Origin of the sequence: Sulfuricurvum sp. RIFCSPLOWO2_12_FULL_43_24 (genome assembly GCF_001829605.1) — a bacterium.
Classification (GTDB): Bacteria; Campylobacterota; Campylobacteria; order Campylobacterales; family Sulfurimonadaceae; genus Sulfuricurvum.
This window is the reverse complement of sequence record NZ_MIBT01000015.1, coordinates 1-44,763: the sequence shown is the minus strand read 5'-3', so window position 1 is coordinate 44,763 and position 44,763 is coordinate 1. Positions and strand designations below refer to the sequence as shown.

54 protein-coding genes and 4 tRNA genes are annotated in these 44,763 nt (G+C 41.4%); 11 read left to right on the top strand and 47 right to left on the bottom strand.

Going from position 1 to position 44,763, the window contains the following annotated elements:
- From A3G19_RS01665 to A3G19_RS01640, 6 genes are all read left to right on the top strand, one after another.
- Window positions 1–305, top strand: a 305-nt coding sequence (locus A3G19_RS01665) for a CinA family protein (protein WP_294870251.1), incomplete at its 5' end; no start/stop codon positions are given.
- A gap of 81 nt (window positions 306–386) precedes the next feature.
- Window positions 387–462: transfer RNA gene (locus A3G19_RS01660), tRNA-Lys, on the top strand.
- Window positions 463–475: 13 nt separating this feature from the next.
- Window positions 476–551: transfer RNA gene (locus A3G19_RS01655), tRNA-Glu, on the top strand.
- Window positions 552–588: 37 nt separating this feature from the next.
- Window positions 589–664, top strand: a tRNA-Val gene (locus tag A3G19_RS01650).
- A gap of 14 nt (window positions 665–678) precedes the next feature.
- Window positions 679–755: transfer RNA gene (locus tag A3G19_RS01645), tRNA-Asp, on the top strand.
- A 58-nt stretch (window positions 756–813) separates the two neighbouring features.
- Window positions 814–1,398, top strand: coding sequence for a DUF2238 domain-containing protein (locus A3G19_RS01640; RefSeq protein WP_015654068.1), 585 nt, complete (start codon window positions 814–816; stop codon window positions 1,396–1,398).
- Here the strand turns inward: A3G19_RS01640 and A3G19_RS01635 are convergent.
- Together A3G19_RS01635 and A3G19_RS01630 are read right to left on the bottom strand one after the other, a co-directional pair.
- The gene (locus A3G19_RS01635) at window positions 1,395–1,757 is read right to left on the bottom strand and encodes a hypothetical protein (protein WP_015654069.1); all 363 of its coding nucleotides are present in this window, start codon (window positions 1,755–1,757) and stop codon (window positions 1,395–1,397) included. The genes A3G19_RS01640 and A3G19_RS01635 overlap by 4 nt on opposite strands.
- A 14-nt stretch (window positions 1,758–1,771) precedes the next feature.
- Window positions 1,772–2,206: a glycine zipper 2TM domain-containing protein gene (locus A3G19_RS01630; protein WP_015654070.1), complete on the bottom strand. Its 435-nt coding sequence runs from the start codon at window positions 2,204–2,206 to the stop codon at window positions 1,772–1,774.
- A gap of 109 nt (window positions 2,207–2,315) precedes the next feature.
- On the opposite strand from A3G19_RS01630, the gene A3G19_RS01625 reads away from it, so the two are divergent.
- The 3 genes from A3G19_RS01625 to A3G19_RS01615 are packed head-to-tail and all read left to right on the top strand — an operon-like array spanning window position 2,316 to window position 4,587.
- Window positions 2,316–2,873 (top strand): LemA family protein, encoded by a 558-nt coding sequence (locus A3G19_RS01625; RefSeq protein ID WP_015654071.1) that lies wholly within the window; start codon window positions 2,316–2,318, stop codon window positions 2,871–2,873.
- On the top strand, window positions 2,870–3,835 hold the full coding sequence (locus A3G19_RS01620; protein ID WP_015654072.1) for a DUF3137 domain-containing protein: 966 nt from the start codon (window positions 2,870–2,872) through the stop codon (window positions 3,833–3,835). Before A3G19_RS01625 ends, A3G19_RS01620 begins: the two co-directional genes overlap by 4 nt.
- 2 nt (window positions 3,836–3,837) lie before the next feature.
- Window positions 3,838–4,587: a hypothetical protein gene (locus tag A3G19_RS01615; RefSeq protein ID WP_015654073.1), complete on the top strand. Its 750-nt coding sequence runs from the start codon at window positions 3,838–3,840 to the stop codon at window positions 4,585–4,587.
- On the opposite strand, the gene A3G19_RS01610 is transcribed toward A3G19_RS01615, so the two are convergent.
- From A3G19_RS01610 to A3G19_RS01600, 3 genes are all read right to left on the bottom strand, one after another.
- A complete protein-coding gene (locus A3G19_RS01610) occupies window positions 4,584–4,970 on the bottom strand; it encodes a PIN domain-containing protein (RefSeq protein ID WP_015654074.1) in 387 nt (128 codons plus the stop codon). The two genes, A3G19_RS01615 and A3G19_RS01610, sit on opposite strands and share 4 nt — an antisense overlap.
- Window positions 4,952–5,179: a type II toxin-antitoxin system Phd/YefM family antitoxin gene (locus A3G19_RS01605; RefSeq protein ID WP_015654075.1), complete on the bottom strand. Its 228-nt coding sequence runs from the start codon at window positions 5,177–5,179 to the stop codon at window positions 4,952–4,954. Before A3G19_RS01605 ends, A3G19_RS01610 begins: the two co-directional genes overlap by 19 nt.
- A 64-nt stretch (window positions 5,180–5,243) precedes the next feature.
- Window positions 5,244–5,819, bottom strand: coding sequence for a YigZ family protein (locus A3G19_RS01600; protein ID WP_015654076.1), 576 nt, complete (start codon window positions 5,817–5,819; stop codon window positions 5,244–5,246).
- Window positions 5,820–5,870: 51 nt separating this feature from the next.
- Here A3G19_RS01600 and A3G19_RS01595 point away from each other — a divergent pair, with 51 nt between their 5' ends.
- Together A3G19_RS01595 and A3G19_RS01590 are read left to right on the top strand one after the other, a co-directional pair.
- Window positions 5,871–6,038, top strand: a complete 168-nt coding sequence (locus A3G19_RS01595; RefSeq protein ID WP_291750860.1) for a hypothetical protein — start codon at window positions 5,871–5,873, stop codon at window positions 6,036–6,038.
- A gap of 7 nt (window positions 6,039–6,045) precedes the next feature.
- Window positions 6,046–7,002, top strand: a complete 957-nt coding sequence (locus tag A3G19_RS01590) for an A/G-specific adenine glycosylase (RefSeq protein ID WP_015654077.1) — start codon at window positions 6,046–6,048, stop codon at window positions 7,000–7,002.
- Here A3G19_RS01590 and A3G19_RS01585 read toward each other — a convergent pair.
- The 42 genes from A3G19_RS01585 to A3G19_RS01380 all read right to left on the bottom strand — a co-directional run bounded on the left by A3G19_RS01585 (window position 6,983) and on the right by A3G19_RS01380 (window position 44,642).
- Window positions 6,983–7,714, bottom strand: coding sequence for an ATP-binding protein (locus A3G19_RS01585; RefSeq protein WP_015654078.1), 732 nt, complete (start codon window positions 7,712–7,714; stop codon window positions 6,983–6,985). The genes A3G19_RS01590 and A3G19_RS01585 overlap by 20 nt on opposite strands.
- A gap of 16 nt (window positions 7,715–7,730) precedes the next feature.
- Entirely contained in the window at window positions 7,731–8,423 is a 693-nt protein-coding gene (locus A3G19_RS01580) for a 5'-methylthioadenosine/adenosylhomocysteine nucleosidase (RefSeq protein WP_015654079.1), read from the bottom strand.
- Between the two features lie 15 nt (window positions 8,424–8,438).
- Complete coding sequence (locus A3G19_RS01575; RefSeq protein WP_015654080.1) at window positions 8,439–9,197, bottom strand: nitrilase-related carbon-nitrogen hydrolase; 759 nt, start codon at window positions 9,195–9,197, stop codon at window positions 8,439–8,441.
- Window positions 9,194–10,129 carry an ACP S-malonyltransferase gene (gene fabD, locus A3G19_RS01570; RefSeq protein WP_015654081.1) on the bottom strand — a complete coding sequence of 312 codons (936 nt, stop codon included), beginning with the start codon at window positions 10,127–10,129 and terminating at the stop codon, window positions 9,194–9,196. The genes A3G19_RS01575 and fabD overlap by 4 nt, the downstream gene beginning before the upstream one ends.
- Window positions 10,129–10,938, bottom strand: coding sequence for a helix-turn-helix domain-containing protein (locus A3G19_RS01565; protein ID WP_291750861.1), 810 nt, complete (start codon window positions 10,936–10,938; stop codon window positions 10,129–10,131). The genes fabD and A3G19_RS01565 overlap by 1 nt, the downstream gene beginning before the upstream one ends.
- Window positions 10,886–11,407 carry a peptidylprolyl isomerase gene (locus tag A3G19_RS01560; protein WP_015654083.1) on the bottom strand — a complete coding sequence of 174 codons (522 nt, stop codon included), beginning with the start codon at window positions 11,405–11,407 and terminating at the stop codon, window positions 10,886–10,888. Before A3G19_RS01560 ends, A3G19_RS01565 begins: the two co-directional genes overlap by 53 nt.
- 84 nt (window positions 11,408–11,491) lie before the next feature.
- A complete protein-coding gene (locus tag A3G19_RS01555) occupies window positions 11,492–12,373 on the bottom strand; it encodes a tetratricopeptide repeat protein (RefSeq protein ID WP_015654084.1) in 882 nt (293 codons plus the stop codon).
- Window positions 12,374–12,925, bottom strand: a complete 552-nt coding sequence (locus A3G19_RS01550) for an OmpA family protein (protein ID WP_015654085.1) — start codon at window positions 12,923–12,925, stop codon at window positions 12,374–12,376. It lies immediately after the preceding gene.
- Between the two features lie 54 nt (window positions 12,926–12,979).
- Complete coding sequence (gene tolB, locus A3G19_RS01545) at window positions 12,980–14,227, bottom strand: Tol-Pal system protein TolB (RefSeq protein WP_294870248.1); 1,248 nt, start codon at window positions 14,225–14,227, stop codon at window positions 12,980–12,982.
- Between the two features lie 4 nt (window positions 14,228–14,231).
- Window positions 14,232–14,978 (bottom strand): TonB C-terminal domain-containing protein, encoded by a 747-nt coding sequence (locus tag A3G19_RS01540; protein ID WP_015654087.1) that lies wholly within the window; start codon window positions 14,976–14,978, stop codon window positions 14,232–14,234.
- Between the two features lie 40 nt (window positions 14,979–15,018).
- A complete protein-coding gene (locus A3G19_RS01535) occupies window positions 15,019–15,408 on the bottom strand; it encodes a biopolymer transporter ExbD (protein WP_015654088.1) in 390 nt (129 codons plus the stop codon).
- Between the two features lie 2 nt (window positions 15,409–15,410).
- Window positions 15,411–15,977 carry a MotA/TolQ/ExbB proton channel family protein gene (locus A3G19_RS01530; protein WP_015654089.1) on the bottom strand — a complete coding sequence of 189 codons (567 nt, stop codon included), beginning with the start codon at window positions 15,975–15,977 and terminating at the stop codon, window positions 15,411–15,413.
- 3 nt (window positions 15,978–15,980) lie between these two features.
- On the bottom strand, window positions 15,981–16,373 hold the full coding sequence (gene atpC, locus A3G19_RS01525) for an ATP synthase F1 subunit epsilon (protein WP_015654090.1): 393 nt from the start codon (window positions 16,371–16,373) through the stop codon (window positions 15,981–15,983).
- A 27-nt stretch (window positions 16,374–16,400) separates the two neighbouring features.
- Complete coding sequence (gene atpD, locus A3G19_RS01520; protein WP_015654091.1) at window positions 16,401–17,801, bottom strand: F0F1 ATP synthase subunit beta; 1,401 nt, start codon at window positions 17,799–17,801, stop codon at window positions 16,401–16,403.
- A gap of 14 nt (window positions 17,802–17,815) precedes the next feature.
- Window positions 17,816–18,703 carry an ATP synthase F1 subunit gamma gene (gene atpG / locus A3G19_RS01515; RefSeq protein WP_015654092.1) on the bottom strand — a complete coding sequence of 296 codons (888 nt, stop codon included), beginning with the start codon at window positions 18,701–18,703 and terminating at the stop codon, window positions 17,816–17,818.
- An 8-nt stretch (window positions 18,704–18,711) separates the two neighbouring features.
- Window positions 18,712–20,229: a F0F1 ATP synthase subunit alpha gene (atpA, locus tag A3G19_RS01510; RefSeq protein WP_015654093.1), complete on the bottom strand. Its 1,518-nt coding sequence runs from the start codon at window positions 20,227–20,229 to the stop codon at window positions 18,712–18,714.
- 20 nt (window positions 20,230–20,249) lie between these two features.
- Window positions 20,250–20,786, bottom strand: coding sequence for a F0F1 ATP synthase subunit delta (locus A3G19_RS01505; RefSeq protein WP_015654094.1), 537 nt, complete (start codon window positions 20,784–20,786; stop codon window positions 20,250–20,252).
- Complete coding sequence (locus A3G19_RS01500; RefSeq protein WP_294870245.1) at window positions 20,787–21,302, bottom strand: F0F1 ATP synthase subunit B; 516 nt, start codon at window positions 21,300–21,302, stop codon at window positions 20,787–20,789. It abuts the gene before it with no gap.
- A gap of 8 nt (window positions 21,303–21,310) precedes the next feature.
- The gene (locus A3G19_RS01495; protein WP_015654096.1) at window positions 21,311–21,733 is read right to left on the bottom strand and encodes a hypothetical protein; all 423 of its coding nucleotides are present in this window, start codon (window positions 21,731–21,733) and stop codon (window positions 21,311–21,313) included.
- Window positions 21,734–21,801: 68 nt separating this feature from the next.
- Entirely contained in the window at window positions 21,802–22,644 is an 843-nt protein-coding gene (locus tag A3G19_RS01490; RefSeq protein ID WP_015654097.1) for a ParB/RepB/Spo0J family partition protein, read from the bottom strand.
- 9 nt (window positions 22,645–22,653) lie between these two features.
- Window positions 22,654–23,439, bottom strand: a complete 786-nt coding sequence (locus A3G19_RS01485; protein WP_294870244.1) for an AAA family ATPase — start codon at window positions 23,437–23,439, stop codon at window positions 22,654–22,656.
- Complete coding sequence (locus tag A3G19_RS01480) at window positions 23,436–24,071, bottom strand: biotin--[acetyl-CoA-carboxylase] ligase (protein WP_294870242.1); 636 nt, start codon at window positions 24,069–24,071, stop codon at window positions 23,436–23,438. Before A3G19_RS01480 ends, A3G19_RS01485 begins: the two co-directional genes overlap by 4 nt.
- Window positions 24,052–24,963: a methionyl-tRNA formyltransferase gene (gene fmt, locus A3G19_RS01475; RefSeq protein ID WP_294870240.1), complete on the bottom strand. Its 912-nt coding sequence runs from the start codon at window positions 24,961–24,963 to the stop codon at window positions 24,052–24,054. Before fmt ends, A3G19_RS01480 begins: the two co-directional genes overlap by 20 nt.
- A complete protein-coding gene (gene proB, locus A3G19_RS01470) occupies window positions 24,963–25,733 on the bottom strand; it encodes a glutamate 5-kinase (protein WP_294870238.1) in 771 nt (256 codons plus the stop codon). Before proB ends, fmt begins: the two co-directional genes overlap by 1 nt.
- A complete protein-coding gene (gene obgE, locus A3G19_RS01465; protein WP_294870236.1) occupies window positions 25,730–26,827 on the bottom strand; it encodes a GTPase ObgE in 1,098 nt (365 codons plus the stop codon). Before obgE ends, proB begins: the two co-directional genes overlap by 4 nt.
- 148 nt (window positions 26,828–26,975) lie before the next feature.
- A complete protein-coding gene (gene rpmA, locus A3G19_RS01460) occupies window positions 26,976–27,233 on the bottom strand; it encodes a 50S ribosomal protein L27 (RefSeq protein ID WP_015654103.1) in 258 nt (85 codons plus the stop codon).
- A 23-nt stretch (window positions 27,234–27,256) separates the two neighbouring features.
- Entirely contained in the window at window positions 27,257–27,565 is a 309-nt protein-coding gene (rplU, locus tag A3G19_RS01455; protein ID WP_015654104.1) for a 50S ribosomal protein L21, read from the bottom strand.
- Between the two features lie 146 nt (window positions 27,566–27,711).
- The gene (locus A3G19_RS01450; RefSeq protein WP_294870234.1) at window positions 27,712–28,044 is read right to left on the bottom strand and encodes a hypothetical protein; all 333 of its coding nucleotides are present in this window, start codon (window positions 28,042–28,044) and stop codon (window positions 27,712–27,714) included.
- A gap of 64 nt (window positions 28,045–28,108) precedes the next feature.
- Window positions 28,109–30,226, bottom strand: coding sequence for a YjbH domain-containing protein (locus A3G19_RS01445; protein WP_294870233.1), 2,118 nt, complete (start codon window positions 30,224–30,226; stop codon window positions 28,109–28,111).
- Complete coding sequence (locus A3G19_RS01440) at window positions 30,223–31,164, bottom strand: hypothetical protein (protein WP_294870232.1); 942 nt, start codon at window positions 31,162–31,164, stop codon at window positions 30,223–30,225. The genes A3G19_RS01445 and A3G19_RS01440 overlap by 4 nt, the downstream gene beginning before the upstream one ends.
- Complete coding sequence (locus A3G19_RS01435; protein ID WP_294870231.1) at window positions 31,161–33,932, bottom strand: SLBB domain-containing protein; 2,772 nt, start codon at window positions 33,930–33,932, stop codon at window positions 31,161–31,163. Before A3G19_RS01435 ends, A3G19_RS01440 begins: the two co-directional genes overlap by 4 nt.
- 19 nt (window positions 33,933–33,951) lie before the next feature.
- Complete coding sequence (locus A3G19_RS01430) at window positions 33,952–34,518, bottom strand: lytic transglycosylase domain-containing protein (RefSeq protein ID WP_294870229.1); 567 nt, start codon at window positions 34,516–34,518, stop codon at window positions 33,952–33,954.
- Window positions 34,519–34,554: 36 nt separating this feature from the next.
- Entirely contained in the window at window positions 34,555–35,490 is a 936-nt protein-coding gene (locus A3G19_RS01425) for a sugar transferase (RefSeq protein ID WP_294870227.1), read from the bottom strand.
- 68 nt (window positions 35,491–35,558) lie between these two features.
- Window positions 35,559–36,383: a glycosyltransferase gene (locus tag A3G19_RS01420; RefSeq protein WP_294870225.1), complete on the bottom strand. Its 825-nt coding sequence runs from the start codon at window positions 36,381–36,383 to the stop codon at window positions 35,559–35,561.
- Window positions 36,380–37,195 (bottom strand): alpha-1,2-fucosyltransferase, encoded by an 816-nt coding sequence (locus A3G19_RS01415; RefSeq protein WP_294870223.1) that lies wholly within the window; start codon window positions 37,193–37,195, stop codon window positions 36,380–36,382. The genes A3G19_RS01420 and A3G19_RS01415 overlap by 4 nt, the downstream gene beginning before the upstream one ends.
- Window positions 37,138–38,031 carry a glycosyltransferase family 2 protein gene (locus A3G19_RS01410; protein ID WP_294870221.1) on the bottom strand — a complete coding sequence of 298 codons (894 nt, stop codon included), beginning with the start codon at window positions 38,029–38,031 and terminating at the stop codon, window positions 37,138–37,140. The genes A3G19_RS01415 and A3G19_RS01410 overlap by 58 nt, the downstream gene beginning before the upstream one ends.
- Before the next feature lie 124 nt (window positions 38,032–38,155).
- Entirely contained in the window at window positions 38,156–39,292 is a 1,137-nt protein-coding gene (locus tag A3G19_RS01405) for an O-antigen ligase family protein (RefSeq protein WP_294870219.1), read from the bottom strand.
- Between the two features lie 10 nt (window positions 39,293–39,302).
- Entirely contained in the window at window positions 39,303–40,301 is a 999-nt protein-coding gene (locus tag A3G19_RS01400) for a hypothetical protein (protein ID WP_294870217.1), read from the bottom strand.
- Window positions 40,298–41,587, bottom strand: coding sequence for an oligosaccharide flippase family protein (locus A3G19_RS01395; protein ID WP_294870215.1), 1,290 nt, complete (start codon window positions 41,585–41,587; stop codon window positions 40,298–40,300). The genes A3G19_RS01400 and A3G19_RS01395 overlap by 4 nt, the downstream gene beginning before the upstream one ends.
- Before the next feature lie 2 nt (window positions 41,588–41,589).
- Window positions 41,590–42,909 (bottom strand): DUF3431 domain-containing protein, encoded by a 1,320-nt coding sequence (locus A3G19_RS01390; protein WP_294870213.1) that lies wholly within the window; start codon window positions 42,907–42,909, stop codon window positions 41,590–41,592.
- Between the two features lie 3 nt (window positions 42,910–42,912).
- Complete coding sequence (locus tag A3G19_RS01385) at window positions 42,913–43,914, bottom strand: hypothetical protein (protein WP_294870211.1); 1,002 nt, start codon at window positions 43,912–43,914, stop codon at window positions 42,913–42,915.
- Window positions 43,911–44,642, bottom strand: coding sequence for a DUF5672 family protein (locus tag A3G19_RS01380; protein ID WP_294870209.1), 732 nt, complete (start codon window positions 44,640–44,642; stop codon window positions 43,911–43,913). The genes A3G19_RS01385 and A3G19_RS01380 overlap by 4 nt, the downstream gene beginning before the upstream one ends.
- Window positions 44,643–44,763 lie beyond the last annotated feature (121 nt).

Genomic DNA, 44,763 nt, shown 5'->3' with positions numbered 1-44,763 from the left:
CAGTTGATGATTATGCGCTTGAACATCATGGTGCGGTAAGTGCCGAAGTGGTTGTAGAGATGTCAGAGGGGGCGATGAATGTTAGTTTTGCCGATTATTCCTTGGCCATCAGCGGTGTCGCAGGGCCTACCGGAGGGAGCGATACCAAGCCGGTCGGAACCGTTTATATCAGCGCAAGGTCTAAAACATCGGTTCATACGGAACGATTTCATTTCGAGGGAGATCGTAACTACATCCAAGAGCAAAGTGTTCTTATGGCGGTAAAAATGCTCCTGAATATAGACAAAGAATTATTTTTTGCCTAAATCATTCTTTCGCCTTGACAAAACGACATCTTTCCCCTATAATTTCGCCCTCACAATCGTCCAGTTTTGATGATTGAAGAGGTCTCGTTAGCTCAGCCGGTAGAGCATCTCACTTTTAATGAGGGGGCCGATGGTTCGAATCCATCACGAGACACCATGTGCGGTTCAGTGACCCTTTCGTCTAGTGGCCAAGGACACTATCACTTCATGGTAGGAACAGAGGTTCAAATCCTTTAGGGGTCGCCACTTGTTCGAGTTGTTTCGATTTATTTTTTAAACTCTTGGGAGTTTAGCTCAGTTGGTAGAGCGCTACCCTTACAAGGTAGATGTCACAGGTTCGAGTCCTGTAATTCCCACCATTTTTTTTGGCGCTGCAGCGGTAGTTCAGTTGGTTAGAATACCTGCCTGTCACGCAGGGGGTCGCGGGTTCGAGTCCCGTCCGCTGCGCCATATTTACTCTTCTTTTATTTACCATCACAATATCCTTTATCTATGTTATTATATTTGCATGAAACTCAAATCTGCACTTTTTACCCTTTACATTGCTGTATGGCTAATTTTAGCTATTGATCCATGGTATCGTGATGATTGGCTGTTGGAAAATCTTTTGGTATTTATTGCTCTGCCGATTATTCTTTGGTGTGAGAAGCGGTTTGGTTTTTCTGAGCCAAGTGTTTGGATGCTCTTTATCTTTTTTGTTTTGCATGGAATAGGTGCACACTATACCTACAGTGAAATGCCTTTTTTTACCCCATTTACTGAATTTTTCGGATTTGAACGAAATCATTACGACCGTGTAATCCACTTTTTATTCGGGTTCTTACTCTTTTTACCCTTCTTAGAACTGTTTTTCTCATTCGAAAAATCGGTTAAAAATACGTTTACTTTTACTCTTGTTTTTCTGATCGCTGCATCCGGTTTCTATGAAGTGATAGAATGGATCGCTACACAAATGACTCATGCTGATCTTGGAACAGCTTTTTTAGGTATACAAGGAGATGAATGGGATGCACAAAAAGATATGGCATGCGGATATCTTGGGGTTTTGATTTCAGCAGCCATTTATTACCGCAAAATTATCCCAAAACACTAATGAGTCTCAATCGTACCTCGTGGATATTGCTGATTTTTTATCTGATGCATTGATTTCTCTTTGATCATCTCTCTTTCGTGTCTTAAAGCCTCTTTTTGCGGATGATGATGTTTTTTAAATTCAAGTCTGGCCGCTTGTTCACGGCGTTCACATTCTTTATACGATTGAGGTGTCGCTGCATGTTTCACACATTCATCCGCCTCTTGCAAAATTTTGATCCGTTCTTGATGACTTTTCTCTTCAAGTGCTTTATGTTTTTGAAAAAGATCTTGTCTTTGCTGATTCGTCATATCCACAGACGCTTCTGCTTCAACCAGTGAAAGTGAAGCCAATAATGCAATTACGACCCATTTCTTCATCAAATCCCCCGACTTTATTTTGCCAACTCTACATTATAAATTTGGCCGTTTCGCTTAATAATTTTTACCCGTTGACCAACTCCGAATTCCGTCCCTTTTGAGATCACAATAACCTCTTGTTTATCATCCAAAGTGACCGATAGTTCCTGTGCATTCGATTTTCCGATTTCATTTCCGGCATATAAACCGACCAATCCACCCGCTAACATTGTTAAAACAGAACCTCTTCCACCTCCCATGGTAGAACCGATCACCGCTCCGCTAATACCTCCTATGGCTCCACCGCCACCGGAATCTTTCACAACTACTGGTTTGACATCCGTTATGACACCCGATTGTGATGACAACATATATTTTGACGCATCCGCATCAACTTCTGCAACACCTGATTGTGCACAACCGCCTAAAATAATCATGCTCGTAAATGCTACTGCTGCTAACGTTTTCATACTATCCCCTTTTTTCCAATTGTATCACTCTTTTATAAATAAGGCATTTGTATTCAATACCTCAATTATGTTATCATCTAATCTAAACACCACAAAAGGTAGGTAGCGTATGCAAATATTTCTCATTATTCTGGGCGTCGTAGCCCTTATCGCTATTTTGATGTACAACTCTCTCATCGGTAAAAAAAATCAGGTTGAAAACATTTTCGCCGGAGTCGATGCGGTACTCAAAAAACGGTTCGACCTCATCCCGAATCTCGTTGCATCGGTTTCACAATATATGGAACATGAAAAAGGGACGTTGGAAAAAGTGACCGAATACCGTGCACAGGCGATGAAGCCGGGAATCAGTGATGATCAAAAAATTGCTCTCGATGCCAAACTCACCTCTGCCCTCGGCGCGATCAATATCGCGATGGAAGCCTATCCCGATCTCAAAGCCAACGAAAACGTCATGCACTTGCAACGCTCACTCAATGAAATCGAAGAGCAGATCTCCGCTGCACGACGTGCTTATAACCAAGCGGTCACCGATCTCAATAATGCTATCGAAATGTTCCCAACCAATATTGTGGCAGGATGGATGAATCTACAACGACGAGCGGTATTTGAAATCACCGTTACTGAGCGACAAAATGTTGATGTTAATGCCCTTTTTAATCGATGAAATCCGTTTCGGAACTGACCGATTTTTATTACAAAGAGCTATACCCCTCTACTAATGAGCTTGAAGAGACCCGAAAACGGATCATATCTCAGCTCAAATGGTATGGAGGAATGGGAATCGTCGCTTTTGCCGTCGTTGCTTTGTGGATGGGGAAAAGTTTCGGTCTTTTGCATCCTCTCTCGATAGCCGTCGTCTTTGGTTTTATCATACTTGCATCGATCACCTACCGTGCTATGACATCGGGATATGCCCAAGACTTTAAAACTCGCATCATCACCCCCCTAATCCATGCCATCGATCCGCATCTCCTCTACAATCCCGGTTTTATGATTTCCCGACACCTGTTTGAACGGAGTGATCTGTTCCAACACTCCATAGACCGTTACAGCGGAAACGATTACGTCAAAGGCTCGATTGACGGAGTACCGCTTGAATTTTCCGATGTCCATGCCGAATACCAAACTCGAGATTCCAAAGGGCGTACCCAATGGCACACCCTCTTCCGGGGGCTCTTTCTCGTTGCCGAATTCAACAAACACTTCAAAGCTAAAACGATTATCCTCCCCGACCAAGCTGAAAAAAGTTTCGGTTCCCTTATCGGAGGATGGCTTCAATCAATCAATTTTTCCCGTAATGATCTTATCCGTATGGATGATCCTGAATTTGAGAAACATTTTGTTGTGTATGGAAGTGATCCCATCGAAGCCCGTTATATCCTCACCCACTCGATGATGAAACGGCTCTTGGATTTTCAACGTCGTGTTTCACATCCGCTGTTTGTCTCTTTTGTCCATAATCATATCCATGTCGGAATCGGCACAGAAAAAGATCTGTTTGAACCAGCGGTTTTTACCTCGTTGCTCGATTATAAACAGGCGATGGAATACGTTAACACACTTCAAAATACGATTGGATTGGTAAAAGAATTAAAACTCAATGAAAAGTTGTGGAGTAAAGAGTAAAAATGAGCACCGAAGTCTATATCTTCATTGTTTGTATTCACCTTCTTGCCATAATCATGATTTTAGGGCTTGTAAAAATTCTCCCAACTACTTTTGCAGTACCGACACCTCCAAAAAAAATCATAGTGTTAGGGGTCTTCGCCGGTTTTGCACTTGGATGGTTTATATTATTTCCTATACGTTACTTTACAATCCGATACCCACCAATATCTTTCAATCAAAATAATGTTGTAGAAGGAAAAATACAATATATTGCTTCAGGTAGGACACCTATGGATACCGGATCTTTAATTGTAGTTTATCAAAATAACGGTTCTGTGAAAGCTCTTGAATGCTATGGTGCTAAAGAAAAATGGCTAAAATACAATGCGATACCATGTGGAAATGATGACATCGCATATCGAGAATTAAACGGACAAATTGGGAAAATATGGTTCTATAATGATTTATTGCCTACAAATAGCCCCAACTCTTATGTGAGAGATAAAGCTGTTCAAATCGTTTTACAGCATAAAACCTATCCCTATGATATTCAAGTGAAAGTCATTAAAGAATCATTGAAAAGCAAAATAAGTGACCCTTTTCATGAAGATAATATTATTACGGCAATCGGATTTTTACTTTTTACTTTAACAGGTTTTATATTAATTTTGAAAAACAAACATATCGATTTACATAAAGAAGAAATCGATGCTAATGTAGCCAAGATGTGGGAAGCATATAATAGAAAGCATAACAAACCATTAGATTAGTCGAAAAATGCCCCCTCAAAATGGGTCAAAATCTTCTCATCTTTCGTAAGCAGTGGATAATCTCGTGCCATTGCATTTGCAACGATAATACGATCAAACGGGTCACGTGTCCATTCCAATGAGAGACTCTTTTTGATAACGTCAAACATTTCCACCTCATCGACCCGTAAATCGATCATTGCATTTAGATCACCGAGAATATTATACGGGGTATCGGTGAGGCGACCGATCTCCTGCAAATATTTCAGCTCCATCATCACCATCGGAGAGATCAATAATGTATGAGCATTTTCTATCGCATCCAATGCTCTTTTTGAAAATTTCTCCAACTCTTTCTGCCGAAGCCATACGACGATATGGGTGTCTAAATAAAGGGTTTCCATTCACCCTCCCAAGACGTATTCATGAGTTCATCGTCACTGCATGAAGTAATTTTTTTAGGTTGAATCGCCTTAAGCCGGCTTTTTTTATGTTCTGGAACAATCATTAAAATTTGCCCGTTTCGTTTCACTTCCAACGGTTCTTTGGTTTCAATCACAGAATCAAGTATATTATAGAGATTTTCTCTCAATTTTGAGGGTGTAATGGTCATGATTTACCTCCTGAATAAAAGTATTATATCATAAACGTACGTTTTATTATTACATCGTACGTTATTAGAGTTTTTGAATCGTACGCCCTACTGCCGTATAGAACTGTTCCAGTTTCTCTGCTGTTGCTTCGACACTAAACTCAGCCCCTTTTTCTCCAAATATTTTACTAACGCAACGAATACCTTTTTGAGTTATCTCATATTCAACGATCGAAACACTTGAATACTCACACGTAAAACTCTGATCAACAAGTTTTTCATACGTGTGTAGTTGTGCTTGGGCATAGACGGCATTTGCGGCATCGGCATAAGCTCGTACCAACCCTCCGGGTCCCAGTTTAGTTCCACCGAAATAGCGGACGGTGATAATCGCAGCATTAATCAGTTCATGCCCTTGTAAAACCGCTAATGTCGGTTTACCCGATGTCCCTTTAGGCTCGCCGTCATCACTGGATGATTCAATAATCTGATCAAATTCATTAAGACTACGAGATGCGCTCACCCAATGAACCGCTTTAGGATGTTCGGCGCGTAACCGTGCCATTTGCTCATCAAACATCGTATTTGGTATTAAATGAGCGATAAATTTCGATCCTTTTATCTCAATCGAATCACTAAATAGTTTCTCTACAGTTTTCATACATGCGATTATACCATTTGCTATAATGGCACATTTACTTTTGGAGTTCAAATGATCGATTTTTTGATGAGCGGATACGGATTAGGTTCAATGGGTCTAGTCGGTATTATCCTCTTTTTAGTCTATCTCAAACTAATGAAATGGGTTTTTAAAATTGCAATTTTTGGCATCATAGCACTCGGAGCCTTTTGGTATTTTAATCCCCCTACCCTTGGATAAGTTCTAAATGTCTACCCCGCAACAATTGCTTCTAGCATGGTATAAAATCAATGGCCGTCATGATCTCCCATGGCGAACCACGGATAATCCCTATCACATCTACCTCAGTGAAATCATGCTTCAGCAAACGCAGGTCAAAACGGTGTTAGAGCGGTTTTATTTCCCGTTTTTACAAAGGTTCCCGACATTGCAAAATGTAGCAGATTCCGAGCTGGATGATGTTCTAAAAATGTGGGAGGGACTTGGATATTATACTAGGGCTAAAAACCTCCATAATGCCGCTAGGACGTGCAACGGTACACTCCCGACTAATGCTCACGATTTAATGCAGCTTAGCGGTATAGGGCGATCCACTGCCCACGCTATTGCCGCCTTTGCTTTTGATGAAGCGTTACCTATCCTCGATGCCAACGTAAAGAGGATACTGCACCGCTATTTCGCTCTTTGCGAACGCCATGAAAAAAAGCTCTGGGAATATGCTTACACCCTTTTTGATCCTCTTCATCCCTTTGAATACAATCAGGCGATGATGGATCTCGGTTCATCACTTTGTTTGCCGAAAAAGCCGCTCTGCGATCTCTGTCCATTTGAACAAACATGCCAAGGAAAGTTCGATCCCCTCTCCTATCCCGAACCAAAAATAAAAACGATCAAACCGATCCGATTCCGCAATATCATTGTCAATAAAAAAGAAGAGTTATACGCACTAACACAACGTACGGAGCGATTTTTACACGGTTTATGGGGATTTTATGAGTCTGAAAAGCCGCTTCGTACACCATTTAAACATTTAGGACATATCACCCAAAGCTACAGCCATTTTACCCTCGAAGCGGACGTTTATCTAAGTTTTGAGGATATGAATGAAGAAGGGCTTGAATGGTTCGATCTTAGAGAGATCGCACAGCTATCACTCAGCCGAGCCGATCATAAAGTGCTTGAATTTATAAAGCAAAACGCTTAGGATCAAAAAAAGTTTCATCGCTGATATGACCGAATGCGGAGTTGATCGAAACAAATAGATCAGGATATTTCTCTTCCATCTCAAAGAGCATTTTTTTCATACTTGCTCTGGCATGAGGCATTTTGACATCAAACCGCATGGCTGGACATGCTTCATCACCGATGGTCGGCATCTCATTTTCCAATGCACAGGCAGCAAGCTGACGTTCACGCAGCTGTATCAGAGGACGGATAACGATTAGCCCGTTGCCTGCTTTGTATTTGGGAGCAAGCGCTCTCATCTGACCGTTGTAAATTAGATTCATAAAAAAGCTCTCTGCACTATCATCGAGATGATGGCCAAGGGCTACTTTATTGCATCCGAATTTCTCTGCCGCACTGTACAATGCACCTCTGCGCATACGTGAAAAGAAACTGCAAAACGAAGAGTTCTGGCGAATTTTCTCACCCGCGATCTCATACGTATTGGTCTCATGAATTTCATGAGGAATCCCATGCTCGGCACAATGTGCGATTAGGGCAGAGAGATCTTCCCCCATCCCATACGTCACTGTCACGGCCAGTATCTCAAATTTAAATGGGGCACGACGTTGCTGTTCGCGCATCGCATGTACCATCGTAAGGGAATCTTTACCGCCGCTAAGAGCAACCAGAATTTTATCACCCTCTTCGATAAGACCGAATTCACCATTTGTACGCCCGATTTGGCGCATTATCTTTTTACTTAATTTAATCGCCAATGCGTTTTACCATCTCTAAAATGAATTTGGCACTCACCTGTGCCGAACTTTGCAAAAAGGTATCGAAATCAACACCGGCATCCCCATCAGCACTGTCACTGATAGAACGAAGAACAAAAAACGGAACTCCAAAGTTATGACAGACACAAGCGACACTTGCCCCTTCCATCTCTAAGGCATCGGCATTAAAGGTTTTTTCAATCCATGCTTTACGCTCTGGCGATGCAACAAACTGATCTCCCGTCGCAATAATCCCCTCATACAAATCAACACCCATATCAATCGCAATCTCTGATGCCAAAGAGCGTAGATCAGCATCCGATTCAATCATTACCGAACTCTCGGGGATAAATCCATCAGGATGACCGAATGCGGTGATGTCGACATCATGTTGGCACAATTGGCTCGCCATAATCAAATCGCCGATTTTCAAATCTTTAGATATGCCACCGGCGACACCGCTAAATAGAAGTGCTTTGCAACCGTAACGCTCCAGCATTACCGAAGCGGTAATCGCCGAAAAGACTTTCCCGATTTTTGAATAGGCAATGACAAGATCATGCCCTGCGTACTGTGCACGGTAAAATATATTTCCGGCATGTTCTTCGCTCGTGTAATCACCGAGTGCAGCTAAAATCGGATCGATCTCTTCACGCATTGCGCCCATAATGGCTATTTGCATCCTATACCTACTTTTTTATGAATTACGAGACAGGTAACGTCCCAGTTTTTGAAGGGAATGGTTCAGTTCAACCACTACACTTTGAGTTTCAAACCTCTCCAATACATGCTCACATAGTCCCATTGGGGTAATCACCCGGCTACCACCCCAAAATCCAAGACCATCTTCAAATCCTACACGGTTGACAAAAACAACATAGTTATGGCTTAGCAATGCCGTAGCCTTTAAAAGAGCATCCCATTGGGATTCAATCACCAACGCATTTTCTTCAAACCCCCGTGCAGGCGAAGCAGAAAGGACGTAAACTATTTCAGCATCACTTGCCGCAATCGCAGTTATCGTCTCTGCACGCCATAAATCCTCGCAAATAACCATGATAGCATTTCCGTATGGAGTTTCAAACGGTTCTATCGTATCACCGGCAATGAAATAACGCCCCTCTTCAAACATTCCGTACGTCGGAAGGTGATTTTTGTGATGGATGTGGACTAATTTTCCTTGTGAAAAGTACAAGGCACTGTTATACACTTTTCCCTCATCCCACAATGCGGCACCGATCGCAATATCACACGCAATACTGGCCTCTGCGAGAGTGGATAACTCTTCAATCTTCCATGCATCTTCATAAAGCTTATCCTGCAGCAGATACCCGCTGAGAGAGAGTTCAGGGAAAATGACAACATCCGCATCTGAATTCGCTTCAATCAGCCCTAAAACATCACTGAGGTTGGAACGATTGAGTTTTGGTGAAGATTGAATCAATGCTAGCTTCATGAGAGGGCTTCACATACCTTTGCAAGTGATTCCATATCCGAAATCCCCACGGTCTCAACATCAGGAGCATTACGCTTATTCAGCCCTTTGAGAACTGCACCGTTTCCAAATTCAATCATCATCTCAATTTCACCACTGATAGCTTCAATCGATTGTTTGTATTTAACCGGCTGAATCAACTGAACTTTGAGCCATTTTATTGCATCTTCTTTGGTTGCATAACGCTCCATCGAAGCATTTGAGACGATCGGAGCACTAAAAGAATCATTAACCATCGCTTCCATCGCTTCGCCTAGCGGGTCCATCGCAGACTCAAGAAGTGGACAATGGCTAGCGATTGACATATTCAAAAGCAATGCTCTCTTCGCTCCCGCTTCTTTGAATACACTCTCCATCGCTTGAAGATCTTCTTTGATTCCCGCTACGACGAGCTGACCCGCTTGGTTATAGTTAGCCGGCCAAACTCGTTTGCCTTCACTCTCGGCCTTGATACAAAGTTCTTCAACAACCGCATCATCCAAACCTAAAATCGCCATCATTCCCGCATTGATACTCTCGCACGCTTGGCTCATAAGTTTCCCGCGCTTGTGTACTAATTCTACCGCATCAACATAATCAATTGCGCCCGATGCGCATAGAGCACTGAATTCACCCAAAGAGTGACCCAAAAACATCACTGCCGTTGTTGGATGAGTCTCTTGAAAGAGTTTATACGCAATCATTGAAATCAATAAAATCGCAGGTTGTGTATACTCGGTTTTATCAAGCTGTTCATTTGTTTCAAACAAAAGTTGGGTAAAATCAACACCGATACGCTCACCCGCTTTTTCAAACATCTCACGCGCTAATGGAGAATTTTCATAAAATGATTTACCCATACCAATAGTTTGGGATCCCTGACCCGGGAAAATCATCGCGATTTTTTTGGACATTAATGCTCCTTGGTTTCTAAATTATACTCTGCATGATCTGCAATTTTTTTCCGTAATGTATTACGGTTCAGTCCAAGCCGCTCAGCTAATTGCAACTGAGATTTAAACCGCTTGATACCTGCACGGATAAGCGGAACTTCATACAGATGCAAAAAAGCTCGATAATCATTGTTGCTTCCGAGCTTTACTTCTAAATAATGTTCCATAATTTCCATCAAATCATTCTCATTGATACTGTCAAACAGATAATGCAGATAGACCTGACGTCGCAGCGATATGGCATTTTCGCTTAGATCCGGGACAAAGCCTTCAAGATCAAATGGCTCAGATTTTCCGAGAGTATCTCTCGCCTCTTTAACAAAAGCATCAATCAATACCGTGACATCTTCATTACGTTCACTTAAAGGGGGTAATGCAAGGCGAATGGTAAAAATCTCATCCAGCTGATCTTGGGAATAACGTCCACCGCCGGTAGCAATTACACGGGTACGTGTTTTTTGGATGGTTTCAATAAGACGTTTGAGATTTGCAACATTATCAAGACGATGAATAATAACATCACTATGAGATTCAATCGCATCCAGAAGTTCATCAAAATGACTGGCATCAATGATGGGCGCATGAGGAAGGATATAGCGCGCTAGGGTAAGTTTACCCGTTCCGCGCTCTCCTAAAATAATAGCATTTACCCCTAAACCTTTGAGTAAATTAGCGGTTTTAAACGCTTCGATAGAAGCGCTTGAAGCGGTTAAAAAATTAGTGACATCCACAGCCGTGATTACCGCCGCTTCCACAACATCCGCTCTCATCCACTTTGTTCTCAGCAGGAATTCCGCTCATCGCTTCTTCAGCCGATGCATCACGAACACTGCTGATGGTTACCGTAAATACCAAATCTTTCCCTGCAAGCGGGTGATTAAAATCGATGATTACAATATCATCCTTGATCTCTTTAACCATAACTTGAACGGTTCCGCCATCTTCACCTTGACCGTACAATGTCATACCGACATTCAAATCGATCCCTGCAAATTGTTCACGTGGAAGTTCTTGTTGTGCCTCTTCATTGTAATCGCCATATGCATCAGCAGCTTTTACAAGAACATCACCTTTATCACCCATGTTCATATTAGCAATCCCTGCTTCAAGACCAGGAATGATTTGTCCTTTTCCGAACATAAACGTCAACGGATGCCCGCCAACATTGCTGTCTACGACGTTTCCGCCATCACGTACTTCGTATTCGATCGATACGATTTGATTGTTTTCGATTGCCATTTGTAGTGCCTTAACTTTAGATGATGCGATTTTAGCACATTTACCTATGGTGATGCTGAAAACGCTCACTTAGAACGTCTCTGCTTATTTCAACTTAGATAATTGCTCTTGTGCTTCTTTTGCTGCTCCGCTGCCGCTATATTTAGAGATAGTCGCCTGATAAAATGCTTTTGCGGTTGTGCTATCCCCTATTTTTTCCATCGATAAACCAGAGTGGAGCAAAAGGGTAGGCATATATCCTGCTTTTTCGTTACGAGAAGCAGACTCTTTATAAGTAGCTACCGCTTCTTTGTAGTTTTTACGCTCAAAATGTGTCTCACCGATCATAAACAACGCTTCGGCTGACTTGTGCTTTTTTTGAACCATCTGTTCAAAATAGATTTGTGCTTCACTGTATTTTCTTTGAGAAAAAAGTTTATTCGCCTCTTTCTCAATCGCACTATTATCCATTTTTGCCGGAGTTGCAGATTTCTCACTGCTAGGAACACTGACTTTGAGCTGTTTAATCAACGCGGCGAACTGATCTTTTGTTACGTAATTGCTGTTGATTCCATCCACGAGTAAAGAGAGTTCTTCGAGAAGGGTTTTGAACTGGGCAATATTTTCCGTATTGGCGGAAATTTGTTTGCCGAGATCTTCCATACTCACACTGTTATTGCTCTCTGCGGTTGCTTTCTCTTGGATCTTTTGAAGCATTAACGCTTGTTCATTCGATCTCTGAGCAAGCCCCTCGATAATCCCTTGCATACCGTCTAAACGTTCAGTCACACTCTCAACTTTGGCACTTTGGGCATTATTTTTTTGAATAACCGTCTGGAGCTCTTTTTTATTTTCAAGAATCAGCTTTTCTTCATGGGTAAGACCGTAAGGATTGGGGGAATTCAGATCACCCGCACCGAAGACCGAAGGCTCCGAGGCTGAGGCAAGAATAGAGAATAAAAAGGAGAAAGTTACTAACGAACGCATTTATGGAAGTTTAAAGTCTACACGACGATTTTTAGCCCAGCACTCTTGTGTTTTTTCCAAACAAACGGGATTGCTTTCGCCAAAACTGACCATGCTGATAGAATCTGCATTTGCGCCACTGTTTACCAAAGCTGTTTTAACCGCATTTGCACGCTTAAGACCAAGGGCAAAATTGTACTCATCACTACCGAATTCGTCACAATTACCTTCGAGTTTAATCGTTTTTTCTTTAACCAACAAGGTGTTTTTCGTCATTGCTGCTTGCATGTCTTCACGAATATCAAATTTATCGTAATCAAACAAAATACTCACCAATTGAGCATCTGAGCCATTGGTACCGTTTGCCGCTGCTGTATCATTCGCATTTGCATTCGTAATCGGAGCGATTACAGCATTGGAATCGGTTGATGTCGTAGCATTAGGATTTACACCTGTTCCTACTGAACTTCCGGCAGTAGATGCTGTTGCATCAATTGCAGGCTCTTTTGTACTACATCCGCTCAAAACGAGCATCGCTACTGTTGCGCTTAAAAAAGCTATGTTTTTCATCATTGTCGTCACCTCATGATTGTTGATAAAGGAATGTTACCGAAAAAAACATTAACATTACCAGTCTATCGATTGAATTCTCCCTATTTTGAGGGGAAATGCAAAGCTTTTATTAATCCCGAAACGGATAAGACCGATAGAACTGCGCGATCCCTCTTGTTTAATATACAAAATCGCTTCTCCATCAGGAGAAAATCGTGGATAATCATTCTCTCCACTGGCCGTTAAGCGTTTTATATTCCCAGAATTTAAGGAGAGTAAATGCAAGTTAAAAGCATTTCCACCGTATCCGGAAGTACTTTCACGTGCTTTATAGACCAAGAAATTTTTATATGAACTGAGGGATGAGTTATTTTTACCTTGATACACAAGTTGCGAAACAGCATTACTGTTAATGCGCGTTGAAAAAACATTGGGGTAGCCAAAACGATTCGAAACAAAAGCGATGGAACCATCTCCCATAAACTGGCCGTTTACATCGATCCCGGAATAATCGGTTATACGTGTTTTAGTATTAGAATTCAAATCGTACTGATAAATATCAGGCTGCCCCGTAGGGGCCAATGTGAGCAAAAGACGGGTGCTGTCTTCGCTGACATCGGAACATACCGCCATCCCATCTGAGCTGATCACTTTCTCTTTTTTTCCGCTCAAAAGATTCATCTTATAAATTGTCGGTTTAAAATCGGAAAGTGAAGTGTAGTACAAATCACTCTGCTCACGATTAGCCCATTTTGCAAATCCATATATCCCCCCTTTTAAAATCACTTTTTGATACGAAAGGGTATAGTCTGAAGCGACAATTTCAGAGTGTCTTGGACTGGTTAAACGGACAAATAAAACTTTTCGTTTAATCCAATCAATCGGGGATCCTCCGATTTTGGCATTAATATCATACGCTACGGAGTGAGAGAGAAAAACCAGCATTTCACTTTGTTTCAAAATATAGCTTTTAAGAAAAAGGGGAGTACCGTCTTGAAGAAGTTTTACATCCGCTTTTACTCCGCCCATTCCATCATTGACTAAACGATAACGCAAAAGATAACGAGCCTCTTTATGCGCAGGTGCAGGGGAAGTTGCATCAAATCCAGCCATAGCATAGCTCTCATCGACACTAAACATCGAAACGACATTCATATCTGCCGCTAACATTTGTGAGAATTTTTGAGACATCTCCGTGCTTTGGGGCGATGAGTCTTCAATGGCTAACGGTGTTAATCTCGCTACCCCTTTAACCACTTCTATGGTCGCATCCGCACCCCATAAAAGTTGAATCAAACATAACCAAAAAAAGATAATTTTCAAATGACTACTCCTTAGCCGTTAAAATAAATTCCAATACTGCATCTTTGCCATCTGGATGTTCGGGAAAATGGATCGAATTAAGGCGCTCTTTCAGCCAATCAATTTCACTGTTAAAAGAACTGTTTCTTGAATAACTGAGAATACGGTAAGAGATCAGTTTCCCCGATGCACTGATACTCATGCGTACCCGTGCCACTTCACCTGCACTCCCTGAGGGTGGACGAAAATAGGTATAAACCAAACCTTGAATCTTAGCATGGTATTCGTTAACGAGCGGCCCCGTCGATCCCCCTTGCGGAATCACTTTTACAAAAGGTTTAGCAAGGGTAACTTTATTCACTTTATCCGAAAAACGGGGCGTCTCTTTTTTTTCTAAAAGCTCTTTTTCCAATGCATTCAAATCATCTCGGCGCTTACTATCATCCTCCCTTTTTTTAGGAGACTTTTCAGTTTTGACCTGAGAAAAAAGATCGGATATTTCAGGTATGGGTTCGGATTTTACAACCTCATTTGGTTCTTGAGCAACTTCAGGTTCTGTAGGGGTCACGGAGGGTTCAGGATCACTTTGTTCCGTAGCTTTTGTCTCGGAAATTGCAATAGAAACATTGATCACATTACTTTGCATCATAGCAAACTGTTCGATTTTAGGGGTGAGGAGAAGAGAATACCCTGCTAAAACGACTAGAGCGATGAAAAGAGAAAATGAGATTAACCCGCTCAAAAAAAAGTAGCGTTCTTGATTCGAACCCATTTACAAAGTCCTCATACTAAAAACTTTGAAAATAGATTGTTTATGGTGCAGTGACAAGAGAGACATTTTGAAAACCGGCTTTTTTAACGACGGCTAAAACATTCATAACTTCACTGTAATTCAAACGTCCGTCAGCACTAATACGTACCGTAGAATCAGCTGGGTAAGAAGGAGCCAAACGGATAAAATTATCGGCAAAAGTTTCAAGTTGAAATTGATCTTGACCAATGTTGATTTTTCGCTCATCAGAAATTATAATTTCAATCTCTTTTTTTTCTGTGATCTCTTTTTGAGCAGAACCTTTCGGGAGACGGATCAACTCTTCATAAACAATATTGGGAGAAATAACCATTAAAATGGCCAGCAAAACGAGCATTACATCCACTAGCGGAGTAATGTTCAGTTCCGGTTTTTCATCCCAATCAAACACGCTTACACTTCTTTTGAAAGGAGTGCATCGCCTTGCATACGAATCAGACCTGATAATTCAAACGCTTTACGTTTAAGAATTTGATGATAGGTATAAGCGAATATTGCGACAAAGATACCTGACGCCGTTGCGACAAGAGCATCCGATACACCCGAAGCTATAATGCTCATCGTCCCACTGGCCTGACCGATATGATCAAACGTATCCAAGATAGAAACAACCGTACCAAAAAGGCCTATAAACGGGGTAGTTGATGCAACAACGGAAAGAAACATCAACCCTTTTGTCGACTCTTTGGTAGCAGCGTAAGAAGCCATATCAAACAGTGAAACAGAAAGACGGGATGAAGATTTAATAAAATGGCTTAAATAGGCATAGTCTGGAATCTGCTTAGACCCTAATAACAAGGACTCAAGCGATTGATTTTCAGTACCAATCCATTGATTTAGTGAAAAGAAACGGTAAAAAAAGACCCAATTAACGGCAATAAAGTAGAAAGAGAGAACCAGTAACACAATGAGTGTTACCGGATGGCTTTTGTCATAAAAATCGGCAAATGTCTGAAACATTTTTTAGACTAAATGATGTGCCGCAGATTCGATACGTGCGGATACTGATGCGATCATAGCATTGGAATCGCCAACACTGCTGATCAAAGATTTCGCTTCATCAAGTGCCTTAGCGATATCTCCTTCATTATCTCCACGAATAGCAACCGCACCGTCTACCAAAACAACTACTTTGTTTTGGGTGATTTGGACTACACCCCAATTCACGACGATTGATTCTGTTTTACCGTTCTCTTTTTGAATATCTATTACTCCAGCTTGGAGCAATGTAGTCAAAGAGACGTGTTCAGGGAGAACACCAAATTCTCCCTCTTCACCCGGAAGGGTGACGCTTTTAGCCGGCCCGTTATAAATCGGACCGCTTGGGGTTAGCACTTCTAAGAGGAGTGTTTCCATCGTGTTTCCTTATAAGGCGAGAAGCAATTACTTGCTTTTCATTTTAGCAGCTTTTTCAATCGCCTCATTCATATCACCAACCATGTAGAACGCGCCTTCTGGCATATGGTCGAATTCACCCTCAAGAATTCCTTTGAACCCTTTGATAGTGTTTTCAAGTGAAACGTATTTTCCTGGAGAACCGGTAAATACTTCCGCAACGAAGAACGGTTGAGAAAGGAATTTCTCGATTTTACGTGCGCGCTCAACAGTTGATTTATCATCTTCTGAAAGCTCATCCATACCGAGAATTGCAATGATATCTTGCAAGTCTTTGTATTTTTGCAATGTTTTTTGAACACCGCGAGCAACACCGTAGTGCTCTTCACCGATGATTTGCGGATCAAGCAAACGAGAGGTTGAATCCAATGGGTCAACCGCAGGATAGATCCCTTTTTCAGCGATTTTACGGTTAAGAACCGTAGTCGCATCAAGGTGAGCAAATACCGAAGCCGGAGCCGGGTCAGTCAAGTCATCCGCAGGTACGTATACCGCTTGAACCGAAGTGATTGAACCTTTTTTGGTTGATGTAATACGGTCTTGGAGAGCACCCATTTCACGAGCCAATGTCGGTTGGTAACCAACGGCTGATGGGATACGTCCAAGAAGTGCTGACATCTCAGAACCCGATTGTGCAAAACGGAAGATGTTATCGATAAACATCAATACGTCAAGTCCTTTTTCATCACGGAAGTACTCCGCCATAGTAAGACCTGTAAGAGCGATACGGTTACGTGCTCCCGGCGGTTCAGACATTTGACCGTAGCACAGTGCTACTTTGTCCAAAACGCTTGATTCTTTCATCTCGTGGTAAAGGTCATTCCCCTCACGAGTACGCTCACCGACACCGGCGAAAACAGATAGACCGTCATGCCCGTGTGCGACGTTATGGATAAGTTCCATGATAATAACGGTTTTACCGACACCGGCACCACCGAAAAGACCAACTTTACCACCCTTAGCGTATGGAGCCAAAAGGTCAACAACTTTGATACCCGTTTCGAACATCTCAGTTTTTGTACTTTGGTCAACAAGTGGTGGAGGATCACGGTGAATTGACCATGTATCACAATCTGTTACTTGATCGCCGCCATCGATAGTTTCACCGATTACGTTGAAGATACGTCCGAGAACTTTTTCTCCAACCGGAACTTTGATCGGAGCACCAGTTGCACGAGCCGCCATTCCGCGAACAAGACCTTCTGACATATCCATAGCGATCGTACGTACACGACCGTTTCCAAGGTGAGATGCTACTTCAAGAATAAGACGAGTCGTATTCCCTTCTACACTTACATTTACTTCGATTGCATCATTGATTGCAGGTAAATACCCTTCAAAATCAACGTCAACAACCGGACCAATTACTTGAGCAATTTTACCAATCATTCTTTCCTCCATAATTATTTCATCGACTCGACGCCGCTGATAATCTCGATAAGTTCGGTTGTAATCGATTCTTGTCTCGCTTTGTTAAACTTGACTTTCAACGAGTTAACCATCTCTTTAGCGTTGTTGGTTGCAGCATCCATTGCCTGCATACGTGCACTGTGCTCTGCCGCAACAGAATCGATCAGAGCATAATACATATTGTATTCAGCGTATTTTGTTACTAATGAATCAAGCATTTTCTCTTCATCTTGTGCTTCAAGCTCTAACATAGTGTTTTGAGCTTTTTCACAATCGTAACTCTCTACATTGACCGGCAATACACGATTAACATGCAACTCTTGGGTAATGACGTTTTTATATCCGTTGTACACAAGATAAACCGCATCAATTTTACCCTCTTTGAAATCATTAATTGATCTCGTCATAAACTCGCTGGAGCGTTGCATATCAGGAGCAGAACTCAAGTTTTTCACTGCATCAAGCATCTCTACTTCATTATAATTGAAAAACTCAATCCCTTTTTTCCCGATACCGCGAAGGCGGATTTTGACTTTTTTATTTTTGTATTCACTCATTAGACGTTTAACCGCTTTGATGGTTTGCATGTTGAAACCGCCGCAGAGCCCTTTGTCCGCTGTTACAAAAATAATGTCGATCATTTCAGGTGCATCATTCTCAATGAAGCAGCGGTTTTCAATCCCGCCCACTTTATTGCATTTAATACGTCCTGCGATTTCAGCTATCACTTGATTCGTTTTTTGTGCAAACAGACGTGAGCGTTTCGCAAGCTCTTCCGCACGGCGAAGTTTCGCCGTTGAAACAAGCTTCATTGCACGCGTAGTTTTTTGCGTGTTCGAAACACTTTTGATCTGTCTTTGAATCTCTTTCAAGTTAGCCATAAAGATCCTTATTCAGCAACGAAAGTAGATTTAAACTCTTCGAGTGCTTTTTTCATCATTGCCATCGTTTCATCATCGATTTTTGATGTACTACGGATGTTTTCAAGAATTTGTGGATAAGACGCTTCAATAAACGGATACAAATCCGCTTCAAATTTAACGACTGAATCTGCAGAAATATCATCAAGATACCCTTCATTACCCGCGAAAATAACCAATGCTTGTTTTTCAGCACCGAGTGGTGAATATGGAGGCTGTTTCAATACTTCAACCATACGTTGACCACGCTCAAGTTGTTTGCGGCTTACTTCATCCAAATCAGAAGCAAATTGGGCAAACGCTTGAAGCTCACGGTATTGTGCCAAATCAAGACGCAATGTTCCTGCAACTTGTTTTGTTGCTTTGATTTGTGCAGCACCACCGACACGTGATACAGAAAGACCTACGTTGATCGCAGGGCGGATACCTGAGTTGAACAAGTCAGTTTCCAAGAAAATTTGACCGTCAGTGATCGAAATAACGTTAGTTGGGATATACGCCGCAACGTCACCCGCTTGAGTTTCGATGATCGGAAGTGCTGTCAATGAACCCGCACCCAACTCATCGTTCAATTTCGCTGCACGCTCTAAAAGACGAGAGTGTAGATAGAAAACGTCACCCGGATATGCTTCACGGCCCGGAGGACGGCGAAGGATCAATGACATTTCACGGTAAGCTACCGCGTGTTTAGAGAGATCATCATAAACGATCAAACCATGACGCGCGTTGTCACGGAAATACTCACCCATCGTTACACCGGTATACGGAGCAAGGAATTGGAGAGCTGCCGCTTCAGAAGCAGGAGCAGAAACGATAATAGTGTATTCAAGCGCACCGTGTTCTTCAAGACGACGGATAACTTGTGCTACCGTCGATTCTTTTTGACCAATCGCAACGTAAACACAGACTACACCGTTCCCTTTTTGGTTGATGATCGTATCCAAAGCAACGGTAGTTTTACCGGTTTGACGGTCACCGATGATAAGTTCACGTTGACCACGTCCGATCGGAACAAGAGCGTCAATCGCTTTAATACCGGTTGCCATCGGTTCATGAACCGACTTACGAGCCATAATCCCTGGAGCTTTCTCTTCAACAAAACGGATTTCTGTTGTTTCGATTGGTCCTTTTCCATCAATTGGCTCACCAAGAGCGTTTACAACACGCCCAAGAAGTGCATTACCGACAGGAACACGTAAAAGACGTCCAAGACGTTTTACTGACATACCTTCGCGAAGATCTTTACCTTTACCAAGAATAACAACACCGACGCTGCTCTCCTCAAGGTTCATAACCAGACCGCGTGAACCGTCTTCAAATTCTACCATCTCTCCGGCCATAACATTGTTCAAGCCATAAACTTGAGCGATTCCATCTCCGTATGAGACGATTTTTCCGGTTTCATTAATATCTACATTAAGTTCGAAATTTTCAATTCGTTCTTTAATGATTGAACTGATTTCGTCTGCTTGTACTTTTGCTACCACTATTTCTCCTTTCCCGAGGGTTAAATTGCTTTTAAAATGTGCTCAACTAATTGAGCATTGAGGCGGCTTTTTGAAAAATTGATTTCAACATTCAAATCATCAACTTCAACACGGACTCCGTCAAAATCAGAAGCAACATAACTCAAAGAGATCGTTGCTCCCATTTTTGTACCCAAATCACGTCCAATCGTTTCGACTGATGCCTGATCGACAACACTGTTGCTATAAATACGTCCACTAAAAGTACGTTTTGCCCGTGCGATCTCACGTGTCAATTGGTCTGCAAGGGTAGGAATCAATAAAAGACGCCCATTTTCAGCCAATAGTTTAATAAGATTGTTAACCGTAGAGCTGTTTGCCGAAGCAACCATATCTAAGATTAGTTGGCGTTTAGCATCGAGAGTGATCTCATTGTTGTTCATAATAAGAATGAATTTTTCATTTTCATAAGCTTTAGCAACACTGTTGAGAAGTAGCGCTAAATTATCTAATGATGATTGATCACATGTATCCATCAAAGGTTTAATGTAACGTTTTGCAATTAGTTCATGTCGCATTTAGGCCACCTTCTTTTTCAAGATTTCGGTCATCGCTTCTTTACCTAAAGCATCATTGCTACTGTTCATAACATCATTCATTACTTCAGAAACCACTTCACGAACCATTTTACGTTTCTCAAGTTCCATTAATGCAACATTTTGCTTTGTAATAATCTCAAGATCTTGTTCAGATTGAGCCAAAATTTTGTCAGACAAAATTTTGTTTTCTTTTTTACTTGATTCACTCAATTCATTCGCAAAATGTTCCGCTTCTTCGATTTTGTGCTCGGCCGCTTCTTTTAGACGTTTTGACTCACGAAGACGCTCTTGAACTTTTTCAAGTTCATCGGCAATACCCGTACTTCTTCCGCTAAAATAGCTCTTAACCGGTTCAGCCAAAATATAAAACAAAATTCCGGCAAAAATCAGGAAGTTAATCGTTCGTTGAACGATGTCCGTAGAGCCCTCTGCACCAGCATCCGATCCAAATAGATACGCGCTGAGCAGTAATACTGTAACGATTATTTTACTCATTGCGTCCCTTATATCTGACTTAGTTTTGCTGATACAGCCGTTTGGAATGCAGGCACTTCATCTTGAAGCGCAGCAATCAACCGTGTTCTCTCTTGCGACAGTTCGCCTTCGAACGTTGCGTACTCAAGTGCTAATTCAGCACGTTTTGTCTCTATTCTGCTATTTGCCAGCGCTTTGGCCTCAGCAATAACTTTTTCTCTTAATGCCGCTGCTTCCAGTTTAGCATCACTCATAATCTTCTCAGCTTTGGCGTGAAACGCGGCGATTTCAGAATCGTTGTTGCCAACTTGTTCCAAATCTTTTTTAATATCCGCATCCCGTTTTTCCATGTAACTGAAAAGAGGTTTGTAAAGCAAACTGTTTAGTAGGGCAATAAGGACAAGGAAGACAATCAGTGTGCTGCCAAGCAGCATCGGACTTATATCTAACATACCACCTCCTAAAAGTTGCGTGATTATACAACTTATAAATTGAAGGGACAGTTAAACGTCAAGAGATATTAAGAAAGTAGGTCTAAAAATGATTCAATTTGTCCATTATCTTCAAATTCAAGGGTTAATTTGTAACCTTTTGTGCTACATTTATAACCAAGAGAAGACAAATGTTTTTTCAATAGAGTAAAATTTAATTCATCAACTTCATGAGAGGCTGTGTGAAGCGTTGAAGGAAGTTTAATTTTTTTAACCATACTTTCCACATCACGAACACTCAACTTTTGGCCGATAATCGAATCGATCATCATCGCTTGTTCACCCGCTTCAAGCCCCAAAATCACCTTCGCATGACCCGCACTGATTTTTCCATCGACAAGAGCTTTTCGCCCTTTTTCACTCAGTTGCAAAAGGCGTAAGGTATTGGTGATCTGAGTACGGCTTTTATGAACGGTTTGAGAAAGTTGTTCATGCGTAAGCTCATGAATATCAATTAATTCTTGATAGGCTTGTGCTAAATCAATAACATTTAGCTCATCACGCTGAATATTTTCGATCAAGGCCTGCTCACGCATCTGCTCGTCACTTACTGACACAACAATCGCTTTGATCGTTTTATTTTTAGCCAGTTTACTCGCACGAAGGCGTCGTTCTCCTGCAATAAGGATATAACCGTCTAAATCTTCTTTGATAACGATTGGTTGCAGTAAACCATGTACTTTAATGGATTCAGAAAGTTCAGCTAAAGATTCAGGATCGAAATGCTTACGTGGTTGATACGGGTTAGGACGGATTTTACTAACAGCAATTTCTTCGACTCCCCCTTTCTTGGGAAGCTCATTATCATATGCCTCTTCGATTTCGCTTAACAGTGCGCCAAGACCTCGACCTAATGCAGATGCTTTCGCCATATTTTTCCTTTAGGCGATAATAGCGTGTGCCAAATCTTGGTACGCCATGGAGCCGCTTGATTTTACATCATACAAAATGGCCGGTTTTCCAAAACTCGGAGATTCTGCCAATTTAACGTTACGTGGGATGACAATATAATCATCACTCCCTCCTGATTTAAACAACTTAGCCGGAAAATGTTGACGTAAATCGGCAAATACTTGACGAGAAAGGTTGTTTTGAGCACTGTACATCGTCGGCAAGAAACCTTTGATTGTCAATTTCGGATTAATCGTTTTGCGTACCAATTTGACGGTATTAAGTAACTGTGCCAACCCTTCCAAAGCAAAAAATTCACATTGAATCGGGATGATGACCGAATTAGACGCAGAAAGAGCATTAATCGTCATCGGTCCAAGTGCCGGAGGCGAATCAATGATAACATAATCATAATCTTCTTTCACCTGTGCAATAGCGCGTTTCAATATAAGTTCACGCCCTTTTGCGTTATCAGCATCGTAATACTCTTTTTCAACTCCGACAAGACCAATATTGGACGGAGCCAAAAAAAGTTTTGGCAAGGATGTTTTTAAGATGATTTCTCGAAGTTTCTTCGCACCGATCAATACATGATAGATATTAAACTCATAGTTGTTGCGATGGTACCCTAATGAGGTTGTTGCATTGGCTTGTGGATCGGCATCGATCAACAATACTTTTTTTTCAGCAACGGCCAAAGATGCGGCTAAATTGACGGCGGTTGTGGTTTTACCCACTCCCCCTTTTTGATTGGCGATAACAATAACTTCACTCATCGTAAACTAAATATCCTTTGGCCGTCACACATCAGCGATCCGTCTTCTAATAGTACGGCCCTCTCTAGTGTAACTTTTTCATTATTGTTGTGGGTAAAAAATTCTCTACTGTTTTCAAATTCTATCCGGTAATTACTAAAAATCTGCTTCCACGATGGTAAATTTTTAAACAACTCACTATAAGCTTTTGTTAAATCATATGGTGAGATGGCAATATCGATTTTTTCAAAATCTTCCGGTGCAGAAATCAGATTTATCCCAATCCCGCACACCAGCGTTTCTTCCACTAAGTTGGTAATAACACCACCAACTTTTTTGTTTCCGAGATAAAAGTCATTCGGCCATTTCAGCCATAGTGTTGAACCCAATGTATTCAAAAGTTGTTTCATCAAAAAAGCCAAATAGATGGATGAAGATTCAAGTTTTAAATCATGAGGAAGCATGGAACGTTCAATAGCAACCGAAATAAAAAGATTTCCCTCTTCTCCTACCCAGTTATTGCCGCGTGAACCCTTTCCACTTGTTTGAAGCGATGCACCGATGCAGATGGGAGCGTGAAGTCTGGAGAGTTTAAGTTCTTCAATGAGATAGCTTTGAGTCGAATCAAGCGACTCAAACCAGTGGATATCCACACCCTATCCGTTTTCCGTTGAGATAATCAACGACTGATGTTTCTTGTTTTGAAGGAGCTTGAACACTTAGAATGCGAAGCGAACCTTTTCTACATTGTACTACGATACTCTCTTTGTCAATCTGGGTGATTATCCCTGCATCTCCGTAACTTTCTGCTTCTTCCAACCGTATCGTTTTAATCTTGAGCCCAGATTCGATAAATATCCCCGGCCATGGAGTAAAAGCCCGATAGCGATTATAAATCTCCCGCGCATCGGAAAAATCGATTAACCCGTCTGATTTAAGTATTTTCTTACAGTGGGTGGCCTCAGCATCGTTTTGCTTGAGCGCACTTTTCCGGTCCCAATGTCGAATGACATCAAGGGTAAGTTTCACTGCAGTATTTGTTAGTCGATCGTACAAAGAGGAGACCATTTCATCTGCACCGATAGAGAGTGTTTCAATTTTTATAATGGCTCCGGTATCAAGCCCTTCATCCATCCACATTGCACTCACGCCGCTTTGGGGATCGTTGTTCAGCAAACTTTGCTGAATCGGGCTGGCTCCACGGTATTGCGGAAGGATAGAGGCATGGAGATTGACACACGGTGCATGATCCAAAATCGCTTTAGGGAGAATCTGTCCATACGCCGCAACAATAATCATATCGCACGAAGTTTCTAATAACCCGTTTACCACGGCTTCATCTCGTAAGCGAGTAGGCTGAATCACGGGAATATTACCTTTTTCCGCTATTACTTTTACAATGGGAGGGGTCAAAATAGCTTTTCGGCCTACCGGTTTATCGGGTTGAGTGTAAACCGAAACAACCTCAATATCGTCCGCCGCAATCAATGCCTCTAAAATAGATGCCGCATAATCAGGTGTCCCCATAAAAATAATACGGGTCATTAAAGTGTCTCTACAGCTTTAAAAAAACTGCCTCCGCGATGTGAACTTTCGATCAAAAAACTTTTTGCATCGCTAAGATCAAATCCGCTGGCTAAAAACATCGCTCCACCACGTTTGAGGAGAAAATCGGCCGCTTTGAGTTTCGTCACGATCCCTCCCGTCGCAAAATTATGATTCGGAGTCACTTCCAAAGAAAGTTCTTCAGGAGTAATATTCTCAATTCGAGTACGAACTTTCGCATCATCATGACTACGTGGATCTTTATCATAATACGCATCGATATCCGATAAAATCACCAAAAGTTCTGCTCCGAAATGGTATGCCGCATAGGCTGAGAGCTGATCGTTATCCCCCAAAATCAACTCTTCCGTTGCCGTGGCATCGTTTTCGTTGATAATCGGGACAACATCATGTTTGAGAAGAGTTTCAATGGTATCTTTGGCTTTTTGGGACTCTTCGGCGGTATTAAAGTTAGCAGCCGTTACCAGAACTTGAGAGGAGAGAATATTATGATGCTCAAACATTTTACGATACTTATTCATCAGGATCGGCTGACCGATGGAAGCGAGAGCTTGTTTATTGGCCAATATTTTTTTATCGAGTTTAAGCTCGGTATATCCCGCTGCAACAGCACCCGATGAGACTAAAATCACTTCATAATTTTTTTTGAGCTCCGCAATAAAATTGACCAAATTCTGCATCCGGTCTTTTGCAATACGCTCATGGTCGCTTAAAACAGCGCTGCCGACTTTGACGACGATCCGCTTCATGCGCGCTCCGTTACGACCATTTGATAAAGTGCATACGTTAATGGTTTGATATTAAGATTGATTGCTGATGAAATCGGTGCGATAAATGCCGGTTTAGACCGCTCATAAAATGCTTTATCAAAATCGGCTTGCTCATAGACCGGATACTCTTCGCTAAAGGCAAATCGGCTTTTTTTAACGGGATCAAGATTGACCAATTTCAAAAATGCATTCGTTTTTTCTATCGCTTCTTCAGGACTCATCGCATCGGCACGTGTCAAAGCAATGGCGAAATTACGCTCGGCTAAAAGAGGTGAGAATTTTTCTAGCTCTTGCTTGAGAGTTTCATACTGATATTCAAGTTCATGATACGATGCTAAGTCGATCATAAATAGCAATGTTTTCGTACGCTCAATATGGCGAAGGAATTTAAGCCCAAGCCCTTTCCCTTCTGATGCGCCACCGATAATTCCCGGAATGTCTGCCATAATATACGAATCAAACTCACCGATATTGATTTGTCCAAGTTTCGGAGTCAATGTTGTAAACTCATAGTTTGCTACTTCGGGACGTGCATTCGAAACGGTAGAGATCAATGTTGATTTACCAACATTTGGAAATCCAACGAGTCCGACATCGGCGATCAATTTCAAATCAAGTCGCACGACACGAGTAACCGCAGGTTCTCCCGGTTGAGCGTACATCGGTTTTTGGTTGGTTGAGGATTTAAAGTGGACGTTTCCAAGACCTCCGCGTCCCCCTTCTAAAAAGAGAACTTCTTTACCGTCTTCCAATAGATCCAGTAAAATATCGCCTGTTTCGGCATCCACAACTTGCGTTCCCGGAGGGACAACGACAATGAGACGTTTACCTGCTTTACCCGCCATATTGGAGCCTGCACCAGGTTGACCTTTATCGGCTTTGAGGTTTTTATTCCCCTGAAAATGGGCTAAAGTATGGGTATTGTTATCCACTTTAAAATAGACATCGCCGCCTCGACCGCCGTCACCACCGTTCGGACCACCTTGAAGGACATATTTCTCCCGTCTGAAAGCAACACACCCTGCTCCCCCTTTTCCGGATGAGACGGTAATTTCTACACTATCACTAAACATGAATGTCCTTAAAGTTGTTTTGAACATTTGCCTCTGATGAGACAACTATTATTTGCTTAACACTATACTTCATCAACAAAGTACACAATTAAAAAGATAATTTTGGAAATGGATTCAAAATCGGGCGATAGCCCGATGTAAGTGAAAATTAAGCGGCAGGAATGATAGAGACTTGTTTACGTTTTTTGTCTTTACGTTCGAACGCAACGACACCGTCAACCAAAGCATACAAAGTATGGTCTTTACCCATTCCCATGTTTTTACCTGGGTGAACTTTTGTTCCGCGTTGACGGATAACGATGTTACCCGCTCTTACGAATTCACCACCGTATTTTTTGACACCGAGTCTACGTCCCGCTGAGTCGCGGTTATTCTGTGTACTACCCTGACCTTTCTTATGAGCCATGCTGTCCTCCTACTTTTAAATAATTACGCAGCGATCTTAACGATGCGAACGCGTGTGTGATCTCGTCTGAAACCACGTTTCAATTTACTGTCTTTACGACGACGTTTTTTGTAGATCACGACTTTACGGTCACGACCTTCATTTATAACCTCAGCAGTAACAACAGCACCCTCTACGAATGGAGTACCGGTTTTAAGTTCACCGTTATTAACGGCAAGAACTTCTTTGATTTCGACGGTGGTTTTAGGATCAAGTCCCATTTTATCGAACAAAAGGATATCACCCTCTTGAACTTTATACTGTTTTCCGCCGTTTTTGATAATTGCGTACATTAGCGTTCCTTACTTACAAGTCTACAAAAAGTGGCGAATTATAGCCAACTTACATTTAAGCTTTGTTTAAAATGGTGGGATCATTACGATTTTTATCTGAAAAGTGAGGAAACGGAGATAGCCGCTAAACAGCGGTTACCTTTATTTTAGTGGTGAGATGTTGTCGAGTGGGAAGCAGTCGTATTCGAATTATTCGACGAAGCTATTGCTGCAGTAGCTACTCCCGCAGCAACCACACCGGACACTATGGCACCCATTCCTACCGCACCACCAGCCACAGAACCACCAGCCACAGAACCACCAGCCACAGAACCACCAGCCACAGAACCACCAGCAACAGAACCACCAGCAACAGAACCACCAGCCACAGAACCACCAGCAACAGAACCACCAGCCACAGAACCACCAGCCGCACCTGCAGCCATCATCTGTGATGATAGTAACCCTAAAACCAAAGCAACTGAGATGATTTTTTTCATCTGATTATCCCCTTTATTTGTCAATTTTTCGATACTTAATGTATTTTATCTCACAAAAAAGAATTTATTTCTTAAACGATTCACGATCCGTATTCATTTCAAAAATATTTGCGGGATCCAATCCCACCAATGAGTTGAATTGATTGGCGTATTGGGCGACATCTCTACTCCACGGTTTCAAACCGTAATGAAGTGCCCCCTTCACTTTTCGATCCGTAACGGTCGAAAACGGTATGCTCAAAAATATCCCCTTATCCATATAGCCACGATTTTCAGCAGAAACAAACATATCGGTCGTTGTTTTAGTAATAAACACACCGATCGTAAAATCTTTGTATTCACGCATCACCGTCCAGCTCACACCGCGATCCCCCGCAAAAAACTCTCCGATTTTTGCAGTCGTTTTTATCCCTAGTTTAGGGAAGAGATTAGCATAAAGGTTAATAAATTTCCCGTCGAAACGGGTATCTTCGAAACCGAACATATCCTCTATCTGGCGTTTTTTTACCCTTTGATACTCAAGACCGATCCCAAAACGTCCCCCATCAAACGGACGATAACACTCCAGACCGATCCCTCCGTATGCCGGTTCAAAATAGCCTACTTCCGCTCTGCCGTAAATCCCAAGCGGCAATTTTACAACCTGATCGAATGCCAAATCGTATAATTGAACGCCGTTGTACTGAATATATTTGAGACTGTCGGTACGCGTTGCTGATGCTGCGGGTTCCAAAGCCTTCAATGTTATCTCATCGGTTGTGTTATAGAGGGGAAACATCAACCGTCCAAACATATATCCACCCGGTAACGCTTGGTATCTTGCTCCCCCCAATACCGATAGTTTATAGGTCAAAGGGTTGTCTTTGTCATTGAGATACGTTTCAAGCGAAGGTTTAAAAAGCCATGCAAAATTTTTACTTCCGACTGTTGGAGATTTAAAAAGCTCTTTCCCCTCACTAAATTCTTCATAACTTTTTTCCACATCAGATGAATACTCGATAGCATGCGGAGGAATCGGGGGGGTAGGATTAGATTTGATTTGTTTGATCTCATCGCGGTTGACTGTCAATACGGAATACTCAAGGTCGGTCTGTTTGAGAGCGAGATAAAACCGATCAAACCGATCGGGTGCCACTTCGTCTAAAATATCTGCGGCACGACCCAAAGCTTTCATCGAAGAGTTATATTTAGGGTTTTCAAGCCCCGCCCAAATTTTGTTTTTATAGACAGCGACATCGACATTCGAATATTTCTCAGCTGCAATCTCATCGGCTAAAATAATACTGAGATTTTGATCATCATAATGGCTGAAACGTTCCGGAGTTCCCTCTTTAGCTCTCCAACGAGAGTCACTTTGATGAAGATAAAGCCCCTCTTCATCAAAAGGAATCGTTATGTTGAATCCCAATCCATAACTTGTTCCACGCTCATAATTGGCAGCCAAAGTAACTTTATCGGAGAGTTTATAACTAAGTCCAATATTGATCGAGGTTTTCGGCATTGGTGATTTGTTTTGGGTAAACGGATTGATAAAATCGTAATGATAGTTGATGGGGGAATATTCGGCTTTTAGGGAGAGATCGGGAGTGAAATGGGCCTCTAATCCTCCGAACCATCCTCCCCCGCGTATCTCGGTACTGGTTAGAAAATCGATTCCTCGGTCACTACTGTAGTTGGCTCCGTACCGACTAAGGTCTTCTCCTCCCAATCGTCCCAGTGCATACCCACCGCTCATATCTATCCATCCGAAACGTTTGGATGCGACTAGATATTTGGAGGAGTATAGCCCTGTCCCTTGAATATCGTCAAAACCTACCGCTATCGCCGGTAAAATCCGATCCTCTTTAGCAAGGAGAAATTTAAAATCGATCGCTTTGTCTTTATAGTCCCCATATCCCGCTGAATCTCCGAAACCGGGGACACCCCGTACCTGTGTCATACGCAGATTCAGTTCAAGCCTGGGAAGCGGCGCGATCAAAACGCCGTAATAGAGAAATGGATCGCTGTAAAAATAGTGAGGACGAACACGCCAATCGTTCATAACACGCGCGTTCGGTGTTTCAATCAAACCCGTTTTACCACTGTTTTGTGCAGAGAAATCGGTATGCACCTGATTCAGCGGAATCACAATTTCAGCATTTAATGCGACGCACAAACATGCGATGCACCACCATCCTCTCACACTGCCGCCTTATCATCACGTCGAAAAAATTCAAGCAGAAAAATACCGAAAATACCGACAACCAATGATGCCAGCATAGTGACAACAACAATAAACCCCCGTTTCGGTCCTTCTTTATCCCGTTCATACGCTATCGACGGGGCCGTTATCATTTTTACGTTATAAAGTTCGCTGGAGTAAGCCAGTACCTTTTTTTGGATCAATCCCGACATGAGCTGCGAGAGCTGTGTTTTGAGCGCAAGATCACTGTTTTTTTGGAGTTCTTCCTCATAATAGCGGATTTTTTTATCGATATCGGAAAGTTCACTTTTACGAAGGGATTCCGATGCGTACGTCAAAAAAAGTTTTACCGCATCTCGCGCCAAAATAGCGTCTGGGTCGTGATAAGCTACCGTGATCAGAGAGGTTTTTTTATCGCTAGAAATGGTTAATTTCCCTTTAAAACTCAAATATGCGTTAAAGAGCATCTTTTCACGTTCTTGCGGCGTTAACTCTTTGAGTGATCTCTCTTCTGAGACTTTGAACATCCGATAGAACCCATCGTACCCTAGCGCAAAATGGTAATTTTTATCAATATCGGTACTGATGAGACGTTCAAATAACCCCGATGCGACTAAAAACTCCCTCATCCAGCTATAATCATCGAGATAGAGCTGATATCCTTGATCGGCAGACATCTCCCCTCCGCCGATATCGACACCCGCCATACCCGCCAACGCTCCTAATCCGCCGAGGGAAGAGGTTTTGGATTGTTCTTGCGGGATCATTACCGCCTGCGAACGGTACATATTAGGTTTGGACAACCCCCACCCTACACTCAAAACTACCGCCAGCAACAAAAAAAGAGAGAGCTTGCCCTTGTGTTTGCTTACGGTACGCATCAGCTCGCGCAGATCGATTTCGTCTTCATGATGCGTCAATCTTTCGCTCTGCATCATAATGCTCCAATCGTATTGAGCGCCGCCACCGATACGGCTAGCTGATAGAGAATCGACGTAACGTCTTTAGCAAACTGCATCCGGCTGACGGTTGCGATCTCCATCGGAACGACGATCAAATCTCCTGGCCCCACCTGCGTCATACTGCCGAAGAGATAGCTGGATTTTATCCCCTCGGCCTCTCCGTTTGCATGTACGACAAATATATTGTTGCTATCCGCACTGTTTTTGAGTCCGCCGGCACGTTCGATATAATTTTCGATGCTATAAGAGGGGTTGTAAACCAATGCGTTAGGATTTAGCACCTCGCCTTGGACAACGACGCTATCCTCGCGCTCAGGAACATAAAGGGTATCACCGTCTTTGAGGAGGATATTCCCATCGCTTTTTTTCAAGCGTACCAAGTCGGTATCAAGGCTGATTGCCAAACGTCCCACAAACGTCGTTTTCTTAACCTCCTCTTTGAGAGTGGAGAGGAGATTGATCAACTGTGCTTTATCCGCCGAATTCTGACCTGCTTCGGTTGGCTGAGAAGCAGCGAACAAAATGCGCTGTTCCAACTCTTTGATTTGGCGTTCCATCCCATCGGACTGGCGTTTTTTCAGCTCTTCACGTGTAAACACCGCACCGCCCACATAAGCGCTTGGGCTAAATCCTCCGGCACGTTCGAGCACGTCGGCAAGCATGTCACCGTCTTCGATCGCGTATTCACCCGGATATTTAACTTTACCGACGATTTTAACGACTCGACGTTCATTCCATCGAGGAACCTTAAAGATATTTACTTCGTCGTAAGGTTTGATAATGTAATTATCCGATGCAAGCGCCTCGATCAAAGAGAGGTTTCGAACACGACGGATACGTTCACCGTTTTCTACCTCATAACTGACGATTTCGACTTTGTCCATACTCGCTTTGTCGGTGATCCCTCCGGCTACCATTACCAAATCGCGCAACAAAAAATCGGTATCGCCGATTGGATAGCTGCCTGGTTTGTATACTTCTCCGTTGATGATCGCTTCGCTGATAGGGTTACTGGTATAATATCCCATCACTTTGATTTCATCATTTTTACTGAGTACCACTCCCTTTTCAGTGGTCGTATCGACGACGCGGACTTTGGGACGGAATGTGACCGCATCACGTGAAATGACTGTAATGTTTCTCGGATCGATCAGACAATTACTCCCAGCCGTGTTAAGTAATGACTCAAGCGTCATTTTCTCAAAATAGCGATATTCTCCCGGACGGGTGACACACTCTCCGGAAATTTTGACGATCGGGGCAGACTCAACCGATGCCGTGTTCAGGATATAAAGCTCATCTCGGCTATGTAGCACCACTTTTTCCTCCCCGTTCAGCGCTTTGGAGAGAGAAAAACCAATCAATTCCTCTTTGAGATTACGGTTCATCCGTTTGATAATCGCGTAATCGAAATAAGTCTGCTCCAAAAATACTCCACGTAACCCCTGTTGTTCGATTTCCCGTTTAAAAAATTCTCCGATGCCCATCCCCTCTTTGGGTAACGGCCAAAAACCCGGTTTAATGATATTCCCGTACAAGGTAATACCGCGAAGATTGCCGGTATTTACCCCGTACACATACACTTTATCTTGATCCATAGCACTTTTTTTGTAAGAATCCGTATGGCTAACGGAAATGATGGTCACTTTTTCGTGATTATCGTATCGAGTGATTCGAATATCGTTTTTGTTAGCCGAAGCTTTAAGCCCTCCTGCATAACCGATGAGTTCTCCGACCGATTCTCCCTCTTTTGCCTCATAAATCGCAGGGCGTTTTATTTCACCCTCTATCACGACCGATTTCTCCACCACCGGTACGACGATCACATCGCCTGCCTTTAAGAGCGTATCGCTGCTGCCGTTGCCACGGATAATACGATACAAATCGACAGTAGCGATCGTACGACCGCCTCGTCTGATTTGAACCGCACGCATCGAACCGTTTTCAGACAAGCCGCCCGCTGCGATCAATGCTTCTTTAACTGTCGAAAACGAACTGACATTATAGAGCCCAGGCGTGGCTACTTCGCCTGCCAATGTCACTTGAATAGTCGAAAACTGGGTAATATTAACCGTCACTCCAATATTTGGAAATGCCGCCATCAGCGCATCGGCAATGACCTTTTTGGCTTCACCGAACGACAACCCCGCTACATGCAAAGGACCAAACGATGGGATAATGACCGAGCCGTCTTTATCGACATTTAAACTCATATTGTCACTTTTTGGACCGTACAAAATCACCGAAAGAATATCTTTTGGGACAATTTTATAATTTTCCGGAACCGGAAGCGATGCCAGATCGAGACCGTTTTTGTTTGCAAAAAACTCCAATCCATACCGCTTTAGCGATACAGGCGATGCCGAATTTTTAAGCTGCAAAGCAACCATGCGCTTCATATACTCGTCACTTTTCTCCACTGTCAGCGGAGAGCGTGCAAAAGAGCGTAATGCTTGTTGTTCCTGCTGTTCTTTGATTTCTTGAACATTAATCCTATTCGGCTGAGTCGTATTGCTCTCATTAGTATCGACGAGATTGACCGGTTTGACTTGAACGGTGGTCGTCACATTGGAGGCGGCGGACTCTTTTTTTTCTAAATAACTCTTAGCCTCAGGTGATTCAAGTAACTTTGGATTTGCTTTGATCGCTTCGATTATCTGTTCTTTTTCCGCTGCTATCAGCGAGATACCGATCACCATAAAAATGATTGCCGCTAGCTTCATCAGACCTAATTTAAAATTCATGCTACCTCCGTTTTTACCCTCAGATTGTATTGTCATATCCCATCATCCTCTCAACCTCTGCTTTGGCTTCCCGCCACGCTTGTTTGGGATCGAGCCCCAATGCAATTTTTTCATCGGTACGGTGCATCAACTGCTGTTGAACGAAACGGCTTCGCGGATCATCCGCCGATGCGGTGCTCATATTGGTTTTCCCTTTCGGTATCGTTGCCATACTCAGACGTTTGAGCCACAGGTGTTTATAGATTGGATTCGCCGAATGATACCGTCCGATAGTCTCAAGATTATATCCTCCTTTGCGTATATGTGAACTTAGGAGCAACGCGGCGACATAGATGTTAACTTCAGGATCGTGCAGGAGGGATTCAGTCACTCCGATTTTTGAGAGACGTTTGAGATGAATCGTGTTGATCTGCATCAAACCGATATCGACCGTACCGTTTTTATTACGATTGATAGCATTAGGGTTGAGAGAGCTTTCGATCGTTGCGATCCGTTTAAGGAGCGAGGGTTCGATACCGAAATCACGCCCCGCTTTTTCGAAGATTGGGTCAAACGCATTTGCGTGTACATACACTGCCCATACCATAAGTAATCCTAATGTTTTCAACCCCATTGTATTTTACTATATCCCTTTTTTACGGATAACAGTCAATGCCGTCATCCAAACGATTTTAAGTTCCAAAGCCATGCTCCAGTATTTGATATAATACAAATCATACATCAGTTTTTGGCGGGCATCCTCAGCATTAGCACCATAGGGATACATCACCTGCGCCCATCCTGTCACTCCCGGTCGAACAAAATGCCGTTTAGAATAATGTGGGATGATTTTCTCAAACTCTTCGATCCAAATCTTTCGTTCCGGTCTCGGACCAATCAAATGCATTTCCGACTTAAGAATATTAAGCATTTGAGGCAGCTCATCAAATCTAGTTTTACGCATGATTTCACCCCATCTAAAGGTACGAGGGTCATTTTCACTGGCAAACTTTGCTCCGTCAGCTTCCGCATCCAGCCGCATCGAACGGAATTTAATGCATTTAAACTCTCGATTACCCAACCCTATTCGATGCTGTTTAAACATAGAGGTTCCCATGGACTCTTTTTTAATCCTTTGTCGACAATAGAGTAAAACGGGCCAACTAAAAAAGAAGAGCCAAAACACTCCAAAATAATCGATTAAACGTTTTTGAAAATACTGCCATTTTGTAAACGGTTTGATATCTTTTAAAATATCTGCCTCACTATAATTTTCCGGAATATAGCATTTTTGGAGATATTTTTCCAAAAATTGCTCAACTCTCATCACCTGGGGGGGGTCCGATAAATCTCTACATTTTAATCGAGTCTGCAACCGATTTATATGTTCAACATCGGTGCAATGAATATTATAGACGATAAGACGGTGAAAAGATGTGCTTAAATACGGTTCCAACCTATCTGACATCTCATCTAACGATTCCTCCATATACGGTTCCCTAACCACATGAGAAAACCTTTTTTCAAGTAACCTCATTTCAAAATCTGAAAAGGTATATTTTTCACCTAAAATTATCATCTTAACATAATCCTAAAATAGAGATGATCTCCATATAATAATATAATTAAACTTAATCGAATTAAATCCTAATGTTTTGACATATCTCTCAATCGTTTATAAATCGTTTTTAACAAACGGTTCGGAACCACTCGCGCGGGGATACGGAGCATAACGTTTCTCACCCATTCATATCCGGATAGAAATCCAGAAGTCCGAAGCGTTCGAAGAAACGCATATTCATGGCGCGCATATTCTCTTCCACTGCGACGTTCAAGCTGTCCATATCCGGCTCGCATATGCACAAGCGGTTCTTGAATATTTACAAAACGTCCACCATGCATCAGTATTCGCACCCACAAATAATAATCTTCAAAGCCTGCCATATCCCGATAATTACCAGCTAGTTCGACAACACTTTTCCGATACATGACAGAGGGATGATTCAGCGGATTACGATATTTAGCAAATCGGGCAATCTCATTATGATGGGCCGGAACCTTGCGTATCGATACCGTCACTGCCTCATCCGTATCAAATTCACTAATCCAACTACCGCAAATATCGATCTCTTCAGACTCGAACATCTGCCGCTGAAGAGCGAAACGATGCGGCATCGCAATATCGTCTGTATCCATTCGCGCAACAACATCGTATCGGCAGTGCGCCAATCCGATGTTCAAAGCCTCCCCCAACCCGACATTTTTTTCCAACGGTACGATTGTCAATACTTCGTTGAGCTTAGTTTTCCACATATCAATAGCATGATCAAGTATTTCGTTTAGCGGTCCATCCAGCACCAAAACGATTTCATCGGGTTTATGCATCTGCTCATCCCAGATACTTTGCATCGCTCTGTGAAAATATTCCGGTCGTTCTTTATGATAGATAGAGATTAAAACTGAGAAATTCATTCAATATCCAAATAGGTGAATTGACGACAATAGGGCGCCGTAAGATGCGATGATTCCAAAAACCATTGTTTAGGTGCAAAAGTCATACCATCGGCACGCAGCATCCGAGCCGTCATCGAAAACGTACTGTTTGGGATAATCGCCGCATCCGCCCGATAAATCAACGAAAAATCACCCCATTCATCTCCCTGATATTCAATAAAGCGAAATCCCGAATTCATCTCTAACGGAGCCAAAAGTGATTTGGCATACTCACGATCATTGGTCACAATATAGACGTTAAGCGTCTCTTTACCCAAGCGTTTCCGACACAGTTCCAACGCCCGCACATAATAATCCGCCGTACATATCGCATAAATGTTACTCGCGCTTTGGGTAAAATAATCTCCGCCGCGAATATGAACGGCGATGTCGATTTTTTCTCCGATCATCGGATCGAGCATAATCTGTCCCGTCAAATGTGACGCAAGACTCTCCGGAATCAGCTCAGTAATGTCACCGTATTGAAAATAGCCGTCATGAACTCCGCCGATCCGTATATCCGTCGCCCGTCCGCGCACAAACGATACACCTTTGCGAATCAAACCAAACAGATAATGTACCGCTGCATTATGGGTATACAGGATATCGGATAAATCTTTCAACTGCGAACGCAACCGTACGGCATAAGTGTTTATAACCGGAGAGGAGGATTGTCGTAGCATATAGGCGATTTGGATTATCTGATTACCCAGCCCTCCACGCAATGTCAGCATCATTGTCTCCCCCTTTTTAGATTCAAAATCAGCGACCGAACTCCGTAATCGAGCCATATTACCCCTTTGGCCGCTAGAGCGATTACGGTATTTGATAAAATAATTACAGCAGCAGTCAAAAATGCGTCATGCCGATAACGCAACATTTTTGCACTTCCGGCACCATACTGTAAACCGGTGGAATAACCGATCTCATGATGAACCCGTAATGAAGGATCAATATAACCGTACATTCCCAGTTTTTTTACCCTAGCGGCAAAAAGCCACTCTTCAAAATATAAAAAAGTATCCCTCGGGAATCCTCCTATACGATCAAAGACATTAGCTTTTACAATAAAAAAAGCTCCCGATGGGATATAGATATTTGTTGTATTCTTACTCAATTCTTTCGCATGAAGAACATAATATTCCAATGAGGTAAAAATCTTTTTGATAAACGTATACAATAAAACCACTCTCGCATCACTAGTTGCCCGGATTCCGAGAATACTCTCCTCACCTCGATTATCGAGAATGAGCGGTTGAAAATATGCCGCATTATGATCACGTCCAAACGCTTCCAGTGCCTCAGCTATTTTCGAAAAATCTATCTCAGTAATATCGGGATTCACAAATAAAAAATTCTCGTATTCGCTATGACGCTTTGCTTCTTCAATACCGATATGGCATCCTGTGCCGAATCCAACGTTATCGCTATTCGTAACGACTATGCCATGTATATTTTTAAGTGCTTCGGATTCATCCGCATTGCATGAGTTATCAACAATAATAAGATCAAATCCATATTTTTCAGCCAATGCCGTAATATTGCCCAATAATTCGGACGCAAAATAATTGACAGTGATAATACAGGACTTAGGTTTATTGATTTTTTGTTCCAAAGAGTAACCCACCAAAAAAATTATATTGTTTCAAAATTAGTATTAAAAATTGTATTATTTTATCATATTTTGAGCACAGTTTAACTGTACCACTCAATTTATTGATTATGGATCATTAAACCTGAACAAAAAGAAATTACACTTTCTTAGAATCATAACTAGTTTCATTTTTATCTTGATAAGCAACGAGTAAGATACCCGCAAAATAAGTAGTTAATACAGAGCCAAACAAACTACCATAAAAGGTATCAGCAAATATCACACCAGCGAATAATAATGCCAAATATTTATAAATATTATTTGTTTTTGAACAAAAATACCTTTTATAATTACTATGTAATAATCTAAATATTATATAAAAGTGTAAAATCATGGCAGGGATTCCATAATCAAGTGCATATTGTAAATATGCTGATTCAGCAATGCCATGTTCCTCTATCACATCCATACTCATATCGTCCAATGGTGCTGTTGAAAATGTATGTGTTCCCATCCAAGGATTTTGCAAAATATGATCAATAGCATTAATCCAAGCAAATACCCGTAATGTATTACCACCATATTCATCACCACCTGCTGAATAGATTGTAAGTATAAAAACAGTTGCAGCGAATAAAATAGAACCTATGATAAGATACTTTAATTTCATTTTCATTTTTATTGCATAAATGAAAATAAAAAGAAGAATTACAGTAAGTAGACTTCTAAAAGTACCGTTCATTAAAAAATTTGTCAATCCTATAAAAGCTATATATCTATTTTTAAGAATAAAACCACAAAAAATACCTATTAAAGCAATATTTACAGAATAAAAAGGATGACCAAATACCCCGCCAACCCTTGGAATAATATCTCCTGGTCTTAAAGCTCCACCTCTACCAAAAAAATCTGCCCCAAAAATATATATAGATAAATTGAAAACAAAATCTATCAACAACAATAAAACAAGAGGCTTTGAAAAGTTCTTTAAAAAGTCCTCATTAATTTTCATGAAAAGCATACTTAACAACATCAAATCTACAACTAATGTTTGGGCGAGCAGAAAGACTGAACTAGATTTAAAGAATACCCAAATAAAAACAATCCAAAAAATTTTAATCACTAAAGCAATAGTAATATCTATCAAAGTAAAATTTACAGTAAAATAGCGATAATAATAAAAAAGTGTTCCAAAGAGAAGAAGTAACATTCCAAAGGTTAAATTAACCTGAGCAATTAACAACAAAAATCCAAATATGAACCCAGTAAAAGAGTCGCGCTTTATATTTGTCATCAACTTTTCCTTATCCAAACTTCATCGGAAATAATCGCGAAAGGATTTTTTTAATTTGTTGTTTTTTTCTTTGAGAAAGAAAACGTGAAAGTGGTTTTGGATAAACGACTTCCGGAGAAGTAGAGATAAAATAATTATTCTTATAATACTCTATTGTTCGGTTGTATGTTACCCGCATCTCATCATACGTTCCCAAACGTCCTTCATAATCTTGCCATAACCAATCTTGATACAAATTGGCTGGAGAAGCCCAACGCTGATAAGCATTATTAAATCGTGCCCAATACCGAGGAGCAATCACATAAGGTTTATTCGGATTCGTTTTTGTAGGGAAATATCCAAAACTCGAATTTGACAATACAATTGCCTTGGCGTTATAAAGTGCGGCATAACATTCTCCGACTCCTCCTTGCAAAATATCATACTCAGGAAAAAGTGCCTTAGCGTATGCGACATCGTCAGTCACGATTAAGAATCGGTTAACCGCAGTGTTTTCCCGAATATTACGGATGGCATGATTCCAATATTCCAACGGTAGAATAAGATTTTTATGCCGTTTATATTCTCCTCCGCGAATGTTGAGAATACAGGTATCATCCGGAATATTTACACTCGTTTTCCATTGATCCGTTAAACGAAAGTATCGGTTCAGTCGATCCATATCACCAAAAAAATAGCGCTCGCTTTGAAAGAATCCTTCCAACTCAACACTGCTTGTCAGATGCGTTACACGCTCATCAAAATCAGATGAAACAACTTTCAAGTCCGGATCATAATAGCGAGTTTCATGAAATACGGGAAGTTCAGACAACTCATCAAACGATACTTGTTCATTTTCCGAGAAGAGAACAACTTCATCGATTTCCAAAAAATCCTTACCTTTGAATTTATCCATATTTAGTTGTACAAAAGGTACTTCCAAGTACTCAGCAATACTTCGTCCAACGGCATGTACCCAAAGCTGATTTCCTAGCCCTTGCCCTTCATAAAACCGCGCTGCTATGATCATTGTCGGTTTACTCCCGCAAAATTAAGATTTTCTCTATGTAATTTATATTTCTGCACATGAAAAAACAAATACCCTAGCATAAACAATTCCGTTACAAATAAAACGATCGCCGCCCCTAATGCACCATAAGCTGAAATGATCGGCATCACCAAAATAGCATTGAGGGCCAACGTCATAAACATTGCATAATTATAACTGTTGGAACGTCCTGCCGGAATCAAGATCTGATGTGTCATAAATGCAGATGCAGTCGTAAAAAACGTCGTAAAAGCCATCCATTGCAAAACGTGCTCGCCTTCGATGAACTCATCTCCACCTAACAATCTCAAAACATCTGCCGCAAAAACGAATAAAACAATACTAACAATCCCCGATAATCCCAATAAAATCATAGCTGATCGCTTCAATAAGCGGTGCGCACTTTTATGATCATGCTGAAACAAATAACACATGCGAGGAAATAAAGCTTGTGAAATCGGCTGCAACACCGTAATCGCCGCGCTTTTTGCACGTTCAGCCAGATTATAGTATCCTAAAGCCGCAGGGCCACCTACAATTCCTAATATCGTCGGGATAAGCGAACCGTTCAAATTTGCCCACAATGCTCCTAAAAAAAGTCTATAATCAACCTTGATCACTCGCAAAACCTTTACAAAAGACAACGGTTTCCAATTCAAGTGTCCTTGTCGATACAATTGATACATCACAAATGAACCGACCGCTATCGAGCATAAAGTGTTAATTAACAAATATGTCAAGCTGTCAGTTTTTTCATGCACAAAAATAAAGATCAATGGAATAGCCAGCAGTTTTGCCGACAATTGGATCATGGCAGCTTCTCTAATCTTTTCCAGACCGTTAAGATACCAAATCGGGGTCAATGCGTTGCCTATCAACAAACCGGAAGCTACAATATACATCAGTTTTTGACTCATCGGGATATCTAGTATAAAAAGAATGGCTCCCATGAAAAAAAATACGACCAAAGTCAACAACCACTGTGCCACCAAAGTATTAAAGAGTAACCCCGCCAGAACTTTTTCATTATTCCGACGAGCAGAAACCCGTCTCGTCACCCCAAGGTAAAATCCCCAGTTAGTAACCCATAAAAGATAATTTATAACCAGTTGTACAAATACGATACTTCCCCACCCTGCTACTCCTAGAACCCGTGCCAGATAAGGCAGGATAAGCAAAGTCACCGCAAAGTTTATCATTTGCAAAGCGGATAAACTCGCAATGTTTTTACGCAGATTTTTATGGTCTGAAGATAGGTTATGACTCATTTTTAAACCGGTAACTTTCGTTTTAAATATTCTATTCCGTTATACCGACCCCAGTGAATCGTACTTGCTATTCTTTGTAAAGCATTATAAAAAGGGATAAAAAGTTTTTTAAATAAAAATCGCTTTTTTGTGATTTTCAAAAGATATAATCTCTCCTCGCGATTATTCTTTTGTACTTTATAGGAAATGGTACAATCTGTTGCAGAAGCTTCCAGTTTACGCATATAAACATAAGGAAGCGTTAAAATATCCGAAACGAAACACACACCAGCGATATGAAGATATTTTTTTATAATAACCCCAAGTATATCACTCTCTTGTTTAAGATGATAGCCCTCATAAATTATTAAATCAAATCCAATTTTCAATTCATCTATCTTTCGTTCCAAATCTGATATCGGCCCATACAAATAAGACAAAGAATCGAGTTTATAACCATACAACGGTAAAATACCCGCTCCAACTATCTCGGCATTTGGATAACGTTCTTGCCATACATTCAATTCATCCCATTCGTGAACCCCAATAATCAAAACACTATTAGGAATTTTCGCACAATCAAAAGAGCGCAAAATCTTAGCCCCTATCTTACGATTACGACAATGTAGACGTAATGCCCTATCAAAAGCTTCTTCGCTGTTCATATACTCTTGTACTTCATACGTTGAACTATAGATCAGATGACACAGCCTTTCAATTTGGTGGGCTTCTGAGGGGAATGGGTTTACCGGAACCGTATAACACATGATTTTGTAAAGATTTTTATAAAATTCCGCTGAATAGTTCTGAATTTGTTGCTTAGAGATAATATAGCATGCTCCCGGTGCAAAAAGATTGTAACGGGGAAGTACAGGGTCTTTATAAAAAAATTGGAGTAATTCATTAAAACTTTGGAAATACCAATGAGGGTAATCTTTGACGTACCACGAGTTGTTAATTTCAAGGTATTGATTTTCAGAAAATAAAAAATGACTGTACGATTGACTGTTCCGACAATGCTTGTCTTCAAATAAAAATGTATAAGTTTTTTTTGTATACACTCTCTCAAAAAAAGCTTGAGATAAATGCCTAGGAAAGATATTACCTTTTATTAAAATCATCGTTTCAGGTAAATTATCATAATGATGAATAAAAAATGTAAAATAGTCGGAAATATTATGCCCCGTATGTCGTGCGTTGACAAACTTCGTCCCGACGAGCATCTCTTTATACTCAGCCTGCTGCGACTGGTCATAAATAAGATAGTCACTACAATAATCCAATAAATGACGAGGATCCAAGTTATGATTTGAAATAATAAAAAAACTATCCGTTTTTTGCATCACTTATTTACTTGCCGACAATATGATACGAAGTTTATATCTGACTTTATGCCACTTAATGATCAAGCGCTGCCAAAAACCGTTCGTAGGCTGTGCATCAACCCGATGTGTTGCAATCAACTCTGGATAACGGATCATTAAATCGATCATTGCGGAGTCATAATATCTCATATCATCAATTTCTATCTTTTCAAGTGTCGCCCCAATATCACGAAAAAAGATATCTTGCCCTGACATAACATTTTTCTCGATATTTTTGATTACCGTACTATTGTTTAATTCCTGATGTCCCCAACTTTCGATTTTTTTCCGAACTGCCTCAATACCACCGCAACTTGTAAAATGATAACCGCATTCAGCAAGCGCTTCCGGATGCACAATGTCACGTACTTGCTTAGAATCTATTCTCAACATATTCAAAGAGTGTTTTCCCATCACTTTTTGTTTCCCTGCAATGGTACCAAGCCATGCCGAATCTTTGAAGAAATTAAGAAAATAGCGAAATTCGTGCTGACAACATACATAAGGACGGTCACTTACTTTTAGTATGTTCTGGTTACTAAAAAGTGTTAGCGAGGGGATTTCATCCAAATCCGACAAAATTACGATATCCTCCTTGTCGGCAATCCGATCTAATGCTAAATGGATACATTCGCGATGGTAGGAGTCCAGAACCCAGTTGAGCTCTTTCTTATTATAATGATGATGGTTTTCAAGGATATCACGTACTTTAAGATGGCTTGGAGTACCTTCTTTGGAAAGAAACTCTATAACAGAATTATAATCACTATGAAAATCGGCGATTTGAATATATGTAATTTTGTCAAGATATTTTTCAAACCGTTTTAAATTTGCTTCAAAAACAAATTCTTTTGGCTTACCACTGAATGTTTGACATGCCTCAACGATAACAAAACGGTCAATATAGGGATTCAAATATGCCAAACGCAATTCCAACAGATCCAATTCCTGAAAAAATAAAAACGTATCGATAATCTTACTCATGCTAATACACTCCTGATTTTTCGAATGACTTTTTTAACGGTATGACGTATCGAACTCTTTGAACTAAAGCGAGGATAAGACCTATTTTCCCCTTCCCATTTGTGAAATGCGAATGGAACAATTCCTCTGTTTTCGGCAATAGGCTTTTCTCTTGAGAAACGGCACGCCACCTCTAGTGGAGGGTATTTAATACCTTGCTGCTGAAAAATATGACGATTTTGTACACACAAAAATCCATCTTCATGAAAAAAACCATGATCGGCACTTTTCCAATCCAATCCTAACTGATCGGGAAGCTTTAATATATTCAAACTTCTTAAGGAGACACTATTTCCAACACGAATAATATTTCCAAAGTAATCGCGATACGAAAAACTGTCTTTCGGCAACGGCCAAGGTGCCCCAATATAGTCATATTGCAAAAATACATCATCCCATTGCTCGGGATTAACGATAAAACCATCCGCATGAACTAAAATAATATACTCTGTCGTAATAAATTTATATAAATCAAAAACGACAAATTTACCCCATTCACCCACACTTTGGAAAGGCTCAATTTTAATATGCTCATAAATCGTGTTATCCGCTAAAGGATTATAATGTGAAAAAAGCAGCACCTTCTCGAACGACATTTTTTTAGTACTGTATTCTAATGCTTTCGCCGTTGCTTCGACTTCAGTCGTAGCAACGGCAACCAAGGTTACGTTATTAAGATGCTTTAACATTTACAAACTTTCGAATTGTTTCAATCATATAGCTAATTGCATCATCACCCATCCCCGGATAAAGTCCGATCCAGAAGCTGTCGTTCATGATTTTATCGGTATTGGTTAGCTCACCGACCAC

Bases quoted from the DNA above. Each gene is read 5' to 3' on its own strand.
- A3G19_RS01640 (WP_015654068.1), top strand. From the start codon at position 814: ATGAAACTCAAATCTGCACTTTTTACCCTTTACATTGCTGTATGGCTA.
- A3G19_RS01635 (WP_015654069.1), bottom strand. From the start codon at position 1,757: ATGAAGAAATGGGTCGTAATTGCATTATTGGCTTCACTTTCACTGGTT.
- A3G19_RS01630 (WP_015654070.1), bottom strand. From the start codon at position 2,206: ATGAAAACGTTAGCAGCAGTAGCATTTACGAGCATGATTATTTTAGGC.
- A3G19_RS01625 (WP_015654071.1), top strand. From the start codon at position 2,316: ATGCAAATATTTCTCATTATTCTGGGCGTCGTAGCCCTTATCGCTATT.
- A3G19_RS01620 (WP_015654072.1), top strand. From the start codon at position 2,870: ATGAAATCCGTTTCGGAACTGACCGATTTTTATTACAAAGAGCTATAC.
- A3G19_RS01615 (WP_015654073.1), top strand. From the start codon at position 3,838: ATGAGCACCGAAGTCTATATCTTCATTGTTTGTATTCACCTTCTTGCC.
- A3G19_RS01610 (WP_015654074.1), bottom strand. From the start codon at position 4,970: ATGGAAACCCTTTATTTAGACACCCATATCGTCGTATGGCTTCGGCAG.
- A3G19_RS01605 (WP_015654075.1), bottom strand. From the start codon at position 5,179: ATGACCATTACACCCTCAAAATTGAGAGAAAATCTCTATAATATACTT.
- A3G19_RS01600 (WP_015654076.1), bottom strand. From the start codon at position 5,819: ATGAAAACTGTAGAGAAACTATTTAGTGATTCGATTGAGATAAAAGGA.
- A3G19_RS01595 (WP_291750860.1), top strand. From the start codon at position 5,871: ATGATCGATTTTTTGATGAGCGGATACGGATTAGGTTCAATGGGTCTA.
- A3G19_RS01590 (WP_015654077.1), top strand. From the start codon at position 6,046: ATGTCTACCCCGCAACAATTGCTTCTAGCATGGTATAAAATCAATGGC.
- A3G19_RS01585 (WP_015654078.1), bottom strand. From the start codon at position 7,714: ATGCGCCAAATCGGGCGTACAAATGGTGAATTCGGTCTTATCGAAGAG.
- A3G19_RS01580 (WP_015654079.1), bottom strand. From the start codon at position 8,423: ATGCAAATAGCCATTATGGGCGCAATGCGTGAAGAGATCGATCCGATT.
- A3G19_RS01575 (WP_015654080.1), bottom strand. From the start codon at position 9,197: ATGAAGCTAGCATTGATTCAATCTTCACCAAAACTCAATCGTTCCAAC.
- fabD (WP_015654081.1), bottom strand. From the start codon at position 10,129: ATGTCCAAAAAAATCGCGATGATTTTCCCGGGTCAGGGATCCCAAACT.
- A3G19_RS01565 (WP_291750861.1), bottom strand. From the start codon at position 10,938: ATGAGAGCGGATGTTGTGGAAGCGGCGGTAATCACGGCTGTGGATGTC.
- A3G19_RS01560 (WP_015654083.1), bottom strand. From the start codon at position 11,407: ATGGCAATCGAAAACAATCAAATCGTATCGATCGAATACGAAGTACGT.
- A3G19_RS01555 (WP_015654084.1), bottom strand. From the start codon at position 12,373: ATGCGTTCGTTAGTAACTTTCTCCTTTTTATTCTCTATTCTTGCCTCA.
- A3G19_RS01550 (WP_015654085.1), bottom strand. From the start codon at position 12,925: ATGATGAAAAACATAGCTTTTTTAAGCGCAACAGTAGCGATGCTCGTT.
- A3G19_RS01540 (WP_015654087.1), bottom strand. From the start codon at position 14,978: ATGGGTTCGAATCAAGAACGCTACTTTTTTTTGAGCGGGTTAATCTCA.
- A3G19_RS01530 (WP_015654089.1), bottom strand. From the start codon at position 15,977: ATGTTTCAGACATTTGCCGATTTTTATGACAAAAGCCATCCGGTAACA.
- atpC (WP_015654090.1), bottom strand. From the start codon at position 16,373: ATGGAAACACTCCTCTTAGAAGTGCTAACCCCAAGCGGTCCGATTTAT.
- atpD (WP_015654091.1), bottom strand. From the start codon at position 17,801: ATGATTGGTAAAATTGCTCAAGTAATTGGTCCGGTTGTTGACGTTGAT.
- atpG (WP_015654092.1), bottom strand. From the start codon at position 18,703: ATGGCTAACTTGAAAGAGATTCAAAGACAGATCAAAAGTGTTTCGAAC.
- A3G19_RS01505 (WP_015654094.1), bottom strand. From the start codon at position 20,786: ATGCGACATGAACTAATTGCAAAACGTTACATTAAACCTTTGATGGAT.
- A3G19_RS01500 (WP_294870245.1), bottom strand. From the start codon at position 21,302: ATGAGTAAAATAATCGTTACAGTATTACTGCTCAGCGCGTATCTATTT.
- A3G19_RS01495 (WP_015654096.1), bottom strand. From the start codon at position 21,733: ATGTTAGATATAAGTCCGATGCTGCTTGGCAGCACACTGATTGTCTTC.
- A3G19_RS01490 (WP_015654097.1), bottom strand. From the start codon at position 22,644: ATGGCGAAAGCATCTGCATTAGGTCGAGGTCTTGGCGCACTGTTAAGC.
- A3G19_RS01485 (WP_294870244.1), bottom strand. From the start codon at position 23,439: ATGAGTGAAGTTATTGTTATCGCCAATCAAAAAGGGGGAGTGGGTAAA.
- fmt (WP_294870240.1), bottom strand. From the start codon at position 24,963: ATGACCCGTATTATTTTTATGGGGACACCTGATTATGCGGCATCTATT.
- proB (WP_294870238.1), bottom strand. From the start codon at position 25,733: ATGAAGCGGATCGTCGTCAAAGTCGGCAGCGCTGTTTTAAGCGACCAT.
- obgE (WP_294870236.1), bottom strand. From the start codon at position 26,827: ATGTTTAGTGATAGTGTAGAAATTACCGTCTCATCCGGAAAAGGGGGA.
- rpmA (WP_015654103.1), bottom strand. From the start codon at position 27,233: ATGGCTCATAAGAAAGGTCAGGGTAGTACACAGAATAACCGCGACTCA.
- rplU (WP_015654104.1), bottom strand. From the start codon at position 27,565: ATGTACGCAATTATCAAAAACGGCGGAAAACAGTATAAAGTTCAAGAG.
- A3G19_RS01450 (WP_294870234.1), bottom strand. From the start codon at position 28,044: ATGAAAAAAATCATCTCAGTTGCTTTGGTTTTAGGGTTACTATCATCA.
- A3G19_RS01440 (WP_294870232.1), bottom strand. From the start codon at position 31,164: ATGATGCAGAGCGAAAGATTGACGCATCATGAAGACGAAATCGATCTG.
- A3G19_RS01435 (WP_294870231.1), bottom strand. From the start codon at position 33,932: ATGAATTTTAAATTAGGTCTGATGAAGCTAGCGGCAATCATTTTTATG.
- A3G19_RS01430 (WP_294870229.1), bottom strand. From the start codon at position 34,518: ATGGTATGGGCAGTGTATGTACACGCAAATGCGTTTGACCCAATCTTC.
- A3G19_RS01425 (WP_294870227.1), bottom strand. From the start codon at position 35,490: ATGATAATTTTAGGTGAAAAATATACCTTTTCAGATTTTGAAATGAGG.
- A3G19_RS01420 (WP_294870225.1), bottom strand. From the start codon at position 36,383: ATGAATTTCTCAGTTTTAATCTCTATCTATCATAAAGAACGACCGGAA.
- A3G19_RS01415 (WP_294870223.1), bottom strand. From the start codon at position 37,195: ATGGCTCGATTACGGAGTTCGGTCGCTGATTTTGAATCTAAAAAGGGG.
- A3G19_RS01405 (WP_294870219.1), bottom strand. From the start codon at position 39,292: ATGACAAATATAAAGCGCGACTCTTTTACTGGGTTCATATTTGGATTT.
- A3G19_RS01400 (WP_294870217.1), bottom strand. From the start codon at position 40,301: ATGATCATAGCAGCGCGGTTTTATGAAGGGCAAGGGCTAGGAAATCAG.
- A3G19_RS01395 (WP_294870215.1), bottom strand. From the start codon at position 41,587: ATGAGTCATAACCTATCTTCAGACCATAAAAATCTGCGTAAAAACATT.
- A3G19_RS01390 (WP_294870213.1), bottom strand. From the start codon at position 42,909: ATGCAAAAAACGGATAGTTTTTTTATTATTTCAAATCATAACTTGGAT.
- A3G19_RS01385 (WP_294870211.1), bottom strand. From the start codon at position 43,914: ATGAGTAAGATTATCGATACGTTTTTATTTTTTCAGGAATTGGATCTG.
- A3G19_RS01380 (WP_294870209.1), bottom strand. From the start codon at position 44,642: ATGTTAAAGCATCTTAATAACGTAACCTTGGTTGCCGTTGCTACGACT.